The 43,462-nt window shown below is 67.3% G+C and carries 39 protein-coding genes; 12 read left to right on the top strand and 27 right to left on the bottom strand.

Features of this window, described 5'->3' with window-relative positions; translation table 11 throughout:
- Positions 1–241: 241 nt before the first annotated feature.
- The 7 genes from ACFV8T_RS36260 to ACFV8T_RS36290 all read left to right on the top strand — a co-directional run bounded on the left by ACFV8T_RS36260 (position 242) and on the right by ACFV8T_RS36290 (position 11,964).
- Entirely contained in the window at positions 242–616 is a 375-nt protein-coding gene (locus ACFV8T_RS36260) for a hypothetical protein (protein ID WP_385335880.1), read from the top strand.
- The gene (locus ACFV8T_RS36265; RefSeq protein ID WP_385335881.1) at positions 613–2,091 is read left to right on the top strand and encodes a hypothetical protein; all 1,479 of its coding nucleotides are present in this window, start codon (positions 613–615) and stop codon (positions 2,089–2,091) included. Before ACFV8T_RS36260 ends, ACFV8T_RS36265 begins: the two co-directional genes overlap by 4 nt.
- Positions 2,033–2,482 carry a hypothetical protein gene (locus tag ACFV8T_RS36270; protein WP_385335883.1) on the top strand — a complete coding sequence of 150 codons (450 nt, stop codon included), beginning with the start codon at positions 2,033–2,035 and terminating at the stop codon, positions 2,480–2,482. The genes ACFV8T_RS36265 and ACFV8T_RS36270 overlap by 59 nt, the downstream gene beginning before the upstream one ends.
- 50 nt (positions 2,483–2,532) lie before the next feature.
- Positions 2,533–4,632: an integrase gene (locus ACFV8T_RS36275; RefSeq protein WP_385335885.1), complete on the top strand. Its 2,100-nt coding sequence runs from the start codon at positions 2,533–2,535 to the stop codon at positions 4,630–4,632.
- A gap of 220 nt (positions 4,633–4,852) precedes the next feature.
- Positions 4,853–5,062: a hypothetical protein gene (locus ACFV8T_RS36280; protein ID WP_385335887.1), complete on the top strand. Its 210-nt coding sequence runs from the start codon at positions 4,853–4,855 to the stop codon at positions 5,060–5,062.
- A 430-nt stretch (positions 5,063–5,492) separates the two neighbouring features.
- The gene (locus ACFV8T_RS36285) at positions 5,493–11,654 is read left to right on the top strand and encodes a DNRLRE domain-containing protein (protein WP_385335949.1); all 6,162 of its coding nucleotides are present in this window, start codon (positions 5,493–5,495) and stop codon (positions 11,652–11,654) included.
- A 28-nt stretch (positions 11,655–11,682) separates the two neighbouring features.
- Positions 11,683–11,964: a hypothetical protein gene (locus ACFV8T_RS36290; protein ID WP_385335888.1), complete on the top strand. Its 282-nt coding sequence runs from the start codon at positions 11,683–11,685 to the stop codon at positions 11,962–11,964.
- A gap of 309 nt (positions 11,965–12,273) precedes the next feature.
- Here the strand turns inward: ACFV8T_RS36290 and ACFV8T_RS36295 are convergent, their stop codons facing one another.
- The 3 genes from ACFV8T_RS36295 to ACFV8T_RS36305 form a co-directional block, all read right to left on the bottom strand.
- Positions 12,274–13,101 (bottom strand): glycoside hydrolase domain-containing protein, encoded by an 828-nt coding sequence (locus ACFV8T_RS36295; RefSeq protein ID WP_266792861.1) that lies wholly within the window; start codon positions 13,099–13,101, stop codon positions 12,274–12,276.
- Positions 13,102–13,682: 581 nt separating this feature from the next.
- Positions 13,683–13,916, bottom strand: a complete 234-nt coding sequence (locus ACFV8T_RS36300) for a hypothetical protein (protein WP_385335890.1) — start codon at positions 13,914–13,916, stop codon at positions 13,683–13,685.
- 44 nt (positions 13,917–13,960) lie between these two features.
- On the bottom strand, positions 13,961–15,961 hold the full coding sequence (locus ACFV8T_RS36305; protein ID WP_385335891.1) for an ATP-binding cassette domain-containing protein: 2,001 nt from the start codon (positions 15,959–15,961) through the stop codon (positions 13,961–13,963).
- 649 nt (positions 15,962–16,610) lie between these two features.
- Here ACFV8T_RS36305 and ACFV8T_RS36310 point away from each other — a divergent pair.
- Positions 16,611–17,021, top strand: a complete 411-nt coding sequence (locus ACFV8T_RS36310; RefSeq protein ID WP_385335893.1) for a GFA family protein — start codon at positions 16,611–16,613, stop codon at positions 17,019–17,021.
- 198 nt (positions 17,022–17,219) lie between these two features.
- Here ACFV8T_RS36310 and ACFV8T_RS36315 read toward each other — a convergent pair whose 3' ends face one another.
- The 21 genes from ACFV8T_RS36315 to ACFV8T_RS36415 all read right to left on the bottom strand — a co-directional run bounded on the left by ACFV8T_RS36315 (position 17,220) and on the right by ACFV8T_RS36415 (position 35,826).
- Complete coding sequence (locus tag ACFV8T_RS36315) at positions 17,220–18,200, bottom strand: DNA-3-methyladenine glycosylase family protein (RefSeq protein ID WP_385335895.1); 981 nt, start codon at positions 18,198–18,200, stop codon at positions 17,220–17,222.
- On the bottom strand, positions 18,201–19,232 hold the full coding sequence (locus ACFV8T_RS36320; RefSeq protein WP_385335897.1) for a helix-turn-helix transcriptional regulator: 1,032 nt from the start codon (positions 19,230–19,232) through the stop codon (positions 18,201–18,203).
- The gene (locus tag ACFV8T_RS36325) at positions 19,232–19,975 is read right to left on the bottom strand and encodes an SDR family NAD(P)-dependent oxidoreductase (protein WP_385335899.1); all 744 of its coding nucleotides are present in this window, start codon (positions 19,973–19,975) and stop codon (positions 19,232–19,234) included. The genes ACFV8T_RS36320 and ACFV8T_RS36325 overlap by 1 nt, the downstream gene beginning before the upstream one ends.
- Entirely contained in the window at positions 19,972–20,307 is a 336-nt protein-coding gene (locus ACFV8T_RS36330) for a hypothetical protein (protein ID WP_385335901.1), read from the bottom strand. Before ACFV8T_RS36330 ends, ACFV8T_RS36325 begins: the two co-directional genes overlap by 4 nt.
- A gap of 91 nt (positions 20,308–20,398) precedes the next feature.
- Complete coding sequence (locus ACFV8T_RS36335; RefSeq protein ID WP_385335903.1) at positions 20,399–20,884, bottom strand: hypothetical protein; 486 nt, start codon at positions 20,882–20,884, stop codon at positions 20,399–20,401.
- A gap of 25 nt (positions 20,885–20,909) precedes the next feature.
- A complete protein-coding gene (locus ACFV8T_RS36340; protein ID WP_385335905.1) occupies positions 20,910–21,143 on the bottom strand; it encodes a hypothetical protein in 234 nt (77 codons plus the stop codon).
- 368 nt (positions 21,144–21,511) lie between these two features.
- Positions 21,512–22,390, bottom strand: coding sequence for an endonuclease/exonuclease/phosphatase family protein (locus ACFV8T_RS36345; protein ID WP_385335907.1), 879 nt, complete (start codon positions 22,388–22,390; stop codon positions 21,512–21,514).
- A 991-nt stretch (positions 22,391–23,381) separates the two neighbouring features.
- Positions 23,382–23,663, bottom strand: a complete 282-nt coding sequence (locus ACFV8T_RS36350) for a helix-turn-helix domain-containing protein (protein WP_385335909.1) — start codon at positions 23,661–23,663, stop codon at positions 23,382–23,384.
- 333 nt (positions 23,664–23,996) lie between these two features.
- The gene (locus ACFV8T_RS36355; protein WP_385335911.1) at positions 23,997–25,061 is read right to left on the bottom strand and encodes a helix-turn-helix transcriptional regulator; all 1,065 of its coding nucleotides are present in this window, start codon (positions 25,059–25,061) and stop codon (positions 23,997–23,999) included.
- A gap of 349 nt (positions 25,062–25,410) precedes the next feature.
- Positions 25,411–25,776, bottom strand: a complete 366-nt coding sequence (locus tag ACFV8T_RS36360; protein ID WP_385335951.1) for a glycoside hydrolase family 15 protein — start codon at positions 25,774–25,776, stop codon at positions 25,411–25,413.
- Positions 25,686–27,305, bottom strand: a complete 1,620-nt coding sequence (locus ACFV8T_RS36365; protein WP_385335913.1) for a glycoside hydrolase family 15 protein — start codon at positions 27,303–27,305, stop codon at positions 25,686–25,688. Before ACFV8T_RS36365 ends, ACFV8T_RS36360 begins: the two co-directional genes overlap by 91 nt.
- A 69-nt stretch (positions 27,306–27,374) precedes the next feature.
- Positions 27,375–28,178 (bottom strand): DUF3825 domain-containing protein, encoded by an 804-nt coding sequence (locus tag ACFV8T_RS36370; protein ID WP_385335914.1) that lies wholly within the window; start codon positions 28,176–28,178, stop codon positions 27,375–27,377.
- 184 nt (positions 28,179–28,362) lie between these two features.
- Positions 28,363–28,947: a hypothetical protein gene (locus ACFV8T_RS36375; RefSeq protein ID WP_385335916.1), complete on the bottom strand. Its 585-nt coding sequence runs from the start codon at positions 28,945–28,947 to the stop codon at positions 28,363–28,365.
- Between the two features lie 301 nt (positions 28,948–29,248).
- Entirely contained in the window at positions 29,249–30,073 is an 825-nt protein-coding gene (locus ACFV8T_RS36380) for a hypothetical protein (RefSeq protein ID WP_385335918.1), read from the bottom strand.
- Between the two features lie 125 nt (positions 30,074–30,198).
- Complete coding sequence (locus ACFV8T_RS36385) at positions 30,199–31,128, bottom strand: SAM-dependent methyltransferase (RefSeq protein ID WP_385335920.1); 930 nt, start codon at positions 31,126–31,128, stop codon at positions 30,199–30,201.
- Positions 31,125–32,330: an acyl-CoA dehydrogenase family protein gene (locus ACFV8T_RS36390; protein WP_385335922.1), complete on the bottom strand. Its 1,206-nt coding sequence runs from the start codon at positions 32,328–32,330 to the stop codon at positions 31,125–31,127. The genes ACFV8T_RS36385 and ACFV8T_RS36390 overlap by 4 nt, the downstream gene beginning before the upstream one ends.
- Before the next feature lie 55 nt (positions 32,331–32,385).
- Positions 32,386–32,904, bottom strand: a complete 519-nt coding sequence (locus ACFV8T_RS36395; protein WP_385335923.1) for a GAF domain-containing protein — start codon at positions 32,902–32,904, stop codon at positions 32,386–32,388.
- Entirely contained in the window at positions 32,901–33,479 is a 579-nt protein-coding gene (locus ACFV8T_RS36400) for an ATP/GTP-binding protein (protein ID WP_385335925.1), read from the bottom strand. The genes ACFV8T_RS36395 and ACFV8T_RS36400 overlap by 4 nt, the downstream gene beginning before the upstream one ends.
- A gap of 28 nt (positions 33,480–33,507) precedes the next feature.
- Positions 33,508–33,876 carry a DUF742 domain-containing protein gene (locus ACFV8T_RS36405; protein WP_365690455.1) on the bottom strand — a complete coding sequence of 123 codons (369 nt, stop codon included), beginning with the start codon at positions 33,874–33,876 and terminating at the stop codon, positions 33,508–33,510.
- Position 33,877: 1 nt separating this feature from the next.
- On the bottom strand, positions 33,878–34,330 hold the full coding sequence (locus ACFV8T_RS36410) for a roadblock/LC7 domain-containing protein (RefSeq protein WP_385335926.1): 453 nt from the start codon (positions 34,328–34,330) through the stop codon (positions 33,878–33,880).
- 44 nt (positions 34,331–34,374) lie between these two features.
- Positions 34,375–35,826 carry a sensor histidine kinase gene (locus ACFV8T_RS36415; RefSeq protein ID WP_385335928.1) on the bottom strand — a complete coding sequence of 484 codons (1,452 nt, stop codon included), beginning with the start codon at positions 35,824–35,826 and terminating at the stop codon, positions 34,375–34,377.
- Positions 35,827–37,121: 1,295 nt separating this feature from the next.
- Here ACFV8T_RS36415 and ACFV8T_RS36420 point away from each other — a divergent pair.
- Positions 37,122–37,718: an ATP-binding protein gene (locus ACFV8T_RS36420; RefSeq protein WP_385335930.1), complete on the top strand. Its 597-nt coding sequence runs from the start codon at positions 37,122–37,124 to the stop codon at positions 37,716–37,718.
- Positions 37,715–38,758: an aldo/keto reductase gene (locus tag ACFV8T_RS36425; protein ID WP_385335932.1), complete on the top strand. Its 1,044-nt coding sequence runs from the start codon at positions 37,715–37,717 to the stop codon at positions 38,756–38,758. The genes ACFV8T_RS36420 and ACFV8T_RS36425 overlap by 4 nt, the downstream gene beginning before the upstream one ends.
- 331 nt (positions 38,759–39,089) lie before the next feature.
- Here ACFV8T_RS36425 and ACFV8T_RS36430 read toward each other — a convergent pair whose 3' ends face one another.
- Both ACFV8T_RS36430 and ACFV8T_RS36435 read right to left on the bottom strand, forming a co-directional pair.
- The gene (locus tag ACFV8T_RS36430) at positions 39,090–39,956 is read right to left on the bottom strand and encodes a 2'-5' RNA ligase family protein (protein ID WP_385335934.1); all 867 of its coding nucleotides are present in this window, start codon (positions 39,954–39,956) and stop codon (positions 39,090–39,092) included.
- Between the two features lie 8 nt (positions 39,957–39,964).
- Positions 39,965–41,329 (bottom strand): hypothetical protein, encoded by a 1,365-nt coding sequence (locus tag ACFV8T_RS36435; RefSeq protein WP_385335936.1) that lies wholly within the window; start codon positions 41,327–41,329, stop codon positions 39,965–39,967.
- A 521-nt stretch (positions 41,330–41,850) separates the two neighbouring features.
- Between ACFV8T_RS36435 and ACFV8T_RS36440 the strand changes: the two genes are divergently transcribed.
- Together ACFV8T_RS36440 and ACFV8T_RS36445 are read left to right on the top strand one after the other, a co-directional pair.
- Entirely contained in the window at positions 41,851–42,750 is a 900-nt protein-coding gene (locus tag ACFV8T_RS36440; protein ID WP_385335938.1) for a helix-turn-helix transcriptional regulator, read from the top strand.
- Positions 42,747–42,983: a DUF397 domain-containing protein gene (locus ACFV8T_RS36445; RefSeq protein WP_327276458.1), complete on the top strand. Its 237-nt coding sequence runs from the start codon at positions 42,747–42,749 to the stop codon at positions 42,981–42,983. The genes ACFV8T_RS36440 and ACFV8T_RS36445 overlap by 4 nt, the downstream gene beginning before the upstream one ends.
- A 32-nt stretch (positions 42,984–43,015) precedes the next feature.
- Here the strand turns inward: ACFV8T_RS36445 and ACFV8T_RS36450 are convergent.
- Positions 43,016–43,462 (bottom strand): IS3 family transposase (locus tag ACFV8T_RS36450; RefSeq protein WP_385335941.1); only part of this gene is annotated, 447 nt, incomplete at its 5' end.

Consider the following 43,462-nt stretch of genomic DNA (forward strand, 5'->3'; position numbering starts at 1 on the left):
GTCCACTCAGGTAGGGAGGTGGGAAGGGCGCAGGGAGAGAAAACCGGAAACCCCCATAGATAACCAGGCTTTCCCGCTACTCCCCCTCCCTCCCCTTCCCCCTCTCCGGCACTCATGACGGTGGGCGTCACCGCTCCGAAAGGAGAACCAGGGAAGTGATCCCCATCACGGCGACGTCATCGCAATGCAACACCCACGAGCACCAGCGTTGCGAAAGCTACATCCGCAACGGTGCAGGCCAATGGCAACACGACATCGTCCGCACACGGCCTCTGCGGACACAAGGCACACCTTCGCCCTGAAATGGTTCTCCATCCTGTCCCTGCTGGAAGAGCGACGGCTGGAGGGATTCACCGCGGAGGAGATTGAAGACTTCCGCGACCAACTTGGCGACATCTGGCTACAGTTGGCGATCTTGCTCGGCCATAAACACCCGGACACCACCCGGGAGCACTACCTGGAGCCCTTCACGGGGCTGCAATTGTCCTACCTGATGTCGCTGCTCGATGACGACGAACAGGCCGGCGTCGACTCGCTGGTGCGCACCTTCGCCCGGCACGGCGGCTCCACCATCATGCCCATTGCCGCGGCGGCCGGTCCAGGAGGTGCCCTGTGAGCGGGCGAGGGCGAGGGGGTCAACGAGCAGCCCAGCCATCCCCAGGCTGGCAGCCTCCTGAGCGGCTGCCCAGCGACGGGGACCAAACCACGGTGATCTTCTACGAGGAACAGAGCGGCAAGAGCCACATCCTCGACTTCTCGCCCTTCCCGGCACCGCTCGTGATGCAGCAGTGGATGGCCGCGTTGCTGGCGGCCCGGTGTGGTGCGCGCGGCGGCAGCAAGCGCCTGGCGACGGCGAAGAGATACCACTGGATACTGCACCGCTTCACGGTGGTGCTGTCGGAGGCCGACCGTGTGCCAGCGACGCCGGGCGAGTTGGCGCCCGAGCACTTCCAGATATTTCGTGACCGGTACGAGGACCATCCGACGAGCTTGCGGTCACATCTGCAAGCACTGCGGCGGCTCATGCGCAAGCGCGAAGAGCTGACCGACGAAGCCCGTCACGATCTCCTGCGTACACGGCTTCCCGCCGCCACGACGGCGACGCAGGTCATGGCGTACAGCGACCACGAGTGGCAGAAGATCACGACCATGCTGCGCCGCGATATCCGTGTCAGCCGGGACCGCATCCGTGCAGGGGTGCGCCTGCTGGCCCGTTTCCGGGGCGGTGAACTCATACCAGGCAGCAGGGAGGAGGCCCTGGGAAGGATGCTGGACGTGTTCGCCACCACGGGGGATCTGCCCCGGAACGAATCCGGCGCCCTGCGGGACGAGGTGTCACGGCTCGGCGGCGCCATGGCCATCAGTGGCATGCTGAGCCTCACTCGCGATGAGTCGACGGCCTTCGCGATGCTGCTGAGCGCGCTGACAGCGGAGAACTTCGGCACCGTCAAGACGTGGCCAGCTCTGCACACCCGGCCCGACGGCGGTGTGACGACGCAGGCAGTGGCCTTGGTCGAGGAGACCAAACCGCGCCGCGGCCCCGACCGGGAGCACATGGTCGCCGCACTCGAGGATCTCCCCGCCTCACTGCGCGAGCTGGCCGAATCCGAGGACGCCGAGCCCCGGCTCTTCCACTCGCCGCTGCGGGTGTACCAGCTGCTGCTGGAACTGACGCAGACCGCTCGCCGCCTCAGCGGAGAGACCCGCGCGTTCATCGCCTACAGCCCCAGGAGCCGTCCGGCGTTCAACAGGGACATGTGGAACACCGAGGTGCACGTGAAGCACTGGAGCCAGACACGGGGCTTCCCCTCCATGCGCAAAGCTGTTGCCGGAGGGCTGCCCGCCGTACAGGTGAGGCGGATGAGACCAGACTGCGCTGGAACTGAAGCGGCGCCCGGTCGCCCACAGCCGCGAAACGTTGCGGGACCACTACCTGAAGCGCAGCCGCACCGTGCAGGAGCAGAGCCGCTCCGTGGTCGCCAAGGCACTGCGCGAACAGGTCGCGAAGGCACGCACGGCAATGGAAGTCCCGGTGTTCACACCGGACTTCATCGACCGCGCGGCTCAGGATCCGGAAGCAGCAGCGGCTGAGGCCGGGCTTGACTCAGAAGTCCTGAAGGGTCTGTTGGCCGGGGAGCAGGACACGGTGCTGACCGGATGCATCGATCACCTTGCCGGGCCTGACGCGCCGCCGGGGATACCGTGTACGGCTTCGTTCTTTGCGTGTCTTGGGTGCAAGAACGCCCGCGCTCTCCCACACCAGTTGCCGGTCCAGATCGATGTCCGCGACCGACTTCTCGCCACACGCCCCAACTCCGATCCCACGACCTGGCGCGCGAAATACCAAGCGGCCACCGACCGGCTCGAGGACATCCTGCGTCACTACACCCCTGCCGAGCGCGAGCAAGCCCGCGCCAAGCTGGGGGACGGTCAGAGCGAACTGATCGACGACCTGCTGAGCGGAAGGCTGGATCTTCGATGATCGCCCCCTCGGTACCCTTGGCCACCCCCGCGTCGGGGAACGGCAGGCTTTTGGACCAGACGCTCTGGCCGGCCGACGACGTCCTCATCCTCCGCAAGCGGCCGGTACGGATCGGCACTCCGCCCTCGCGCATGTCGCGATTCGGCGACGAGCTATGGCATGTCCAGCCGGCCCACCCTGACGCGCACCTTCAGACTTCGGCCATCTCCTGGTCCAGCTTCCCCGCCGCACTCCGTCAGCATTTCCGCACGTTCTTCCTGGCCGCCCTGGACCACCCCGTCCCGGTAGAGCCGGGCGGACGGCAACGCCCCGCCGAGCAGGCAAGCGTCGGCAGCTTCCCCTACTGGGTCATCGACATGCGGGTCCTGGCGCTCTGGCTGGACGAACAAAGGTTCCACGACCTCTCCGCGGTACGCGACGCCGATCTGGAGACCTTCCGCACCTACGTGCTGGGCCTGGACCGCAATGGCCGCCGAAAGTCGGACCTGATCACTGCGGTGCGTCTGCTGTGGATCTTCAGCGAGCACATGCCCGCCCAGTGCCGCCTCGACTGCGACTTTCCCTGGGCAGGCCAGACCGCCAAAGAGGTCGTCGGGGCACCGGCAGGGACGGGGCGGGAGAACAAGACCCCCCGCATCGCCGACGACACCATGGAGGCCCTTTTGGCCTGGGTCCTGGTGACGATCGAGGAAGTCGGCCCCGACATCAGGGACGCCTGGCACGAGTACCAGCAACTGGAGGCCGGGAACCACCACTCTCAGGCCCGTTACACCGGGACGCGGGAGGAACGGCTTCGCGCGTACCTCTCGCACTGCCACCAACTGGGCATCGCCCTACCCGGCCATGAAGGCGGAGGAGTCAACCATGGACACATCAAACGACTCATGGGCATCCCGAAGGCACACCGCCAGGGAGTGTCCGCGTCCATGATGGGTCTCCTTGTCGACAGCGGCCTGCCAGTCGCGCCCTTCACCGGTGTCGGTCGCATCACCGGGCAGGTCCATGGCCGCCCCTGGCGTAAGCACCCCATCACCGTCGGGGAACTCCCCACCCTGGTACGCCTATTGTCTGCCGCGCTGTTCACGGCGGTCTGCTATCTCTCCGGAATGCGCCCCGGTGAGGTCCTAAATCTCCGCAGGGGATGCCGTGATACAGACGACGAGACGGGCGAGCTCCTGGTGCACGGCTTCCGCGGCAAGGGCTTCGACCGCGTCCCCGACCAGTCGGAAGCTTCTGAACCCCTGCGCCCGTGGGTCGTCGTGGACGTGGTGCACGCGGCCATCGGCTTTCTGGAAGAGCTGCACGAACTGCCGTTGCTCTTTCCCGCGAGCCTGATCCACGCCCACGATCGGCGTCCCGCCACGGTCAATGCCCGCCAGGGCACCGCAATGAACGGCGACATCCAGGATCTGATCTCCTGGATCAACTCCATCTACCGTAGGACGGATGGTGGTGCCCCCATCCCCGCTGATCCTGCCGGCCGCATCAACGCCACCCGCTACCGTCGCACCCTCGCCCGCTTCATAGTTCGCAAGCCACGGGGACTGATCGCAGCTGCACTGCAGTATGGTCATGTCCATACAAAAGTGACTCTGAGCTACGCCGGGTATGCCGACCCCTCCTGGCTGCACGACATCGCCGTGGAGAAACTCGAGCACATCATCGACCAGGTCGAACAGGACAGCGGGCGCCTCGCGGCCGGCGAGCACGTCAGCGGTCCTTCTGCCGACGAATACCGGGTCCGCGTGGAGCGCACCATGTCGTTCGAGGGCAGGGTGGTGACGAGCGCCGGCAGCGCGGAACGCCTTCTGGAGCAGACGGATCCCGCGATCTATCACGGGCAGGGCATGACCTGCGTATGGCGCGCGGCCACGGCCGCCTGCCGTAAGGCCAAACTCGCACTCGGGCTGCCGGACGACGACACACCGGACGAGTCGGAGTGCCGATCCTCGTGCGCCAACCTTGCCTACACCGACCGCGACATCGAAGACGTACAGCGACGCCGCGAGCGGCATCGGGCCGACGCGACCGACCCGCTGGCCCCCAAGCCGCGGCGCGACCGCGCGGCGGCCCAGGCCGCGCAGCTGTCGGGGATCATCGACCGCCACCACGTACAGGGTGTCCTTGGCGCTGAGGAGCGGACCGTATGAGCCGTCGCCCCCGGGACCTGGAAGCCGAACGCACCGCGCTTCGAGCCGCAGCCGATCGCCTCCTGGCCGGCACGCCCCTGCGCTCAGCCTCCGGGAGACTCACTGCCACGAGCTGCTGCGCGAGTCCGGTCTCCGGCGAGATGTCGCCTACGGCGACCACAAGGACCTCGTCGAGGAGTTCCAGGCGCGGGTGAAGGCGCAACACTGCACTCCCTCCGCGATGCAAGAACTCGCAGAACGGAACGCCCAGCTGAAGGGCCAGCTGGCCGACGCCACCAAGGTGCTGGTCCGCGAGCAGAAAGCCAGCGCCGCGCTCCGGCGGATCATTGCCGAGCTTGATCTGGAGCTCCACCAGGCTCAGAACGGCCTCGAACATGAAGGAAACGTCACTCGCCTTCCGGCTCCGCGGCGATCAACACCACGTCGATGACGGATCCTGCAGCGTCAGCTTCCAGGCAATGAGGCCCCACCCCTCGCTCCGTCACCCTGCCAGCAGTGCCTACGCCGGCTTCTCCGGACGCACAGGCTCGCCAGAAGGTACACCGTCAACTGCCAACGTCCGTACATCAGGAGCAAAATGAAGGTGTCATTCAACAGAATCTGGGTAGCCGACCAGATTTGGGACGAGGTAGTGGCCTATTTCACATGGCGGCCCTCCGTCGCGCTGTCGATCTTGAACCCCCTTGTCACACTTCCCCGTCTTTTCCTTCTCGATACCTTCACGTATGCATCACATAAGTGATGTGCACACAGCAAGAGACCGAGGGATGATGACGGTTCATATACCCGCGCGATCAGGGCGCGGTCGGCCATGGTCCAGCAGGAGTCTGCGTTTCATAGCGGGCACGCTCACGCTGGCCCTGTCGGTCACGCTGGTCGACGGTGCGAGCCCGGCGGACGCCGCGGCGTCCAAGGCACCTGCGGCGCCGAAGAAGTCGGCGGCCACGCAAGCAGCGGACATCCCATCTGCGCGGGTTGCCGCGCGGCTGTCTGGTAAGCGTGTGGAGGCGCTCTCGGAGCGGACCGAGACGTCCACGACCTGGGCCAACAAGGACGGTTCGCTCACTACCGAGCTCGCCGCCGGCCCGATCCGGTTCGAAGACGAAACCACTGACGGGTGGCGGGACGTCGATCTCGAACTCGTGCAGGGCTCTGACGGCTCGGTCGAGCCTATTGCCCACCCCCGCGGACTGAAGCTCGCGGGCAAGACCGGCACTCCGCCAAAGTCACTCAAGGCGGCGCAGGCATCCACCGCTACCGACCTGGTGACGCTCGGTGAGGGCGAGCAGCAGATCACGCTGCAGTGGAAGGGCGGCCTGCCCGCGCCGAAGCTGGACGGCACACGGGCTGAATACGTCAACGCCGTGCCCGGCGCGGACGTGGTGGTCGAGGCGACCCGTACCGGATTCGAGCAGTTCGTCGAGATCAAGCAGAAGCCTGCCACCGACGGCTACACGTACACCCTGCCGCTCAAGGCCAAGGGCCTGAAGGCCAAGCAGCAGGCAGACGGCAGCGTGCTGTTCACGGACAAGAAGAACAAGAAGCAGGCCCTCATGCCTGCGCCGGTGATGTGGGACTCCACCGTCGATGAGCGCTCCGGTGAGCACACCCGCCGGGTGCCGGTCGCCATGAAGGTGGTGGCCAAGGGCTCCAGCGTCGACCTGGTGATCACCCCGGATGCGGAGTTCCTCGCCGACCCGGCCACGAAGTACCCGGTGACGGTGGACCCCTCCACCTCGTCCCTGTCCAACGTCTTCGACACCTACGTGCAGCAGGGCGAGACCGTCGACTGGTCGAGCGACGTCGAGCTCGACCTGGGCAATCCGGGAACGAAGAACGCCGACGGCACGCCGCGCACAGCGCAGTCCTTCATCTCCTGGAACACCTCCCCTATCCAGGACGCCTTGATCCTGGACGCGAAGCTGTCCTTGTGGAACTTCCACTCGGGCAACAACGTGGACTGCAAGGCGTATCCCTGGGAGGTGTGGTCCTCGCCCGCGGCCTCCACGTCCAGCCGGTGGACCAACCGGCCGACGATGACGGCCAAGAAAGCCACCTCCACCGAGACGCGCGGCAACACCTCGTGCACCACGCAGCCCGACGGGTGGATCAACGCCAACGTCACGACCCTGGTGCAGGAGTGGGCGTCAGCCAAGGCCACCCGCGGTCACATGGGGCTGCGAGCCACTGACGAAAGCGTGATTGCCCAGTGGAAGCGGGTCAACTCCGCGAACGCGGCCTCGAACCCGCCGAAGCTGGTGGTCAATTACAACTACCGGCCGCGCACCGGCACGAAGCAGGAAGCCGGCCCGCCGTACTTCTCCTACGGCGGCGCCTACGTGGTCAACACCACAACCCCAACGCTGCGGGACACGTTCGTCGACCCCAACGGTGACAAGGTCAACGGCACCTTCCAGATCTTCGAATCCGCCACCAACACCCAGGTCGGCAACGTCATCGTCTCCCCCTGGGCGAACTCCGGACAGGTCGCCTCCGTGACCGTCCCTGCCGGTGTGCTGGCCAACGGCAAGACGTACAAGTTCCGTACCAGCCCGTACGACGGCACGCACTACAACCTGGGCTGGTCGGCGTGGAAGACCTTCACGGTCGACACGACCGCGCCGTCCGCCCCCACCGGCATCACGTCGACGGACTACCCGTCGAACGCCTGGGTCAAGGGCGCCGGCCAGGCTGGCATCTTCAATGCCACGCCGCCCGCAGCTGACCACAACTGGCTTGAGTGGTCGCTGGACGGCGTGAACTGGACCAAGGTCGCCACCGGCGGTACCTCGGGAGCGAAGGCCATCTCGGTCACCCCGGCGAAGGACGGCACCCACACCCTCCTGGTACGCGCGGTGGACAAGGCGGACAACAAGTCCGAGGCCATCGAGTACACCTTCCGCGTCGGCCCGGGTGGCTTCGTCCAGCCGGCCGACGGTGAACGCACCGCACGCCGCCTGGCGCTGGTCGCCGAGGCCGACGGCTCCAAGTACGACAAGGTCTCCATCTCCTGGCGCCGTTCCGAGGCCGATGCCTGGGTTCAGATCCCCGCCGGTCAGGTCACCTCTGGCGGCACCGCTCTCACCGCTTGGCCTGTGGCGATGACCGGCGGCAAGAACGCCCCGCTGGTCTGGAACGCCACCGACACGGTCGACCCCGACGGCAGTGTGCAGATCAGGGCCGACTTCACTGGACCCAACTCCGCAGCGGGAAGTTCCACGCCGCTGACGGTGATCGTGGACCGCAACGCCTCCGGCGCCGCCACCAGCGAGGTGGGTCCCGGTTCGGTGAATCTGCTCACCGGTGACTACACGCTGTCGGCCACGGACACCTCCGCGTTCGGTCCGTCGTTGTCGCGTACCGCTTCCTCGCGTACGCCGGACAAGGGAGCGGGGCAGGAGGGCCAGGCTGCGATCTTCGGTAAGGAGTGGCTGGCCGGCACCGCCGCCGAGATGACAGAGTCCGACTACTCCCACATCCGCAAGATCTCCAACACCGCGGTCGCCGTCCTCGGCTCCGAGGGCGACGAAACCCATTTCACCGCAAACGCGGCGAAGACGTCCTGGATCGCCGAAACCGGCTCCGAGGACCTGACCCTTCAGGGCAGCGTGACAGGAACGTTCACGCTATCCGACACCGAGGGCACGGTGACCGTGTTCACCAAGCCCGACGCGGCTGCCACCACCTGGCAGGTCTCCAGCACCCTGGTGGAGGGGCTGTCCAACTCCATCACCACCGTCGTGTCCGAGACGGTGACCGTGGACGGCAAGAAGCTGGCCCGCCCCAAGCGGGTCATCGCCCCGACCTCCGCCGCGACCGCGGCCGCCTGCACGGCCGACCCGGCCACCAAGGGCTGCCGTGTCATGGAGTTCGTCTACGCGACGTCCTCCACAGCGACCGCTGACACGTTCGGTGACGTGGTCGGCCAGGTGAAGGAGGTCCGTCTCTGGTCCACCGTCCCCGGCGCCGCTGCGGCGACTTCGAAATCTGTGCAGATATACTTGTACGACGGCTCCGGCCGTCTGCGCCAGGCATGGAACCCGCAGATCAGCCCTTCGCTGAAGACCGAGTACGGCTACGACAGCGTGGGCCGCGTCACCTCGCTCACGCCACCCGGCGAACTGCCCTGGACGTTCACCTACGGCAAGGCCGGAAACGCCGCCACCGCCGGTGACGGCATGCTCCTCAAGGCGTCCCGGCCCGGTCTGCAGCAGGGCACGGCGGGCACGGAATCCGGCACGGCCACCACCAGCGTCGTCTACGACGTACCGCTGACTGGTACTACCGCTCCGTACAAGATGGGCGCAGCCGATGTGAAGGCATGGGGCCAGCTGGACGCGCCGACGGACGCGACCGCTGTCTTCCCCGCCGACGCGATCCCAGCATCGCCTTCCGGCAACACGCTGACCGCGGCCGACTACAAGCGGGCCGACGTGCACTACCTCGGTGCGTCCGGCCGCCAGGTCAACTCGGCTGCTCCCGGTGGGCACATCTCCACCACGGAGTTCGACCGCTTCGGCAACACCGTCCGTGACCTCTCGGCAAGCAACCGCGCCGTCGCCCTCGGCGCCAGCGCCGCAGACCGGGCCATGCAGGACGACCTGGGCATCGCCCAGCTGGCGTCGGCCGAGCGGGCGAACCTCCTGGCCATCACCTCGATGTACAGCGAGAGCGGTACACGTGAGCTGGAGAAGCTCGGGCCGCTGCGCCGGATCGACCTGACCGCTGACCTGAAGACGGGTACGACCACCCTCGTCACGGCTGGTACCTCGGTGACCGCACGCAGCTGGGTCTTCAACGAGTACGACGCGGGCCGACCCACGGACGGCACGGCCAACGTCAAGGACCAGCTCACCAAGAGCACCGCCGGAGCCCAGGTCCGCGAGCACCCCGGCATTCAGGCCGAGACGCGCACGTCCCAGATCTCCTTCGACTGGGCCAAGGGCCTGCCCACCAAGACTGTCCACGACCCGAGTGGTCTGGCCATCACTACCACGACCGAATACGACGCCCAGGGGCGCATCACCAAGCAGCTCCAGCCCGGTACCACGGGTACGGACGCCGCGTCCCGGGTGACCACCTACTGGTCCGCCACCGGCACCGGAACCTGCCAGGGCCGACCGGAGTGGGCCGACCTGGTCTGCTCCACAGGCCCGGCCGGAGCGATCACCGGCGGCGGCACCAACCCGGCCCAGCTGCCGACCACCACCACCGAGTACGACTGGTGGGGCAACCCGTCCAAGGTGGCAGAGACCGCCAACGGCATCACCCGCACCACCACGACGACGCACGACAACGCTGGCCGTCCGACCAAGGTCGCCATCACCGGCGGCGTCGGCCAGGCGGTACCGGAAGCCACCACCGAGTACGCCCCGGCCACCGGTCAGGCGGTCAAGACGACGTCGCCCACAGGCGGCACCATCACCAAGGAGTACGACAAGCTCGGCCGCCTGATCTCGTACACGGACGCCGACGGCGGCGTCACCACGACCGAGTACGACCTGCTCGACCGCCCGGTCAAGGCCACGGACAACGTGCCGTCGACCGTCACCTACACCTACGACCACACGGCAGAGCCGCGCGGCATGGCGACGAAGGCCACGGACTCCGTCGCCGGTGTCTTCCAGACCACCTACGGCGCGGACGGGTCCGTCAGCTCGGAGAAGCTGCCCGGCGGCTATACCCTCCGGCAGACGGAGGACACCACCGGCGCGCCCGTCGAGCGGACGTACACCCGTGACAGTGACGGCCTCAGCGTCCTGACCGACATGACCGCCCGATCCGTTTTCGGCCAGGTCACGGCCCATGCGGGCTGGTCCGACCAGACCTACACGTACGACAAGGTCGGCCGCCTCGCCGCGACCGAGGACACCGCCGACACGGTCTGCACCAAGCGGACGTACACGTTCGACGCGCGCAGCAACCGCAAGAGCCTGACCTCCGCGCCGGGCACCCCCGGTCTGGACTGCCCCACCACGGGAGGCACCACCACCAGCCACACCTACGACAGCGCCGACCGCATCGTCGACGCCGGCTACGCCTACGACGCGTTCGGTCGCACCACCGCCACCCCCGGCGACGGCACGATCGGCTACTACGCCAACGATCTTGCCTACCAGCAGACCGCCAACGGCAAGCGTCAGACCTGGCAGCTCGACGCCAGCCTGCGCTTCCGGTCCTGGAAGACCGAGACCGGCAGCGGCACCACCTGGGCCCAGGCCGGTTCCAAGGTCAACCACTACGACAGCGATGACGACAGCCCTCGCTGGATCACCGAGGACACCGCCACCGGTGCGCTGACGCGCATGGTCACCGGCGCCGACGGCCGACTGGCCGCCACGACGGCCAAGACCGGCGGCACGGTCCTCCAGCTCACCAACATCCGCGGTGACGTCAGCCTGCTCCTCCCGCTTGACGCCGGCGTCGCACCCACGGTGCTCGACGCCGACGAGTACGGCAACGCCCGGGCGGGTCAGGCGGAGGCCCGCTACGACTGGCTCGGCGGCCACCAGCGGTCCGGTGAAACCGTCACGGGGCTCACCCTCATGGGCGTCCGGCTGTACGACTCGGCCACGGGACGCTTCCTGTCGATCGACCCCGTCAACGGCGGGAGCTGCAACCGCTACGACTATGTGTGCGCCGATCCCGTCAACATGCTTGACCTCGACGGACGCATAACCGTCGCGGCGCTCGTCGGTGCCGCAGGTCTCGGAGTCAGCCTGGGCACCGTGCTAACCGTCATCGGCGCGGCTGCCATCGTGGCCATCATCGCCCTCATCTGGTGGAAGGGGAAGAGCTGGGCGATCAGCAAGGTCAAGACCCTGTGGAGGGAAGCAAGGAAGTCCGGCAAGGAAAAGGGCAACGACGTTCCCAGCTTCGCGAAGGGGCATCGTAAAAAGGCTGGCGAATCCCTCGACCGGGCGACGGACCGGGTCATGAAGGGCGGCGGCTACCGACCGCCTTACAAGAAGGGGCCCGGCTCCATCTACAACAAGGTGCGCAAGTACTTGTCGCGCAACTGAGCCCAGCAAGGAAGGTCGGAAGATCACCATGGCCGATCCGCAGATGGTCTACCTGCTCTGGCACGTACACCACCACACGCCGGAAGGAACGGAAGCCGAGCATTTCAAGGCTCCCGACGACTTCTGGGCCGATGAAGAGGCAGGGGACGACGTGAAACTGCTCGGCACCTACTCGAGCCGGGACGCCGCGCGGGCCCGGATCGAACGAGCCCGCAAACTCCCAGGCTTCAGCGACGAACCGGACTGCTTCTACGTGGAGGAGTTCGCCATGAACAAGGACGAGTGGACTGAGGGGTACGTAACAGACTGATCCACTCACTCAGTAGCGGCCCACCAGGGCTTCCTGGTGGGCCGCTCTGTTCGTGCGGTGTACCTCAGACAATGCAGTTTTCCCGTGATCTCGGACACGTGATCGTTATGCCGCGAGGGTGTGCTGATGCCGCTGCCTGATCTCGGCCGGGGTGAGGTAGCCGAGAGTCCGAACCAGGGGCTGCCGATCCGGGGAGGACCGTCTTTGAGGTGCTGGGCGCCTGTCCTCGAGAGACGACTACCTTCGGGTACCTGTGCTGCCCCGGCTGGCCTCCCCCAACCAGCCGGGGTCTCGCTTGGTTAGAGCTTCTCAGCCGATGATGGCGACAGGAGCGTCCCAGGCGTTGCGGTCGACTGTGATGGTGTAACCGCCCCGCGATTCCCTGCTGTTGACCATGTACTGGTGGCCGCGGCTGTGGTTGGTGTACTGAGCGGGGTTCCACGGCCAGTCGGTGGTGGTCGTGTTCTTTTTGTCCCACAGCGCGTACCAGAGGTTGCCTGGCAGGTCCGTCTTGTTCGTGGCGGTGGCGATGGCCTTGGCACTGGAGCTGCTGAAGCCGTAGAAGCCGCCACGGTAGGTTGCGTTGCGCAGCGTTTTGGTGAAGGAGCGCACGTAGGTGAGGGTGGCGTCGTTGCACGCCTTGTCGGTGATGTCGTACGACTCCATGTTCAGGTAGATCGGACTCCCGGCTTTCATCCCGAGGGCTGATGCCTTGGCCACCGCGTCCTTCGCGTTGCTTGCGCCGAGGGAGGCTGCCGTGGAAGCGGTGAACCTTTCTGGATTCGCACTCTTCTGGCAGGGCGGCTGCGCGCCGACGTAGAGCGGTATGAGCTTCCAGCCGGTGGAGTTGACCGACTTCACCCAGGACTTGGTTAGGTTGGGCTGGGCGCAGCCACGGTTCTTGCCGCCGATGTAGACAGCGGCGGCGCCGTAAAACTTCGTGTTCCACGCTTTCATTGCAGCAAGTGACGGCGCCGTGCACGTATCGAACGCTCGACCGGTGTACGTCTTCTGTGCGGGCCAAACGGTGGCCGCCATGGACGTCTGTGCTGCGATTCCAGCACCCGCAGCGACAACGACACCCGTCGTCGCCCAGGCGATGTAACGGCCCTTTTTGGACAGTCGATGACTGGACAATCCCCACCCCATACATAAGGCGGCCTACGGCCGCATGAATCTGACACGCCTGCAAAGGACAGCCTGCGCTACGCCACAACACGACCGCAGTACGGGTGCAGCGTCTGCGCTGTGGCGCGGTACCTCCGCTCCGGATGCCGGAGCGCATCGCAGAGTAGCTGACGTCCGTATCGTGACTGCGAGCCGTTTCGCGTGGTCGAGAAGGGGGCGACCTTCCCCGCACGCCATTCTGCAGTCCGCCGCGGCCTGACCGGCGGCGGCACGGTCAGTTAACGACGCCCCTCTTCCCCCCCAGGCTGTTGCGTGGGAAAAGGTGGCGTCGTACGTCTTGCGCCAGCGCCGCAGCCAGTCGCTGATCTCGCCAAGGGCATGAACAGGGCCGCAGAAGCCGCGCCTTCGACCAGAGTCGGCCTGGTGGTTGTGACAGGGCTGGAGACACTGCGGATCCCTGCGCGGTGGTGCAGGCAGCCGATGGGCGTCGCCGCACCTGCAATGGATGGCCGGTTGGCCGGTTGCACCACCGCTGTTGCTGCTCCGTTCCGTGTGAAAACCGACAGCCTCGGTCCCGACAAGCAACTTGCCTAATGAACGGCCAGGGCATGCCACACGCCACCCGCGAACTCCACATCGGGATGGCGCCGACCAAGCAGAGTACGGCCGTCGCGCTCCAGGAACAGGTGCGCGCCGATCACGTTCTTCACCGCTCCGGCCCCGCCCTGACAGGCGTCCTCCCGTGGCCCGGGCAGCAGTGGCGCGGGGTGGTCGGTGCCGCCGAGCGCGTCCGATAGGGCTTCGGGCAACTGGGGATCAAGCATGAACTCTTCCTTCCGTGCGCGAGCAAGCCAGGGCTCCCGAAGGGTCATTGGGTTCCCTGGTGCCGGTCCGTCCCGCTCCGCGGAGCGGGAATCCTGCCTGCTGCCGTCTGGTCGATCTCGTACTGAGCGGCCTGGGCCTCGTACATCTGCCGGTAGAGACCCCCGCTGATATTCATGAGTTCGCCGTGCGTGCCTTGTTCGGCGACGACGCCGTGGTCGAGGACGTAGATGTGGTCGGCCTTCGCTGTCGCGGCCAGCCGGTGCGTGACCAGTACAACGGCGTGACCGTGCTCGGCCAGTGACCACAAGCGCTGAAACGCAGCGATCTCCGCATGGGGATCGAGGGCCGAGGTGGGCTCGTCGACGAGGAGGAACGGCGCGCTCCTGTACAAGGCGCGAGCGGTTCCGAGCTTCTGCCACTGTCCGCCGGAGAGCTGAACTCCTCGCTCGTACCCCTTGAAGACGATCGAGTCCCAGCCGTGAGGAAGTTCCACGACGAGGTCCTGAACGTCTGCGGCCCGTGCGGCTTCCTCGACCCGGTCCATGTCGCGGGGCTGGTCGCCGATGCCAATAGCAACGTTCGTCGCTGCGGTCATCTCCCAGTGAGGGAAGTCCTGGGCAAGCATGGCCACTTGGGCGAAGACCTGTCCCCGGTCCGCCTCGCGGAGTTCGACCTGCTCTCCGGATTCGCCTGCCCACCACACATGGCCTTCGGAAGGCAGCACAAGTCCGGCGAGGATACGGGTCAGCGTGGTCTTGCCCGAGCCGTTCGCTCCGACCAGGGCCGTCACCTTTCCTCGGCGGACCGACATGTTCACACCCTTCAGGGAGGGGGACACCGCACCGGGGTAGGCGAACGACACGTTCTTCACATGCACGGCGGACACGTCGGGCGGCAACGGCGTGCCGGTGGACGGAATGGCGTGCTTGCCCGCCACCTCGGTGGCGTTCCTGGTGTCGGAGAGGAACAGCATTTCCTCGTACAGCCTGTTGACCTGCTGCACCAGCGACGTCAGCCGTGCGGTGCACGTACGGATCGCGATGACCGCGGTTCCGCCGACGGCCAGAGGCAGACCTCCACTGCTCAACAGCCACCACAGCAGCCCATAGCCGGCCAGGGAGGCCAGGCCGGAGAAACCTCCGGCGACCAGGTCGGTCTGCGCCTGCGCCCGCGCCAGACGCCGTTGTTCCGTCTCCGTCTGCTGCGACATCTCCTCGTATCCGGCCAGCAGTTTCTTGCCCGCCGCGTGCACGCGGATCTCGCCCGCGGCATGGGGCCGGGTCAGGTAGGCCAGCAGCGAGGCGATCGCCCGCCGGTGATCGACCCAGTTCAGGCGCGAGGTGTAGTCGCGGCGTGCCGAGCGCACCGCACCCCACCCCTTGGGCAGGGCGATGGCCAGCAGCATCGGCAGCAAGGCCCAGTGCAGCGCCACCAGCACGGCGGCGGCCGCCATCATGCCGACCAGGACATTGCTCACACCCACGGTCAGCCGCAGCATCGAGCGGGCCGAGTCCGTACCGAACTTGCCTGCCTCCAGCACACGCTGGACCTCGGGCCGCTCGGTCGCCTCCACCTCGACCCGGGTCACGGCCTCGTAGTAGCGGGCCGACACCGCCCGTTCCACCTGAGGCTCCAGCCGCCCGGACATCGCCGTCGACCACGCCGCCAGCAACGCCGCGGCCACGGACACCACTGCCAGTACCGCCAGGGACGGCAGGGACTCGCGAAGCTTGTCCGCGGTCGGCCCGTCGGCGAACAACTGCGTCAGGACACTGTTGACCGCCACCAGCCCCCACGCGGCGGTCACCCCCTGCCCGGCCTGCGCTGCCACAACCCCGGCCAGCGCCCGCCGGTCGACCTCCCACCCGGTACGCAGCACCATCCCGGCCATCCGGGGCAAGGCCGCCGCCATCTGACCGAACCCCAGCCGGGTCAGCGCCCCTTCGTATCGCACGAAACTCTGGTCCCACCGGAGCCGGCCTCCGTAGAGCTCGTGCTCGGCCTGTGAGATACCGCCCTGATCGTGCTTCCTGCGCGCTTTCACCGTCGCCACCACCGCGCGCCCAGCTGGCGGCCTGGCACACACGTGCACGGTGCCGGGCGGGTCTGGAACAGGTCGGCTGCCCACCCCGTATCCGGCTGCGCCGAGCAGCGGGCTAAGCCCCCGACTCGCTGCACACCGGTGCCGGGATGGGCAGGGGAGGGCCGCAATCGTTCGAACCCGAGGGGCTTGTGCACGGAGGCGGGAAGAGAAGTCATCGTGTCCTCCATCAGGTCATCGAATGGCACGGGTGCTCTAAGAACGGGCCCCGCGGCTCGCCGTAACGGGTGATGGCGAGGGGGATTCTGGATATCTGTGCGAATTCAGCCGTTCATGCCTGGCACGTGGGGGCGGGGCATCTGAAACGTCTCCGTTCGATGGATGGTCCCCCCTTCGGCCGTATCCGCCGCGGGTTTCCGGCCAACCTGAAACCCTTGCCGCCCCGTGCAGCGACTGCGCCATCCAGTGGGCGCCACGCGGCGTCACGGGGGCGGCAATGGCCCGAATCCGTGCGGTCGCGCCTCGGCCGCGGAACGGGCGTGCCAGGCTGCCGACCCCGAGGCGCACCCACCCGCCCCGGCCCCCGGCCCCCGCCCACCGCACTGCCGCCCGTGGCGAGCCGACACGCGCAACGACCCTGCCGAGGAGCCCCATGCCGAACGACGACACACCCACCCAAGAGGTGTCCACCGGCGGATGCCTGTGCGGACACATCCGATTCGAAGCGACCGGAGAGCCCTACGACCCCCACGTGTGTGCCTGTCCCCACTGCGCCCGCCTGTCCGGCGGACCGCTCATGGCCTGGGTCGGATTCCGCCGGACCGCCTTCAGCTGGACCGGACCCGGGACACCCCGCTCGTACCGGTCCTGGCCCACGATGGAGCGCTGGTCCTGCCCCGTGTGCAGCACGCCGCTCGGGGCGGCGGCCGACGGTGACGAGTACCTCGGAATCTGTGTCTCGGCCCTGGACAACGGCCCCGAGATCACCCCTGTCGGTCACAGCTTCCGCCACAACACCCCCGCGTGGCTTCCGCCCATCCCCTCCACCCAGCCGCCGCCCTGAACCTCCGCACTGCAAGGCCCCCACGAGCGCCCTTCCACACCGGGGACAGGGCATCGGTCTGTCCCCGGTGTGGAAGGGCAGGCGGTTGTAGGGGCGGCTGACTGGGGCAGAAGTGCAGCCAACGGTCTGCTGTAGGCCGGGGGCACGGCCGCATCGACCGTGTGCTGGGGGACGCCGTGGCCCGGTCTTGTTGCTGGCTCATGCGGCGGTGAGTTCGAGGGAATGGTTCCAGGCGTTGATGCCGTCCGGGGCAAGGAGGGGGGCGACAGGGGCGGCCGCGTATTCGTGCTCGACGAGGTAGAGGCCGGCGGTGCCCGCGTGCCCGGGAAACAGCTTGTTCAAGCGGCGGGTGACGGCGTCTGGCGAGGCGTCGTCGACGCCGAGGAGCCGGCGGGCGAGGATCTTGCGGTTCCATACGTCCAGGCCGAAGACGGCGGGGTCGCGGGAGGCATGAGAGGCCATGATCGCCGCCGTGTACGGGCCCACGCCGTGGATCTGCTGGAAGGTCAGGACGAGATCGTCCGCGGCCTGGAGGTCTTCGGCGGTGTGGTCGCGGAAGAAGGCGGCGAAGTGGGGGAGGGTCTTGGCGCGATAGCCGAGGCGGTCCTGCTCCTTGAGAGTCTCGGGAGTGACGTGTGCGAGCTCGGCGGGAGTGAACCAGGCCCGCAGGGTGATGTCGTCGAACCGCACGAGGTGGCCGTGATGGGACAGCAGGTTGCGCGTCATCTGAGTGGTGCGGGCGATGGTGACGTTCTGCAGCAGCAATGCCACCACGGCGATCTCGAAGTGGTCCTCGGGGCAGCTCTGCCGCATGCCGGACAGTACTTCCAGCGGTTCCCGCATGGACGGAACCGCTGAGGCCAGAGCGGTGAACTGGCTGAGGTCCTCGTCCAGGCCGTAGGAGGTGGTCAGCCGGCGCACCAGGTGGGCGCGGTGGCCGGGCTTGTAGTCGCCGTCGGTGTAGATGTCGGCGATGACGAACCGCCCTTGTGCATGCATGCGTACACCGGTGACGAGTTCGCCGACCCGGAAGGTGCGCCAGCTGGTGGTGGCAGTGTGTGCTTCGAGCCCGGTGGCGTAGTGGGAGGGTTTCCACACCGTGTGCAGGAAGTCGAAGGGCCCGTTCCCGGTGACGGGCAGTTCGATGGTGTCGACGTGGTCGAGGTGGGCGAGTTTCACTCATGCTCCTGGGTGGCGGCCGTGGGTGGATCTCAGGCGGGAGTCGTCGTCCGGCAGACTGTCCGGCGGCGCCGGTCCCGGGGGCACAGCGGTGTCGTAGACGGCCAGGGTGCGGCGCAGCTGGTCTGCTATGGCCGTGCGCAGGGCCTCGGGCTCGGCAACGGTGACGTCGGGGCCGTAGCTGGCGACCAGAGGGATCAGCCACTCCCAGCGGTCGACGAACAGCACGATCGTCAGGGATCCGTCGTTGTGCTCGTGGATCCGGGAGGTGGATTTCAGGCTGAGGCGCAGCATCTCGTCGCGCGCTTCGGCCGTGACTTTCAGTGTGACGCGGACCTCGCCCTTGCCGTAGTCCTCCATGGTCTGCGTCCACCAGTCGCGGACGGAGAAGGAGTCGGGGTAGGCGAAGGTGAGGTCGGTGGGCACGAGCCGGTCGACGAGGTTGAGCCGGAAGCGGGAGGGGCTGCCGGTGGCCCGGGCCGCGATCATGTGCCACTCACCGGCCTTCCACACCACGCCGTAGGGCTTGAGGAGTGTGGTTTCCTGACTGCCGGCCTTGGTGCGCCAGGTGGCTTCGAGGGCTGTGGCCGAGAGCATGGCGGTTCTCAGGACAGGCAGGTGGCCGGATCCTTCGTCGCGCCAGTACCAGTCGGCGGTGTCGAAGTGGATGCGCTGGGCGAGGCGGCGGATGACCTCCTGGACGGTGTCGCTGATTCCGGCCGCACGGGCGCTGTCGTCGGTGGGGGTGTCCGTGCGGGGTGGGTCGAGGAATCCCAGGACGTACAGACGCAGGGCGTGGTCGGAGTCGATGGTGAGGGGGTCGAGGGCAGTCTCGGGCGCGAGGCGGTAGCCGCCGACCTTGCCGGGCTGGGCCTCGATGGGGATGCCGTGGGCGATGAGGGCGGCGATGTCGCGGTAGATGGTGCGCTCGGTGACGCCGAAGCGGCTGGCGAGCTCGTTGGCGGGCACGTTGGTGCGGCTGCGGAGCAGGTGCACGATGCCCAGCTGCCGGGCGCGGACGGCGTCGACCATCAGACCGCTGCTCCCAGGGGGTAGATCTGGCCGGTGACGTAGGACCAGTGGGGGGCGGTGGCCAGGTCGATGCAGGCGGCGGCGACTTCGTCGAGGGCCAGAGGGCGTCCCCAGGGCAGCTGTTTGTAGTGGGTGTCGGGGTCGGTGACACCTTTGAGGGTCATGACGTGCCGTGCGAGGGGGGAGTCGATGAGCGACGGCGCTAGGAGGTTGACCCGCACGCCGTGGCGTTGTTCTTCCTTGGCGAGGGTGATGACGAGTGAGGCGAGGGCCGCCTTCGCCGCGGTGTAAGGGCCATTGCCGGGGCGGGCTGCCAGTCCGGCGTCGGAGCCGACCGCCAGGACGGATGCGCCGTCGTGCCGGGCCCGTTGGACGACGGCATGCCAGGTGCGGACGAAACTGAGAACGTTGGCGTGGTGAACCGACTCGAACTCGCTGATGCCCGTCTCAGTGACGGTCTTCTTGGCCGAAGGGGCCCCGATACAGGCGAACACCGCGCGCAGCCGGCCCGTGCAGGCGTCAACAGCCGCACCGAGGTCTGTGGTCGAGCGGTCCTCGGCGGCGTCGAAGCGCACCCAGCTGATGTCGCCGTTGCGGTCGCCGGCGGCGGGTGGGCGGGTGCGGTAGGTGGCCACGACCTGCCAGCCCTCACTGACCAGGCGGTTGCGGATCGCGGTGCCCAGGGCTCCGCTGGCGCCGGTCACGACGGCCAGCGGAGCACGGGCGGACGAGGCAGTGGTCACGTGCGGACCTCGGGCTGGGCCGGGGCGTCGGGGTGGTCGGTGTCCCACATTTCAGCGAAGCGCATCTGGCCGCCGGGGATGCCGAACAGCGCGCCGACGGCCCGGGCGCGGGCGATGGCGTCCTCGTTGCCGCGGGGGATGTCGACCACGGTGTACGGGAAGGCCACGAGCATCCGCGTCTCGTCGATCAGGTGCGCGTAGTACAGCCGGGGCTTCAGCACGGCGGACAGAGCCAGCGCCGCGGCCGGCACATGGTCGACGGGAATGGTCAGCTCGATGATCTCGATGGGGGTGCGCTCGTCGAGCAGATGCGGGTAGCGGCGGTCCTCCATCCCGGAAAGGACGGCGGGGAGGTCACCGCCGGTGAGGCTTTAGGTGATGACGACGGCACGCATGCTGGTCACGCGGAACGGATCCTCTCGGTCAGTGGTAGGGGAAGGTCAGGGCCTCAAACACGGTGCGGCCGGTACACAGCGCCAGCAGCCGTTCGACGCCCAGGCCGAACGTGAACACGTCGGCGGGATCGCAGTCGATGTCGGTGAAGAAGTCGACCGGCCCGCGGTCCGCCGGGATGCCGTGCAACTGCGTGCGCAGGGCGATGTTCGCCTCGACCATCGGCCGGTAGTCCGCAGCGGCGCGCAGTTTCACCCCGCCGTCGCAGATCTCGGTGCCGGCCGCTATCAGGGAGAACCGCTCCGCGCGACCGGTCGCCTTGTCGATGCGGGAGTTGTGCCGCAGCTCCCAGGGGAATCCGTACAGCACGGTGGGCTGGGTGACGGGCTTCTCCACGGCGTGCTTGACGAAGTCCTCCATCACCGCCCAGTCGGTGCCGTCCGCACCCAGGCCGCGGTCCTTGAGCCAGCCACGGGCCGCCTCGACCAGGTCCGCGCCGGTCGGGGCATCCGTCACGCCGAGCGCCTCTGCGATCGCGTGGTCAACGGGTTGCGTCCGGATAGCGGTGAAGTCGGCTCCGGGGGGTGGACAGGGTAGCGAACGCGGTCCGCACCGCGTGCTGCACCAGCCCGGTGACCAGTTCGACGCCGGCCTGCAGATCGATGTCGCGGGCGGCGGTCTGCAACATGGTGAACTCGATGGCGTGACTCTCGTCGGCCTGCTCGGCACGGATGGCCTTGGACAGCGACGATGTCCTGGACGGTCTCGTACCCACGTGCGACGGATGCCGGCGAGCCGGCGAGCCGCGGGATGCGGGAGGTACGCAGGCCGTTCAGTGCCTGGACCAGCCTTTCGTCCTGGAGCTGTTCACGGGAGGACGTCGGTGAGACAGCCCCGGCCTCGGCGGACGGGAAGCTCGGGACGTTGGAATCGGTAGGCACTGGTGGTCTCTCCAGGAGTGGTCCGGGACGGCTGTTCGTGGACCTGGGCGCGAGGGCGGGATACAGGTGAGGCAGGGCGGCTGCCGGTGGTGGGGAAGATCCGGCGCTGGGGCCGGGGTGGACCGGCTGCGGTTGGGCCGGGACCGCCGTACGCGCAGCCTCCGCCGTGCATGGCACCCGCTTGCCGACCCTGTGCCGGTGCTCAGGTGGACAGGGAGAAATCCGCGACCACGGGCAGGTGATCGGACAGCCTGTAGACGTCCGGGGTGCGGATGATCTTCCAGCCCCTCAGCCGGCCGGAGCAGCCGGCCGAGGGCAGGATGTGATCGAAGCGCATGGGGTACTTCTCACTGGCCGACCAGTGCCCGACCGTCGCGCCCCACGGGTAGCCGAGGCTGGTCACCGGGTCGCTGAACCCCGCGTGGCGCAGCTTGGCCTGAGCATCCCGATTTGACGGCCCGTAGGTGCCATCGGGATTGATACGGCGGTGGCGGGAGTGCAGATTCACCGGGAGCCAGTCCCAGTTCTCCGGCTCGGCGTCGCCCGGCCACATGCCGTTGAGGTCACCGGCAATGATGACGTCGTCCGCCGTGCCGAACTCGGTGACCCAGCCCACTTCGGAGGACCGGTCGTCCGGATTGAACGGTGCGAGGTGGGTGTTGAACAGATCGAAACGCCATCCGGATTCCTCTGAGACGAGGCTGGCGCGCGACAGCGTGTGGTGGAACTTGCCCTCCGCCGCGTCCGGCACGAATCCGCGGAACGACACCCGGCCGCGCCGTACGAACGTCACCAAATGGCAACCGTGGCTGCCCGAAGGGGCCAGTTCCCAGTCCATCTCCAGGGCCTTGCCCGTGGCCTCAGCCATGCCGCCCGAGTTGTAGAGCTTGGCCTCCTGCACGGCCAGCACGTCCAGGTCCAGCTTCCGCAGCAGCTCCATCTGCCCCCTCCATCGCGTCGTTGACAGACCGCGGGTGCTGGTGAGGCCGTCCGTCCACCCGTCGAGGCCACCGTTGAGGAGGTTGTACGTGCAGATCCGAAGGGTTCCCTTCGGCTTGGGCAGCAGGTCCGTGAGAAGCACTTGTTCACCTTTCAGTGGGTTGACTGGTATACGAGGCGACGGCCGTCCGGCCTTGCTGTCGGTCTGGTCGTGAGCGGAGGAACGGATCCGCAAGAGATCGCTGGGTCCGCAGTCGTGGCAGCAGAGGCCGTCGTTCCCCGGTTGTGTGGCGCGGAGACACACAGCAGAACGCCGCCCCGCCGACTGACGCGTGACCGGCCGCCGCTACTTGGGCGCGCCGTCGCCGGCAGACAATGGTGTGTCCATTTTCGGCGGCAGCGCCAGGCATTCAGCGGCCTGCGCCGGGCGCGGGATCTCGCCGGTGCCCATGCCCGGGCTCCCCAGTGCCGCAGGGACACACAGGAGGAGCGCCGACACAACGAGGACTCCCACTGACTGACCGTGGTGGAGGGAAGAGCGGTCGCCATACGAGTCCTTGCGGGAGGGCTGATCATAGTGTGATTTGACTGGAATGCCGATGTGTGACGTGGGGTTGAACTCCCGAGCAGCGGAGCGCCGACAGGGTGAGCGGGTCGCTGGATTTGACGGCCACGGATATCCGGAAGGCTCCGGCGAGGGAGCCGGGGTGCTGCCCGTGAGTGCCCTGCAGATACCCGCCCAAGGACGGCGAGAGGGTGGAACTGGCCGGGAGTGCGGTGTCGGTGCGCCCTGGGCGGATCCCGTGCCCGACGGGCGAGCGCCGACTTGCCGACCTCTGCAGGCCCGCTGATCACGACCAGGATGCTGCCGTTTCGGCGAGCCACGTCCAGAGCCTTGTTCTCCTCCGTGCGAGCTACGAAGTTCGGTGACACATAGGGAAGTTGACACGGCGTGGACAGCTGCTGCGGGGCCGCATGATGGTGGACCCGCCGTGGACATCGCGGGCCTGGACAACGACGCCGGACATCTGGGAGTTACCGCCGATCTCATTCGTCGTCACGGTGCTCCTCGAGACCGGACAGGGCTGCCGGTAGGCGGCCGACTGCGGCGTCGAGCGGGACGGTGGGGGTCATCAGACTGCCTCGTCCGATTTCCGCCGGGCCGGTCTGCGCATTTTGACATTGCAGAGTTTCAGAATTCGATGGATGGTGCAGTGGCTTCGGCCTGTTGCATTGCAGATCTCCCTGATCGTGGCCCTATGGACGAGATAAGCCCTCTCGACGTCTCTGGCGAAGGCTTCGGCTGCCAGGCCGGTGAGGCGCTTGCCTTTCGGAATCCGGGGAAGGCCCAGGTGGTGTTCCGTGGGCGGTCCGCTTCCGGCACCGGGGGATTTCATCTCGGGCGTGATGTCCATACGTACTCCAATGGTTGAGGAACTATCGATGTTGTGTGTGGGAAAGGCCTCGTGATGGCGGCTTTCGGGCCCTCCTCGAAGTCCGCCGGTGGAAGGGAGACTTGGCTGTCGCACAGACAGTGCCGGATAGGTGGCACCCCATAGGGCGTGTCAGGGGTATCGGGGCGGCCCCGAAAACACGGTCGGCGCTGGCGTGTCCCCCGCACCATCACGAGTGCCATGGTGTGCAGGCGGTTCAGCGCGCGGGCACAGGGCGTCCTCCGCCTCCGCCCGTACGGAGCTTGCGGGTGAGCTGCACAGGGTGTGTGCCGTCATGGTCCGGGTAGAGGCCCATCACGTCGTCAGGCCGTGGATACGCTGCGGGGACCACTCCTTGGTGTGCTGCGGGCGCCGCGGCGTTCCAGTGATCAGTGGCATGAGCGTGTGCGGGTTCCACCAGACGGCAGGCGGCACCGCCCAGTACAGGGGTCCGCTCGCCGCGGTGTGCGGAGGCAGGTGCAGCGCTGTGCCGCACTTCAGGACGCGGCTGCTGGCATAGCGCCACTGGTCGGGAAGAGAGCCGGGCCGCAGCATGAAGACCGTGTAGCGGCCCTCACTGCTGGCGAGAACGGGCCCCCACTGCTGGGGAGAGACTTTGTCGCCGTGAAGGCGCTGCAGCACGTCCCGGCACACCTCAATGCTCACTCGCACCGGCTGTACATCGGCCCCGGCGACGGCAGTTCTTCCCTGCAGGCACCTCAAGGGATGCCTGGTGCCGGTCTTCTGGGCCGACAGGATTTCGGGCAGAAGCTTCAAGGGGTCATCGACCGGGGGCCGGGGCCGGGGGGTCGGCTGCGGCGGGAACTGTTGCAGGTAGGCGCGCCCGGGCGGAATCGGCCGGTGCGTGCCCGGCGTGCTGACGGCCGCAGCACGCGCCGGTGTGGAGTCCGACGGTGGGCTGACCCCCTCTCGGCCGGACAGGATGCCCGCGGCGAATGCTAGACCGAGCAGCCCGCAGTCGCTCAGCCTTGTGGTGCAGCGGAGATTGTTCAGCGCCTCTCTGACAGCGTCCGGGTGTGTGTCAGCGGCCCGGGCGATGGTCGTGACCAGTTGGTGGTCGGGGACGTCGTAGCGCAGGCCGCGCAACACCACCAGACAGGTGGGTTCATCCAGCAGACCGGCCGGGGATGTGGGCAGCCTGGACAGGTCGACATCTCCGCCGGCCAATACCTGGTAGGTGAGAGCGCGATCGGTCTCCGTTCCTGCACTGAGTCGCGCATCTCGCAGATGGATACGCACACCAGCGGGGGATATGCCCAGTTCTTCGGCCATTTCATACGGGCTCAGACCGAGGGCGTTGAGTGACACCGTCTGCCTGCGGCGAGGCGAAAGGCGCGGGGGATCGGTCTGCAGGGTCATCAGGGCCTCATCCACCGGACAGGGGCGTGGACGGACTGCTGGCCGGTGCAGGTGAGTGCCGGCAGTGCGCGTACGGTCCGGGGAGCGGATGCGGCCGACGCGGCCCACTCCTCTTCGAGCGCTTCCAGCGGGTTCACCGCGTACCGAGGGCCGGGGTTGTGATCAGGATGTGGCTGCATACCGTCGTCCTCGGATTTCTGGATCAAGTAGAAGGGGGATGGACATGGTGGGCCCAGGGGGGTGGTGACGGTGTGCCCACCGAGCCGGCGAAGGAGTTCGGGCACCCCGTTCGCTGTCCGCCTTGTGCAAGCACGGCTGGGGGCACCGGGGCGTAGTGTGCGCGACCTGGTCACCGGACAGCCGATTCCGGCTCACCAGCTGCGGGAGCTGCAGTGATGCGTTGGCGCGGCATCTGGGAGAGGGCATCCTTCACGGCCTGCTGCCTGCGTGCGGCGGCGTCGATGGCGAGCGCGGTGTCGATCAGCGGCCCGTGGCTCAGGCCCTGCGGGTAGTTGCCCACCTGGCGCTGGAGCCGGGAGTCCCATTCCTCCGCGAGCAGGCCCAGGTCGTTGCGCAGGGACAGCAGCCGTTCGAAGAGCTGGCGGGCCTCGTCGACCCGGCCGATCATCGCCAGGCCGTGCGCCAGCCAGAACGAGCAGGCCAGGAACGCGCCTTCGTCGCCCTCCAGGCCGTCGACGCCCGCGTCCTCGCCCAGGTGGGGTAGCGCAGCACGAAGCCGTCCTCGGTGGACAGCTCGCGCTGGATCGCCTTGATCGTGCCGATCACGCGCTTGTCGTCCGGCGGCAGGAAGCCCATCTGGGGGATCAGGAGGAGGGAGGCGTCCAGCTCCTTCGACCCGTAGGACTGGGTGAAGGTGTTGCGCTCCTTGTCGTAGCCCCGGTCGCAGACATTGCGGTGGATTTCGTCGCGGAGGTTGTGCCACCGCTTCAGTACCCCGGGGGTGACGTCGGTGCCGCCGGACTCGATGAGCTTGATGGTGCGGTCGACGGCGACCCAGGCCATCACCTTCGAGTGGACGAAGTGACGGCGCGGCCCGCGCACCTCCCAGATGCCCTCGTCCGGCTCGTCCCAGCAGTCTTCCAGGAGGCTGACGAGCCGCAGCCACAGGTCGGTGGACGGGACGTGCGGTTTCGGATCCGACTGCCGGGCCAGGGACAGGAAGTCGACGACCTCGCCGTACACGTCCAGCTGGAGCTGGCCCGCCGCGCCGTTGCCGACCCGGACCGGGCCGGAGTTCTCGTAACCGGGCAGCCAGTCCAGCTCGGCCTCGCCCAGCTCGCGCTCGCCCGCGATGCCGTACATGATCTGCAGGTTCTCCGGGTTGCCGGCGACCGCCCTCAGCAGCCACTCGCGCCAGGCGCGGGCCTCCTCGCGGTAGCCGGTGCGCAGCAGGGAGGAGAGGGTGATCGCGGCGTCGCGCAGCCAGGTGTAGCGGTAGTCCCAGTTCCGGGAGCCGCCGATGTCCTCCGGCAGGGAGGTGGTCGGCGCGGCGACGATGCCGCCGGTCGGCGCGTACGTCAGGGCCTTGAGGGTGATCAGGGAGCGGACCACGGCCTCGCGGTAGGGCCCGTGGTACGTGCACTGCTCGACCCATTCGCGCCAGAAGTCCGCGGTGGCGTCCAGCGAACCCTCCGGGTCCGGCAGGGCCGGCGGGCCGTGGTGCGAGGGCTGCCAGCTGATCGTGAACGCGATCCGGTCACCCGGCGCGACCGTGAAGTCGGAGTACGTCGTCAGGTTCTCGCCGTACGTGTCGGCGGGGGTGTCCAGCCAGACGGAGTCCGGACCGGCGACGGCGACCGTACGGCCGTCGACCTTGTGCACCCACGGTGTGACCCGTCCGTAGCTGAACCGCATCCGCAGCTCGGAGCGCATCGCCACCCGGCCGCTGATCCCCTCCACGATCCGGATCACCTGCGGCGCACCGTCACGCGGCGGCATGAAATCGGTCACTCTGACCGTTCCGCACGGTGTGTCCCACTCCGATTCCAGGATGAGGGAGTCCCCGCGGTAGCGGCGGCGGTCCGCGGCCGGCGGCTGCGTCCCGTCCTCCCGCGCCGGACCCAGGCGCCAGAAGCCGTGCTCCTCGGTACCCAGCAGTCCCGCAAAAATAGCGTGTGAATCGAAGCGGGGAAGGCACAGCCAGTCCACTGTGCCGTCCCGGCAGACCAGGGCGGCGGTCTGCATGTCTCCGATGAGTGCGTAATCCTCGATGCGCCCGGCCACGTGCGTCCTCGATTCGTCGTCGGTGTGTGGTCATGAGGGTGAGCGGGTGTCGATGAGACAGGGCCCGGTCTACATGGGGGGATTGAGCCAGTGAGCGGTCGGCCGGGTGACGAGCCGTGCGGCCTTGTACGCGTCGGCGAGCGACACGATGGCGGTGCTGCGGTAGGCCATGTCGCCGCGGGATATCACCAGTGCCGCGTCCGGTGTTGCGGGGGTCGCCAGGTAGAGCGGCAGCAGGAGCTGTAGCTCTGCCTTGCCCGGCTGCCACGCGGGGACCGCTGTCCCAGGATTGCGTTTCGCGATGTCGATGGTGCGGTGAACCGCACCTTCGAGCGCGAGTTCCAGGCCGAGGGGGATCTCCCTGAGTGCGGCCGGGAAAAGACTGGAAACCATGGAGGTGAACTGGCGGGCGACGAAGTTCAGGGGCAGGTCCCAGTCGAAGGCGTAGGCGTGAGGGTCCTGCGAGTACGAGGCCCCTTCCGGGAGTTCGGTGTACGCCTCCAACTGGCGGGTGCCCGCCACCCGCCAGCCGGCCAGATACCAGTCCTGTCGGTCGGCCTGGCGGTTCGGCTGGAAGACGCCGTAGATGAATTCGTGCTGTGGCGTGATGAGCCGCGTGTTGAAAACGCACGTCTGGCTGTCGGGGCTTGGCACGACCGAGTTCGTGACCAGAGACTGCTCGAAGGTCCAGGTCACGTAGTGCTTGAGCACCGCGAGCGAACCCCGCTCGGCGGCCGAGAACCTGTCCCAGGGCTCATCCACGGCCATCCGGGCGAGCTCGTCGAACGAGTCCGCGGACCCGGTGCCCGCCTGCCGCTCCTCTGCGGGACGGACGTGGCCGAGCCAGGCGAAGGCGCTCAGCTGGCCGCGCATTGACGAGTTCCCCCTCCCTCCGAGCGCGGAACTCCCAGCGCCGGAGGGCGTGCTGCCGACGGGGAGGCTGTGCGGGTAGCCGGAATCCGCAGCGGTGATCGACGGGGTGGTGTGCAGGGGTGACACGACAGCCTTTCAAGTCGGAATGGGTGCGGTGTGGGCTGCCGGGCGGATGCTCGCCCGGTCAGGCCGTGGTGAACGGGTGTGACCGGTCTGGGGCGGACTGCGCCGGTAAAGTGCCCGACATCGCATGCGCGTCCTGGACCAGGGCCCGGATGCCGGGTATCTCACGGGCCTCGTGCTGCAGTAGATGGGCCGTGCCGCCGTCGGCAGTCCGCACTGTGCGGACCGGTTCCCACGCGAGATGTTCCGACAGATGCCGGGCCAGCTGGGACGGGGCGACCCGCATCCGGACCCACGCGTGTCCGGTGTGGGCGGCCCGGTCGCTGGCCCACGACGTGATGACCCAGCTGAGCCGGTCCGCGGCCAGCGCCGGATCCGTGACTATCCGGACCAGTCCAACAGCACGCTGCGCCGCTTCGCGGGCCGGCCAGCCGACATGGGGTGTCTGGTCAACGATTGTCGCTGTGGCGACGACCGCCCCGTCACAGGTTAGAGCGAACGGCTGGGCGGCCGCCTCTTCGGCTGCAGTGAGGGGGCAGTAGCGGATGAGGCCGATACCTCTGTACTCGGCCCACCGGACCCGTGCCCTCCACAGAGCAGTGACCGCAGGCAGGTCGTCCGGCAGCATCTCGCGTATCTCGTACACAACATTCCTTGGGAATTTCGCTCTGGAACAGGGGTTGACGGGCGGCCCCCCGCTCGTGCAGGGCGTCGTCAATGCGGCCGACCAGGGACCGGGGCGTTGGCAGTCCACTGCGGGGATCCCGGTGATGACGGAGCTGACCGCATGGGTGCCGTTCTCCACGGTCGGCCTCGGGCGGACCGCCACCCGGCGGGGAGCGCTCTGCCGGGTGGGCGTAGCGTCTTGTTTGTCAGATGCGACGTCACGCAGACCCTCCGGCCCGCTGGGAGAGGGGCGGGTGGGGAGCGCAGGGGCGCGACCAGTGTCATGTCATGGTCCTCAGCCGGGTCGCCCATAGCTCCGGCTCGGACATCTCGCGCTGACTCGGAAGGAGGAGCCCGTCGCGCCATACCTGGTTGAGGCGCTGGATGCCCACGCTCTGAACCGCCGCTTCCACCAGCTTGCAGCCCACCGTGTACGGGATCTGCCGCGCCGCATACATGTCGGCTACACGTGGATCGCCGGCAACCCGGAGGTAGTGGTCGGAGCGGGGCGCGGTGTCGGCGTCGACCGGAGTACCGAAGAGTTTCCGGGTCATCTGCCGGTCGGCCCAGCGGGCGTGTCCCTCCTCCAGGATCGAGATCGCAAGGCGGGGCGGGGCCGAGCGTGAATCGGCCCACCGTGTGCCGTGCTTCGAGGCCCGGTTCTGTGCGTGGTGTACCAGTTCGTGAGCCACCACCTGCGTCAGGTACTTCTCGTCCGTGGACACCCCGGTGTGAAGCAGCCCCTCCGGCGTCAGGATTGTCTGGGAGAGCAGGTCCGGCCCAGGCATCGTTGCGCCCATCACCAGGTCACGCAGGAGCGGCGCCGTTCGCCGGAACGTAGACCGAGCGGCCGCTTCCCTGCGCACGACGGCCGGCATCTTCCACCACGGCTGCCGCGCGCGGAGTGCCGTGAACGCCTGGTCCATCTGGGACTGCTGTTCGGACTGCCAGGTCTGCGGGCTGACAATCCGGAAGATCACCAGGTGCGGCAGGTCCAGTTCCGTCGTCGGTTGCACCAGCGGCACGACCTCGGTGAGGATCCTGTCGACGCGGTGCTGGAGGGTTGCGTTGGTCCCCGTCTCGTCGAGGACCTTAATGTCCGTCATGCTGCTGCTCCCGTACTGATGGCCTGGCCGCTGCGGCGGGTCGCAGAGGCCCGTTGGAGGGTCGTCTCTGGGGACCTGTACTCAGGTCCCCAGAGACGACCGGTCTGGGGTGTGGCGGTGGATGGTCAGTGGTGTGCGTGATCCGGGTGCAGGGCGATGGCCGCGTACGTGCCCGTGGCGTGGTCCGGGAGGTGCGCGTGCGGGTTGCCCTGGTGGTAGCGGGACAGGGCGACCACTCCCGGTCTTCTCAGAGGCCATGGGGCGAGCAGTTGTGCGATCTCGGTCCCAGAACGCGGATGGAAGGGGAGTTCGGCCTTTGAGAGGTGACGGGCGGCGGCTGCTGCTTCGCGCTCGCAGAAGTCGGCCGTGACGTGGGTCATGGAGATCGCGCTGCCCGGCGGAGCCCAGGCCCTCACCTGATTGAGCACGAAGCCGGCTTCCGCCGTGCTCGTCGCACCCAAGGCGCCGCCGTGGGCGAGTATGCCCACCGGTTCCCCGGGGTCCAGGCTCTGCACGGCCGGGGCTCTGAGCACACTGAAGATGTTCCGGAAGTCCGCGTGGACGAAGGGGTGACTGCGCGGGATCGCCGTCAGGCACGTTCGCGTGTGACGGGCCATCGCCATGTCGGAGTCGACGTGGACGACCCTGGCTCCGGGTACGGAAGCGCACACGGGTTCGTGCAGTTCGTCGGATGTGGTGCCGGTGGGCAGCAGACCGGAGCCCAGGTCCAGGAACTGCGAGATCCCGTACTCCGACGCGAGGGCCGCGACAGTCAGGTGCCCGTGGACGCGGTTGATCAGCACGGCCGTCTCCAGCCACGGTGCCACTGCTCTCACACGGTTGGCGACCTGCCTGTCTGCAGGGTAGTTGTGGCGCCCGCCCAGAAGGTAGTTGGCGATACGGGCCGAGGACGGGCGGCAGGCCCAGCTGCGAGTACGGTCCGGGCCCTGGTGAAGGGCGGCTGGACCGGTGCTGGCGCGTTGCCCGGCAGTGCCGGCGAGTTGCTGAACCGGGTCCGGTGTCCGGGTTGCACGTGCGTGCCTGGTTGCGGTCATGCGGCTGCCCCGGCCGCAGTCAGCGGGGAGGGGAACCGCTGCGACCACTGATCGTGCTCGGTGCCCAGCGATTCCTGTCCCAGCCGCAGTATCTGGATGTCTCCGGTTCCGGCGGGCGCGTACGTGTGCTCCGCGTCGCGGAAGAGCCGCTCGATCGGGCGGCTGGTCATGAGACCGGCCGCACCGTGGACATCCATGGCAGTGCGGGCCGAGTCACGCACCAAATCGACGTTGACGAGCTTGGCGTTGATGAGCAGTTCGTCGCACGGCTTGCCCTGGTCCAGGAGGCGCACGGCCTCGTACGCGATGCTCCGGGCGGTGGTGAGGCGTGACGTCAGCAGTCCCAGCTTCTCCCTGATCGTCGGCAGCTCCGAGAGCGGGCGGCCGTAGAGAATGCGTTTTTGGGCGTAGGCGATCGTTTCGTCCACGAGGGCCTGGTGAATTCCGAGTGCCACCGCAGTCAGGTTGGGCCGGCCGTAGAGCACGCTGGAGGAGTAGGCGACATCGAGGCCGTCTCCAGGGACGCCGAGCAAGTTCTCCTCCGGTACCCGGCAGTTCTCCAGGATGAGCTCTCCGAAGGAGAACCCGCGCAGTCCCATGGCGGGTATGTGCTCGCTGACGGACAGGCCGGGCCGGCCGGACTCGACCAGGAACGCCGACAGGCTCCTTCGCCCCGCCTTCTTCGAGGTACGCACCACAATGCCGTGCAGGTTCCCGACGTGGGAGTTGCCGATGTAGCACTTGCGGCCGTTGAGCACGTAGTCATTGCCCCGGCGCTGCGCTGTGGCCTGCATGCCCAGGACATGGCTGCCGGAGTCCGGCTCGGTCACCGCGATAGTCGGAAGGACGGTCCCGGCCGCGACCTGTGGGAGCCAGGTCGTTTTCTGCTGATCGTTTCCGAAATGGAGGATCTTTGCCATGCCGAGCTGGGACGCCTGCACCGCCGCGCCCATCGCGGGGGACACCTGGGCGATCTCTTCGATGACGAGGGTCTTGGCGACATGGCCGACGCCCATCCCTCCGTACTCGGGGGGAATGGTGGCACCGATCCACCCCTGCCGGGCCATCAGGGACACCAGATCCCGCTCGACGGCGCCGCTCTGTTCCATCTCCGCCACCCGCGGGGCGACTTCGCACTCGGCGAAGGTGCGCACCGCCTGGCGAAGCTGTTCGTGCTGCGGTGTCAGATACAACCCGGACATCGTGTGCTCCCCTCCCTGTTCGGTGACGTTCGTTGTTCGGTCGCGCTGGTGGTCCTCACCGCGGCAGGTATCCGGCCCGCCTGTGGATGAAGTCGAGGACGGCGTCCCGGTGGGACTTGATGAGCGCGAGCATCGCCTGGCCCTCGCTCTTGGGCTGACTTTCGCGCCCGACGAAACACACCGTGCCCAGCACGACGCCCTCATGGATCAGAGGTGCGCCGGCGTAGCTGCGGATGCCGATCTGGTCGGCCACCGGGTTGGACGCGAAGCGCGGGGCGACGTAGACGCTGGGCAGGACCAGCGCGTTTCGTCTCCGCGCGACCTCGGGGCAGTAGCCGTGGTTGAGGGGCATGCTGCGGCCCACGGCCGGCAGCTCGCCCCCCTGAGGGGTGGCCAGCCCGAAGAACTGCTGGTGCTGCGTGCCGAAGATGTTGACCATCGCGTACGGGACGGCCGCGGCAAGGCTGAGGCGCACGGCGAATTCGTCGAGCTCGGGATCGGGGCCCGTGAGACCGAGAGCGTGCAGCAGCTCGGCCCTGCGCTTGTGATCCGGCTGTAGGGCGGGCGTGCTCATGCGTGCGCTCCGAGGCTTGGGGTGGTGGCATGGGTACGGGACACCTGGGTTTTGATCCGCAGTTCGATCAGGCAGATCAGCACGTCCAGTGCGGATGCGTGGTTGCGGGCGTCGCAGATCAGCACGGGGACGGATTCCGGGAGCCGCAGGGCGTCGCTGACCTCGTCCGTGCTGTAGCGCAGGGCGCCGTCGAACTCGTTGACGGCCACGACGAAGGGGGTGCGGCGCTGTTCGAAATAGCCGATGGCAGCGAAGGAGTCCGTGAGTCGGCGGGTGTCGGCCAGGACCACGGCGCCGACGGCTCCGTGGCAGAGGTCGTCCCAGGTGAACCAGAAACGCTCCTGACCTGGGGTGCCGAACAGGAACACTTCAGTGTTGAGACCCTTGAGGCTGATCTTGCCGAAGTCCATCGCGACCGTCGTTGTGGTCTTGGCCCCGATTCCGGTCAGGTCATCGGTGTCCTGACCAGCGATGGTCAGCGACTCTTCGGTGATCAGCGGCCTGATCTCGCTGACCGTGCCCACCAGCGTGGTCTTGCCGACACCGAAACCGCCCGCGACCAGGACCTTCAGCACCGTCGGTGCTGCATGACCGCGTGCGGAGTCAGACCAAGCGTCGTAGGCCGGCAACGACTGCCTCCAGGAGGTGATTGTTTTCGTGCGGGGCAATATCGGCGGGAGCGGTGAGGACCAGCGCTCCGAGGTCGAGAAGGTCGCAGACCAGGACCTTGGTGACTTGGACGAGCTGGCTGCGCAGTCCCGCGAGCTCGACAATGGACCGAGGTGAGATGAGGCAGAGCAGCCGCATGGCCTCGGCCTCGGCGCCGATGTCGGTAGGAGCGGTGGCAGGCCCCGGGCTCAGCAGCGACGTCAGCTGCAGTGCGTACTTCGGGCGGGTGCGGCCCGCGGTGATCGTGTACGGACGCACATCGTCCAGGGCACTGTCGTGCCAGGCGCTACGGCGGGGAGCCACGTCACTGCTCCTGCCCGCCGGTCCGGGCCCTGGTGCTCAGATGCTCGTCGAGGCTCTTGATCAGGATGGTCATTTCCCAGCCGATGGCACCCGGATCCGCATCTTTCCCGGCGATGACTCCCAGGCGCGTGCCGACAGTTGAGGTGTGGCCGGCGGATCCGGCGCTCATCACGAACAGCGTCTCGGTCTCGCCCTCGATGACGAGCTGCCGCACACCGCCTCGCAGAATCCCGCGAGCGAGCGAGTACAGCCCGCTGATGGCTGCGGCCAGCCTGCCCTCCGCCCCGGTGTCGGCTTCGTCGAAGTAGGAGGTGTCGGTCCCGTCGTCGGCGTAGGCGATCGTCAGGCCATCGGGGGCGACGAGCACTACGTGGTGGGCATGAGGAGTACGAGACAGGAATCCGGCCAGCAGCCCGTCGAGCGTTGCGCCGCTGGTAGGAACGGTGTCGGGCATGAAACTCTCCTGGTTCTCGTGAGTGGGGGGAACGGGGGCAGGCGTCAGTCGCCGGCCGGGCGTGTGCGTTTGAATCGCGCCATCAGATCGGGACTGGGCGAACCGACCGGCTCCCGCGGTACGTCCGGGGCCGGTGCCGGGACGTGGCCGGCCGGAGTGGCCTCGCGGCGCGGAAGTGCGGGCCTGACGCCGCCATCGCCTTGGTCAGGACGGCCATGCGAATGCCCGGTGTCGTCTCCGCCGGTGGTGCACTGGGTCTGCGGGAGGCGCCGGGGGAGCCCGGCCACGGGACGCTCCGGACCCGCCGACACTGTGAGACCACCTTGCGCGGGCACCGCGGCCGGCGTGTGAGAAGGGGCCGCTGCGTGTCTCGGGGCCGGCTGCTCCGCCAGTGTGACGAGCAGCCTTCCGGGAAGGACAACAACCGCGCGTATGCCGCCCATCACATCCGAGTGCAGCTCGATGACGACGCCATGCCGCCTGGCCAGCAGCGCGGCGACCAGCAGACCGATCTGCCCTTCTCTGAGACGACTGCGCGGGTCGGCCCCTTCCGGGCGCGCCAGCAGATCGTTCAGAGCGGCGCGCTTCTGGGCGGTCATGCCCGGGCCGCGGTCGACGATCTCGATGGCCAGTCCGTCCGTCACATGGCTGGTGCGTACCTCGACATCGGTCGCCGAGAACCTCGTCGCGTTCTCCACCAGCTCGGCCAGCAGATGCACAACGCTCGGGCTCACATAGCCGGGCAGGGCGACGGGCTGATCCGAATGCACGATCTGCACACGGGGGTAGTCCTCGATCTCGCCGGTCGCCATGCGGAGCACGGTGGCGACCAGGACCGGCTCGACAGTGCGCGTCGGTAGGTCTCCGCCCAGCACCGCCAGACTCTCCGCACCCCGGCGCATCCGCGTCACCAGGTTGTCGATGCGGAACAGCTCACCCAGCAGGTCGGGGTCCTCGACCTCACATTCCACTTCGTCCAGGACGGCCAGGGTGCGGTAGATGAGCGAGTGCAGGCGCGCAGAGATGGGCCGGAAGATCTCGGCCAGCTCCGCTTCCTGGTTCAGCAGATGATGCTGGTGGGCGGCCGCGGCAATCACTGCCTGCCATGCCACGGTCTGGCCGTGCGTCAGCGCCGCCAGGGCATCGGCGTACAGGTCGCCGGTCTGCTGGAGCGGCGGCGGCGGGGCGTGATGGACGAGGACGCGTCCTTGCTCCACCTCCGATGCCGCCCAGACGATCTGCTGTCGGCCTATTTCGATCAGTCCGGAGATCTCCTGCAGGGCCTGCTCGGCCCGGGCCTTCCCCGCCTGGGCTTCCTTCAAGCCCTTTTCGGCCTCGGCACGCTGTGACGCGGTACGCGCGAACGTATCGCGCGCACTGCGGGAGCGCAGGTACATCCGCCACGTCGCGGCGCTCGCCGCCGAGGCCCCGGCCGCGACGGCGGCCGGCATCGGCAGCAGACCGAGACTCTCGGCCGCCCACGCGCAGCCCACCACTGCCGCAGCCAGAGCACTGGACGTGGCTGCAGGAGGAAGAGGGAACCCACTTCCGGAATGCAGCGCCCTGTCGGCTCCGCTCGCGGTCCGGCGGCGGCGTCCTGAAGCCGGCCGCGTGCGGAACACATGCTCAGGCACAGGTCACCTCAAGGGGACGGTCCCCGACAACGGACCAGAGCGCGACCGCCGACCTCGGGGATCGCGAGCGGCTCAGACCGTGGTGCAGTGCCGAGCGTGCGGTTACCGGCGCATAGTCAGAAGAGTTGTGGGACGGGAGGAGCCAGAGACGAGCGGCGCACTGCACGCGGGAAGAAGACTGTTCAGGGTCAACGCACGACCACTGCCCTTGCGAGAGGCAGGCCGAGTGCGGAGCACCCCAGGTGTCGGCGGTGCCCGCCTCGACCGGAATCAGCAGAACGCCGTGCGGCCTGCAGTAGAGGATCGGGCCCACGGGCTCCCCCTCCATCCGCAGTCTCTCGACCGCGGGCAGCCCGATCCCCGCACTTGTACGGACGGTGTCGTGGCGGGGCGGCAGCACCGCCGGGCGGGGCTGCTCGGCAGTGGCGATATGCCAGGACAGGTTCGTGCTCAGAAAGGGAGACATCGGGACTCCGGTCAAGGCCTTCACCATCGAAGGGCGCGGCAGGTTGTGAGCGGAAGCCGCTGGAGAAGCAGCGGGAATGACGGAAGGGAGGCCACCGGGGCCGGCGAAGGGGCCGTAACCGACGGGGGACGGTGGTAGGTGGTTCGGGAGTGGATCTCGTCTGAAACCAAGCCTGATCTCCCCGCCGCGAAAGCGGTACGCCAAACCTTGGCCACGTTGTGGCCATGTCGAGGGCAGCCGACAGCGAACCTCCGCGTCCCTGCGTTCATTTCAAGGGTCACAAGAGCGGAGAAAAGGGTCGATCGGGTAGCGCCCCACGCGCTCCCTGGCGGTATGCGGGGAGCGTGGCCATAACGTGGCCATCTTCATTGAAGTGCTTGACAATGCTTGTTGAGTTGTACTCGCAAGGGCGCTGTTTGTGTCCTTTGTGATGCTTTTCTCGTTGCGGGACTCATTTTGTAATCGAGGTCCGAGCCGGGGCTCCGGGCACGGTCGGAGAAGTACTGGCCAGGGTTTGCCGGTGAATCGGTGGCTGCACGCCCACATCGGCAGTGGTGAACAGCGTGTGGGGCGGAGCGTTCCCCGGTGAGACCTGTTGCTGTCCATACGGGGCGTGCACGGAGCCGCTGATGGGTGATTCCGGCCTCCAGACCGGCCGGGCCGAGATCACGGCAGCCGATATGGCCACAACATGGCCAAGGTATGGCGTACCGCTGCCCTGCCTCTGTCGGGGAGGGTTAGCAGCGGGTCGATTTCCCGGCCCACGCCACACGGCGTCTCGAAGAACAAGGAGACGAAGGTGCCGTCGACAACAGCCGAATTCATCCGGGGCCGGAAATTGGGACAACTGGTTGACCATCACGCCTTCGCTCTCAAGGCCAGGAGTGAACCTCTGGCGTGGGCCCGCGAGACGGTTCGCTGGCTGATGAAAGACCGCTCTGACCAGGGACGGATCGACGACACTGTTCTGGTCGCCACCGAACTCCTCACCAACGCGATCCGGCACGCGGGCGGGCCGGTGTCCTTCACCCTCGACCTCTACGAGGAGGGCGTCACCGTGGGTGTCGTCGACTGCGGAACCGATACCACTGCCATTCCAGCAGTTCCTGTCAGCCTCTTGGCCGACCTGAACGAGGGGGAGGCCGATGCCATCGACAGGCTCGACCTACCTGAAGGCGGACAAGGTCTGTTCTTGATCTCTGCGTTCGCCAATGCATGGGGTGTCGAGCTTGTCCCGGCCGGCAAAGTTGTGACTGCAGCCCTCTACTTGCGCGGGAGCAGTGCGTGAGCGATTCCGATCTTGGCGTCCGCCACCTGTGCCGGGGCATCGTCACCAACCCGCTCGGCCTCCACTGCAACATGTCCACTGGCCGCGCGCCGCACGACGAGTCGGAACACATCAATCAGTTCCTGGGGGGCCTTAGCCGCGCGGTTGAGCGGGGGGCGACGCTCTTCGACACCTCCGACTCCTATGACTACGGGCACACGGAACGGGCCATCGGCAAGTTTCTGCGTCGGCATCCGAAACTGCCCCTCCAACTGAGCAGCAAGGTAGGGCAGTTGCGCGGCAGTGCTGAGCACCCGTATGCGGGCCGGCACATCCACCACCAGCTTGAGCAGTCGCTGGAAAACCTCTACGCCGAGCAACTCCACCTGTACACGTTGGACAGCTTTGATTTCGGGCCCGATGACCGGTACTTGGGCAACGCCATCGACGTGATGCGCACGCTCCGTGAAGTGGAGTCCATCAAGGCGATCGGTATGCGCGGGCCGTCTGTCAGCTACGTCGCATCCCCCGAGGAATGGGCGGCAGAGGCTGAACGGTTCCTGTATCTGTTCCGACTGATCAAGCCCGATGTGGTCTGGACGCGATTCAACGCCTTCACCCCAGCCGTTTCCATCGAAGGGGATGACTTGTCCACCTTCACTGCCAGGCACGGCGTCGGCCTGGTGCTGGCAGCCCCCTTGGGCCTTGGTCTTCTTACGGGGAAGGCGTCGTCGCGGGCAGAGCTCTCCCCGAGGCACGCACGACTCATACCTCCACACATGAAACAGGTCGATGAGGGACTCCAGGGGCTTCGCGGCCACTCCGGCGACGCTCCAGGCGCTCTGACCCAGCTGGCCCTCCGCTCTTCCTTGCAACGCGGGGAACAGTGCGTGGTCGTTGTCGGCTTCGACAACGAGCAGCAGGTCGAGGAGAGCTACCGCTGCCTGGGGCACCCGCTCACGCCAGAGGAGCTCGGGGCCGTCGACGACGCCTATGCCGACTTCCGGACTCGCCTCCACGAGGAAGTGACACGCTCGCCCACCAAGGAACTGCAGGCATGACACCGCACCCCAACAGAGCCGTCGCAGTGGGCGGCGCTGGTTGCCGGGGGTAGGTGACATCAGTTCAGGTCTTCGCCTTCCTGGGGAGGAGAAGCGAGTTCGGGGTATGGACTCCCCTTTGCCTCGGTTCCGACACGGGCAAGCCTGTGAACCAGCGCGTCTGGCCGTCGCCGATGTTCCCGCACATGGGCGCTCACTCGCAGGGGTATCGAACGGCAGCGCTACCGGTTGCTGGAAGAGGTGCTCCAGGATTCTGCCGGTGTCGCGCTGGGGGCAGGCTCCGCACTTCGCCGGCCATCCACCGGTCGAAGTACGACGAGCGATGGAGACATCAGCGAGGCAGCGGTCCCCGGTTTGCCCGGCCAACTCCTGTCCCGCCTATGCGAAGTGGCTGCTGAACGTCTTGCTCGTGGTCCAGCACCGCTCCTGCACCATCCGGCGGAACAACGTCATCCGATTCCCCCGTCAGTCCAGCCCGCCTGGTACGCAGGGCAACGCTCCGTACGACGCGCCAACGGTAGGCCGGTGAGGAGCTGGTGGTGCGCCAGAGCTCGACGAGATCCACACGGTTGATCTCCAGGGACACGGGGGCGAGGGTTCGCAGGCGGGCGACGCTCTCGATCACGGGCGCGGCGGACCGTTCCCGGTTGTTGTACTGGATTCCCAGATGGGGCCGGAAGGCAGCGGTGGGCTTGCCGCCGGGTACTCCGGCTTGATGGCCGATCGCGCAGAGGGCGGCATGCAGACGGACAAGCGGCGACCAAGGGGTGAGGGTGAAGCGTACAGCCCCGCGTGAACCGGCAAGGGGATGGGCGGCGATTCGGAAGCTATCCTCAGGCAGCTGCTCGGCCAGTTCAGCGAGAAGTCGCAGCTGCTGGTTCGACACCCTGTCGGTGCTGCCGACGCGGGTCAGCGTCACGTGCAGTCCGTCCGCAGGAACGGGGTCCATGCTCAGGTGCGCGAGTTCGTTCTGACAGTGCCTTGTACGGTCGAGCAGGTGGAGGGCCTCGGGGAACGTGAGCATCCAGTAGTAGGCGCGGCGTCCCTTGCCCCATCCGGGACGCTCCCAGTGGTTCGTCATCTGCTTGACCGCAGTGAACGCATGCCAGTCGTGATCGACGAGCAGCCCGGGATCGACGAGGTCGGGGGGCGGGTGCAGCGGGAACGCCGAAGGATGGACATCCAGTTCGGGCGTCACGACTCTCCTTACTGCTGTGGCGCGAGCTCCGGGCCCGGGCCACTGATGATCGGTTTGGCTTGAGGGTGTGAGCGCCAGTTTCGAAGCTCCTCGGCATACTGGCTTACATCAGCCTCAGCCTGCCAAGGCCTCGCTCGCTCGTACAGTTCATTTGCCCTTTGCCACACGGAAGTGATGGGCGCGGTGGTTCCTGCGTGAAGCGCACTCTGTCCGAGAGCCATGGCCTGTTCAATCTCCGGCTGTTTGTGCTGGAGGAGGGCCGTGGCGACGTCGAGACGGACCAGGGCGCGGCTCCACTCGGAATCGGAGTTCTCGATCAGGCTATCAATCAGTTCTGCACAGGACAGAACCTCGGCTGTGTCATCGAGGGACAGCCGAGCGGTGATCACGTTGGCCAGGGTGCGGGCCGGGCTGTAGGGCGCGAAGGAGATGCATGAAGTGATCCCAGAGGGAAGGCCAGCCAGCCTGTCGGAAAGGTCCAGGGCTTTGCCGATGGATCGCTCCGCGCCCCTTCGGTCGCCTAGACGGGCCAGAGCACGTGCTCGTCCGTTGGCCAGGAGCCGGATGGCTTGATGGCTGGTCGGCGCCATTTCGATTCCGGCTGCCGCCGCAGCGTCGGCTTCGGAGTATCGACGCTGGTAGTAGAGGCTGAGCGACCGGGTGCCGGCAGCCCACATCTGCAGCTGTGTATCGCCGATGTGCTTCGCAAGGACCTCGGCCTCCGTGCAATATGCCTCCGCTACGGTGGGCCCTGATCCGGCGTTGACGGCCATGTAGGCCAAGAGGCCCGCAGCACGGCTGGTTAGCCCGAACAACTCGGCCCGGACCGCCGGTAGATGTTGCCCGCTCAGCAGAGTGTGGAGCGTACTTCGGATCATTCGAGCCTCACCGGCGAGCGCCTGAGGGCCACTGGTCTCGTAGCGGTCCACGATCCCCTGCAATTGCCCACGGAAGTGTTCCAATAACGCCGCATCCACACTGGACCGGGTCAGCGACTCAGTCTGGGCAGCGACTGACAACGGGTCGTCGAACATGCCTGTCTGGGGGGAAGCAAGGGGCCGCGAGCTCTGCCGAACCGCTGGCAAGGGCACGGCCGCCATCAGCATCTTGCTGTCCGAGGTGTGGAACAGCTTCGCTACGGGTTGCTGGAAGAGGTGCTCCAGGATTCTGCGGGTGTCGCGCTGGGGCAGGCTCCGCACTTCGCCGGCCATCCACCGGTCAAAGGTGCGACGGGGGACAGAGATCTCCCCGAGGCGGCGGTTCCCAGTTTGTTCAGCCAGTTCCCGCCCCGCCTTCGCAAAGTGGGTGCTGAACGTCTCGCTCGTGGTCCAGCGCCGCTCCTGCACCATCTGACGGAACAACGTCGGCCGCATAGCCTGTACCTCCGGGACGTCGGCGGATCAGTCGTGCGGGCCCGCCATTCTCTGCAGCTTTCTCAGTACTGAAGGCATCAGGGACCAGGCCGAAGAGCCTGATGCACGCGAACCCGAGAAGATGCTCCAGGACCATCTGGGTCTCGCGCCGGGGGAGCACCTCCAGTTCGCCAGCCATCCACCGGTCGAAAGTACGCCGGGCCACCGCGGCCCCAACCGGTCGGCCGGTACCTGTCACAAGCGCCACTTCGCGGGCCGCTCGCGCGAAGTGCGCGGAGAAGACAGCCCAGCTAACCCAGCGCTGCTCCTCAAGGAGTACCCGGAACAGTGTTGGGCGGGTCAAGACGACAGTCCTCCTGGGACAAGCCAACCGAGACAGCGACAGCCACGACAGGCGACAGCTTCTGCACGCACTGTGACCTGGCTAGGATGCTCCTAATCAACTGTGCTTGACAACTAGCTGAGCAAAATTGCTCGCACTTTTGGTTGTGATACGAGGCGAGCGACGGCACACTGTCGGCATGTCGACTAAAGCGCCCCCGACCTCCATGGTCCGGTCCCAACTGGGCGCCCTGCTGGCCCAACTACGGGTTGAAGCCGGGCTACGCCAGAGCGAGGCCGTGACCAAGGCCGGCGTCCTGGACAAGGGCGGGCTGAGCAGAGTCGAGGGCGGTACCCGAGGAATCACTCAGCCCACCGCCGAGCGCCTCCTGGACTGCTACAACGTCACCGGCGAAGGAGTACGGAACGAGATTCTTGAGCTCATCCGTCTTGACGCGTCACTGAGGCGGAAGCCGCAGTGGTGGAAGAGGCACAACGACGTACTCAGCCCGACCGCCTTCGACAACTACCTTGGCCTGGAAGCGGTGGCCAGTGAGATCAGGAACTACGAACCGCTGGTGATTCCGGGCATTCTTCAGACTCCCGAGTACGCCAGCGCCGTCGTACCCGCACTGCGTCCGGATCTGACCGAAGCTCAGGTCCGGCGGTTCGCTGAGATCCGGGCCGCACGCCAGCGGCGCATCCTGGCCGCCCCCTCGGACCAGGGCGACGGACCTCGGCTGACAATTCTCGTGGACGAGCGGGCGGTCGAGCCTCCCGCAGCCGGGCCGGCTGTCATGAACCGTCAGTTTCAACACCTCATCGATGCGGCCGACCACCCTCGAATTACGCTTCGGATGAGCCTCAAGTCCGTCGGCCTCCACCCAGGACTCACGGGCGGCTTTGTGATCATGAAATTCCCCTCGCACGCGGTCCGGGACGTTGCGTGCGCAGAACTCATGAGCCGCTCCGTCTACCCGCAGGACGAGGACGAAGTCTCCCGCTACCACAACGCATTCGACTGGCTGTGGAAGCGGGCGCTCACCCCCACCGAGACCCAGAATCGTCTCAGAACAGCGATGGAGGAGCTTCAACAGTGAACCCCAGCAAGACCGTCACCACAGGTACCCCTTGCAGCAGCGACGGCGTCCGGTGGCGCAAGTCCTCATACAGCGGCGGGTCCGGAAACTGTGTCGAGTTTGCCTTGGCCCGACCTGGCCAGATCTTGGTCCGGGACAGCAAAATTCCCGGTGGTGCGGTGCTGTCATTCCCTGCTGCGGCACTGACAGCCTTCCTGACCGTCGTAGTCCAGGAGGAGAACCCACCCGCATAGCTGAGGTGACCCCCGGAGTGTGGACACGGGGTTCATGCGGCGAGTGAGAGTTTAGCTGTCTTGTGGTGCTGCTGTTCGAACTCCATCGGGGACAGGTAGGAGAGTGCGCTGTGCCGGCGGCGGGCGTTGTAGTAGGTGAGCCACTGGAATATCTCCAGGCGCGCCTGGCTCATCGTCGTGAACAGCTTCTTGTGCATCGTCTCTCGCTTCAGTCCCTGCCACAGGCTCTCGACCAGAGCGTTGTCATAGCTCGAGCCGACTCTGCCCATGCTTCGACGGATGCCGTGCAGGTCGCAGACCTGGGAGAACGCGGCCGAGGTGTACTGCGATCCGCGATCCGCGTGGAAGATCACTCCGGTGACGTTGCCGTCGCGGGCCGTGACCGCGGCCTGGAGCGCGTCGATGACCAGCTCGGCCCGCATGTGCGGGGCCATCGACCAGCCGAGCACTCGGCGCGACCGGATGTCCACGACGCAGGC

It is taken from the genome of Streptomyces sp. NPDC059832, from assembly GCF_042731715.1.
Classification (GTDB): domain Bacteria; phylum Actinomycetota; class Actinomycetes; order Streptomycetales; family Streptomycetaceae; genus Streptomyces.

Bases quoted from the DNA above. Each gene is read 5' to 3' on its own strand.
- ACFV8T_RS36260 (WP_385335880.1), top strand. From the start codon at position 242: ATGGCAACACGACATCGTCCGCACACGGCCTCTGCGGACACAAGGCAC.
- ACFV8T_RS36280 (WP_385335887.1), top strand. From the start codon at position 4,853: ATGCAAGAACTCGCAGAACGGAACGCCCAGCTGAAGGGCCAGCTGGCC.
- ACFV8T_RS36290 (WP_385335888.1), top strand. From the start codon at position 11,683: ATGGCCGATCCGCAGATGGTCTACCTGCTCTGGCACGTACACCACCAC.
- ACFV8T_RS36300 (WP_385335890.1), bottom strand. From the start codon at position 13,916: ATGCTTGATCCCCAGTTGCCCGAAGCCCTATCGGACGCGCTCGGCGGC.
- ACFV8T_RS36310 (WP_385335893.1), top strand. From the start codon at position 16,611: ATGCCGAACGACGACACACCCACCCAAGAGGTGTCCACCGGCGGATGC.
- ACFV8T_RS36320 (WP_385335897.1), bottom strand. From the start codon at position 19,232: ATGGTCGACGCCGTCCGCGCCCGGCAGCTGGGCATCGTGCACCTGCTC.
- ACFV8T_RS36330 (WP_385335901.1), bottom strand. From the start codon at position 20,307: ATGGAGGACCGCCGCTACCCGCATCTGCTCGACGAGCGCACCCCCATC.
- ACFV8T_RS36350 (WP_385335909.1), bottom strand. From the start codon at position 23,663: ATGGACATCACGCCCGAGATGAAATCCCCCGGTGCCGGAAGCGGACCG.
- ACFV8T_RS36355 (WP_385335911.1), bottom strand. From the start codon at position 25,061: ATGACCCTGCAGACCGATCCCCCGCGCCTTTCGCCTCGCCGCAGGCAG.
- ACFV8T_RS36370 (WP_385335914.1), bottom strand. From the start codon at position 28,178: ATGCGCGGCCAGCTGAGCGCCTTCGCCTGGCTCGGCCACGTCCGTCCC.
- ACFV8T_RS36380 (WP_385335918.1), bottom strand. From the start codon at position 30,073: ATGACGGACATTAAGGTCCTCGACGAGACGGGGACCAACGCAACCCTC.
- ACFV8T_RS36385 (WP_385335920.1), bottom strand. From the start codon at position 31,128: ATGACCGCAACCAGGCACGCACGTGCAACCCGGACACCGGACCCGGTT.
- ACFV8T_RS36390 (WP_385335922.1), bottom strand. From the start codon at position 32,330: ATGTCCGGGTTGTATCTGACACCGCAGCACGAACAGCTTCGCCAGGCG.
- ACFV8T_RS36395 (WP_385335923.1), bottom strand. From the start codon at position 32,904: ATGAGCACGCCCGCCCTACAGCCGGATCACAAGCGCAGGGCCGAGCTG.
- ACFV8T_RS36410 (WP_385335926.1), bottom strand. From the start codon at position 34,330: ATGCCCGACACCGTTCCTACCAGCGGCGCAACGCTCGACGGGCTGCTG.
- ACFV8T_RS36420 (WP_385335930.1), top strand. From the start codon at position 37,122: ATGGCCAAGGTATGGCGTACCGCTGCCCTGCCTCTGTCGGGGAGGGTT.
- ACFV8T_RS36435 (WP_385335936.1), bottom strand. From the start codon at position 41,329: ATGCGGCCGACGTTGTTCCGTCAGATGGTGCAGGAGCGGCGCTGGACC.
- ACFV8T_RS36440 (WP_385335938.1), top strand. From the start codon at position 41,851: ATGTCGACTAAAGCGCCCCCGACCTCCATGGTCCGGTCCCAACTGGGC.